Annotated in this window: 54 protein-coding genes and 3 tRNA genes (1 of these 57 only partly in view); 34 read left to right on the top strand and 23 right to left on the bottom strand. The window is 55.4% G+C overall.

Annotated features, from left to right (window positions below):
• Positions 1–1877 carry the 3' portion of a hypothetical protein gene (locus tag A8B84_RS05410; RefSeq protein WP_064228110.1) on the top strand. Its footprint begins 874 nt before the window's first position, so 1877 of the gene's 2751 nt are visible here — the last part of the coding sequence; its start codon lies beyond the left edge, outside the window; its stop codon occupies positions 1875–1877.
• Between the two features lie 13 nt (positions 1878–1890).
• Here A8B84_RS05410 and A8B84_RS05405 read toward each other — a convergent pair whose 3' ends face one another.
• The 3 genes from A8B84_RS05405 to A8B84_RS05395 all read right to left on the bottom strand — a co-directional run bounded on the left by A8B84_RS05405 (position 1891) and on the right by A8B84_RS05395 (position 5105).
• Positions 1891–2523 (bottom strand): CBS domain-containing protein, encoded by a 633-nt coding sequence (locus A8B84_RS05405; RefSeq protein WP_064228111.1) that lies wholly within the window; start codon positions 2521–2523, stop codon positions 1891–1893.
• Positions 2524–2596: 73 nt separating this feature from the next.
• Entirely contained in the window at positions 2597–4480 is a 1884-nt protein-coding gene (mnmC, locus tag A8B84_RS05400) for a bifunctional tRNA (5-methylaminomethyl-2-thiouridine)(34)-methyltransferase MnmD/FAD-dependent 5-carboxymethylaminomethyl-2-thiouridine(34) oxidoreductase MnmC (RefSeq protein ID WP_064228112.1), read from the bottom strand.
• A gap of 4 nt (positions 4481–4484) precedes the next feature.
• Positions 4485–5105 carry a peptidylprolyl isomerase gene (locus A8B84_RS05395; protein WP_064228113.1) on the bottom strand — a complete coding sequence of 207 codons (621 nt, stop codon included), beginning with the start codon at positions 5103–5105 and terminating at the stop codon, positions 4485–4487.
• Positions 5106–5323: 218 nt separating this feature from the next.
• On the opposite strand from A8B84_RS05395, the gene A8B84_RS05390 reads away from it, so the two are divergent.
• Positions 5324–6055, top strand: a complete 732-nt coding sequence (locus tag A8B84_RS05390; protein WP_064228114.1) for a hypothetical protein — start codon at positions 5324–5326, stop codon at positions 6053–6055.
• Positions 6056–6098: 43 nt separating this feature from the next.
• Here the strand turns inward: A8B84_RS05390 and A8B84_RS05385 are convergent, their stop codons facing one another.
• The 3 genes from A8B84_RS05385 to flgA form a co-directional block, all read right to left on the bottom strand.
• Complete coding sequence (locus A8B84_RS05385; protein ID WP_064228115.1) at positions 6099–6569, bottom strand: flagella synthesis protein FlgN; 471 nt, start codon at positions 6567–6569, stop codon at positions 6099–6101.
• Between the two features lie 7 nt (positions 6570–6576).
• Positions 6577–6903: a flagellar biosynthesis anti-sigma factor FlgM gene (flgM, locus tag A8B84_RS05380; RefSeq protein WP_064228116.1), complete on the bottom strand. Its 327-nt coding sequence runs from the start codon at positions 6901–6903 to the stop codon at positions 6577–6579.
• Between the two features lie 174 nt (positions 6904–7077).
• On the bottom strand, positions 7078–7779 hold the full coding sequence (flgA, locus tag A8B84_RS05375; RefSeq protein WP_082905091.1) for a flagellar basal body P-ring formation chaperone FlgA: 702 nt from the start codon (positions 7777–7779) through the stop codon (positions 7078–7080).
• Positions 7780–7967: 188 nt separating this feature from the next.
• Between flgA and A8B84_RS05370 the strand changes: the two genes are divergently transcribed.
• From A8B84_RS05370 to A8B84_RS05345, 6 genes are all read left to right on the top strand, one after another.
• Positions 7968–8897: a chemotaxis protein CheV gene (locus A8B84_RS05370; RefSeq protein ID WP_064228118.1), complete on the top strand. Its 930-nt coding sequence runs from the start codon at positions 7968–7970 to the stop codon at positions 8895–8897.
• Positions 8898–8934: 37 nt separating this feature from the next.
• Positions 8935–9762, top strand: coding sequence for a CheR family methyltransferase (locus A8B84_RS05365; protein ID WP_064228119.1), 828 nt, complete (start codon positions 8935–8937; stop codon positions 9760–9762).
• Positions 9763–9765: 3 nt separating this feature from the next.
• Positions 9766–10962 carry an MFS transporter gene (locus A8B84_RS05360; protein ID WP_064228120.1) on the top strand — a complete coding sequence of 399 codons (1197 nt, stop codon included), beginning with the start codon at positions 9766–9768 and terminating at the stop codon, positions 10960–10962.
• On the top strand, positions 10959–11579 hold the full coding sequence (locus tag A8B84_RS05355; protein WP_227512715.1) for a flavin reductase family protein: 621 nt from the start codon (positions 10959–10961) through the stop codon (positions 11577–11579). The genes A8B84_RS05360 and A8B84_RS05355 overlap by 4 nt, the downstream gene beginning before the upstream one ends.
• A 20-nt stretch (positions 11580–11599) precedes the next feature.
• Positions 11600–12499: a LysR family transcriptional regulator gene (locus tag A8B84_RS05350; protein WP_064228122.1), complete on the top strand. Its 900-nt coding sequence runs from the start codon at positions 11600–11602 to the stop codon at positions 12497–12499.
• A 110-nt stretch (positions 12500–12609) separates the two neighbouring features.
• Positions 12610–12975 (top strand): hypothetical protein, encoded by a 366-nt coding sequence (locus tag A8B84_RS05345; RefSeq protein ID WP_064228123.1) that lies wholly within the window; start codon positions 12610–12612, stop codon positions 12973–12975.
• Between the two features lie 28 nt (positions 12976–13003).
• Here A8B84_RS05345 and A8B84_RS05340 read toward each other — a convergent pair whose 3' ends face one another.
• Positions 13004–13663 carry a cupin domain-containing protein gene (locus A8B84_RS05340; RefSeq protein WP_064228124.1) on the bottom strand — a complete coding sequence of 220 codons (660 nt, stop codon included), beginning with the start codon at positions 13661–13663 and terminating at the stop codon, positions 13004–13006.
• Positions 13664–13729: 66 nt separating this feature from the next.
• Positions 13730–14260: an isochorismatase family protein gene (locus tag A8B84_RS05335; protein WP_064228125.1), complete on the bottom strand. Its 531-nt coding sequence runs from the start codon at positions 14258–14260 to the stop codon at positions 13730–13732.
• A 205-nt stretch (positions 14261–14465) separates the two neighbouring features.
• Here A8B84_RS05335 and A8B84_RS05330 point away from each other — a divergent pair.
• Together A8B84_RS05330 and A8B84_RS05325 are read left to right on the top strand one after the other, a co-directional pair.
• A tRNA-Ser gene (locus A8B84_RS05330) sits at positions 14466–14556 on the top strand.
• A gap of 395 nt (positions 14557–14951) precedes the next feature.
• Positions 14952–16382, top strand: a complete 1431-nt coding sequence (locus A8B84_RS05325; RefSeq protein ID WP_138103091.1) for a peroxidase family protein — start codon at positions 14952–14954, stop codon at positions 16380–16382.
• Positions 16383–16468: 86 nt separating this feature from the next.
• On the opposite strand, the gene A8B84_RS05320 is transcribed toward A8B84_RS05325, so the two are convergent.
• A complete protein-coding gene (locus A8B84_RS05320; protein ID WP_064228163.1) occupies positions 16469–17074 on the bottom strand; it encodes a DUF938 domain-containing protein in 606 nt (201 codons plus the stop codon).
• A 28-nt stretch (positions 17075–17102) separates the two neighbouring features.
• On the opposite strand from A8B84_RS05320, the gene A8B84_RS05315 reads away from it, so the two are divergent.
• Positions 17103–17696: a GNAT family N-acetyltransferase gene (locus A8B84_RS05315; RefSeq protein ID WP_064228126.1), complete on the top strand. Its 594-nt coding sequence runs from the start codon at positions 17103–17105 to the stop codon at positions 17694–17696.
• Here A8B84_RS05315 and A8B84_RS05310 read toward each other — a convergent pair.
• On the bottom strand, positions 17693–17968 hold the full coding sequence (locus tag A8B84_RS05310; RefSeq protein WP_064228127.1) for an acylphosphatase: 276 nt from the start codon (positions 17966–17968) through the stop codon (positions 17693–17695). The two genes, A8B84_RS05315 and A8B84_RS05310, sit on opposite strands and share 4 nt — an antisense overlap.
• Before the next feature lie 85 nt (positions 17969–18053).
• Between A8B84_RS05310 and A8B84_RS05305 the strand changes: the two genes are divergently transcribed.
• Positions 18054–18827 carry a fructosamine kinase family protein gene (locus A8B84_RS05305; RefSeq protein ID WP_064228128.1) on the top strand — a complete coding sequence of 258 codons (774 nt, stop codon included), beginning with the start codon at positions 18054–18056 and terminating at the stop codon, positions 18825–18827.
• Here A8B84_RS05305 and A8B84_RS05300 read toward each other — a convergent pair.
• On the bottom strand, positions 18824–19771 hold the full coding sequence (locus A8B84_RS05300) for an AEC family transporter (protein ID WP_064228129.1): 948 nt from the start codon (positions 19769–19771) through the stop codon (positions 18824–18826). The genes A8B84_RS05305 and A8B84_RS05300 overlap by 4 nt on opposite strands.
• A 280-nt stretch (positions 19772–20051) precedes the next feature.
• Here A8B84_RS05300 and A8B84_RS05295 point away from each other — a divergent pair, with 280 nt between their 5' ends.
• Positions 20052–22139: a sensor domain-containing diguanylate cyclase gene (locus tag A8B84_RS05295; RefSeq protein WP_138103093.1), complete on the top strand. Its 2088-nt coding sequence runs from the start codon at positions 20052–20054 to the stop codon at positions 22137–22139.
• Positions 22140–22157: 18 nt separating this feature from the next.
• Here A8B84_RS05295 and A8B84_RS05290 read toward each other — a convergent pair whose 3' ends face one another.
• A complete protein-coding gene (locus tag A8B84_RS05290) occupies positions 22158–24491 on the bottom strand; it encodes a xanthine dehydrogenase family protein molybdopterin-binding subunit (RefSeq protein ID WP_064228130.1) in 2334 nt (777 codons plus the stop codon).
• Entirely contained in the window at positions 24488–24949 is a 462-nt protein-coding gene (locus A8B84_RS05285) for a (2Fe-2S)-binding protein (RefSeq protein ID WP_064228131.1), read from the bottom strand. The genes A8B84_RS05290 and A8B84_RS05285 overlap by 4 nt, the downstream gene beginning before the upstream one ends.
• A gap of 161 nt (positions 24950–25110) precedes the next feature.
• Between A8B84_RS05285 and A8B84_RS05280 the strand changes: the two genes are divergently transcribed.
• A complete protein-coding gene (locus A8B84_RS05280) occupies positions 25111–25515 on the top strand; it encodes a DUF1330 domain-containing protein (RefSeq protein ID WP_064228132.1) in 405 nt (134 codons plus the stop codon).
• Positions 25516–25527: 12 nt separating this feature from the next.
• On the opposite strand, the gene A8B84_RS05275 is transcribed toward A8B84_RS05280, so the two are convergent.
• Together A8B84_RS05275 and A8B84_RS05270 are read right to left on the bottom strand one after the other, a co-directional pair.
• On the bottom strand, positions 25528–25857 hold the full coding sequence (locus A8B84_RS05275; RefSeq protein ID WP_064228133.1) for a branched-chain amino acid transporter permease: 330 nt from the start codon (positions 25855–25857) through the stop codon (positions 25528–25530).
• Positions 25850–26554: an AzlC family ABC transporter permease gene (locus A8B84_RS05270; RefSeq protein ID WP_064228134.1), complete on the bottom strand. Its 705-nt coding sequence runs from the start codon at positions 26552–26554 to the stop codon at positions 25850–25852. The genes A8B84_RS05275 and A8B84_RS05270 overlap by 8 nt, the downstream gene beginning before the upstream one ends.
• Positions 26555–26722: 168 nt before the next feature.
• Between A8B84_RS05270 and A8B84_RS05265 the strand changes: the two genes are divergently transcribed.
• The 5 genes from A8B84_RS05265 to pgsA all read left to right on the top strand — a co-directional run bounded on the left by A8B84_RS05265 (position 26723) and on the right by pgsA (position 31872).
• Positions 26723–28342 carry a methyl-accepting chemotaxis protein gene (locus tag A8B84_RS05265; protein ID WP_064228135.1) on the top strand — a complete coding sequence of 540 codons (1620 nt, stop codon included), beginning with the start codon at positions 26723–26725 and terminating at the stop codon, positions 28340–28342.
• Positions 28343–28426: 84 nt separating this feature from the next.
• The gene (locus A8B84_RS05260; RefSeq protein ID WP_008174466.1) at positions 28427–28678 is read left to right on the top strand and encodes a hypothetical protein; all 252 of its coding nucleotides are present in this window, start codon (positions 28427–28429) and stop codon (positions 28676–28678) included.
• Between the two features lie 99 nt (positions 28679–28777).
• Positions 28778–29440 (top strand): UvrY/SirA/GacA family response regulator transcription factor, encoded by a 663-nt coding sequence (gene uvrY / locus A8B84_RS05255; protein ID WP_064228136.1) that lies wholly within the window; start codon positions 28778–28780, stop codon positions 29438–29440.
• Positions 29424–31286 carry an excinuclease ABC subunit UvrC gene (gene uvrC / locus A8B84_RS05250; protein WP_064228137.1) on the top strand — a complete coding sequence of 621 codons (1863 nt, stop codon included), beginning with the start codon at positions 29424–29426 and terminating at the stop codon, positions 31284–31286. Before uvrY ends, uvrC begins: the two co-directional genes overlap by 17 nt.
• 7 nt (positions 31287–31293) lie before the next feature.
• On the top strand, positions 31294–31872 hold the full coding sequence (gene pgsA, locus A8B84_RS05245) for a CDP-diacylglycerol--glycerol-3-phosphate 3-phosphatidyltransferase (RefSeq protein ID WP_064228138.1): 579 nt from the start codon (positions 31294–31296) through the stop codon (positions 31870–31872).
• Here the strand turns inward: pgsA and A8B84_RS05240 are convergent.
• Genes A8B84_RS05240 through A8B84_RS05225 form a run of 4 tightly spaced genes read right to left on the bottom strand, consistent with a single transcriptional unit; the run spans position 31805 to position 35398 of the window.
• A complete protein-coding gene (locus A8B84_RS05240) occupies positions 31805–32458 on the bottom strand; it encodes an ABC-type transport auxiliary lipoprotein family protein (protein WP_082905089.1) in 654 nt (217 codons plus the stop codon). The two genes, pgsA and A8B84_RS05240, sit on opposite strands and share 68 nt — an antisense overlap.
• Positions 32455–33393 (bottom strand): MlaD family protein, encoded by a 939-nt coding sequence (locus A8B84_RS05235; RefSeq protein ID WP_064228139.1) that lies wholly within the window; start codon positions 33391–33393, stop codon positions 32455–32457. The genes A8B84_RS05240 and A8B84_RS05235 overlap by 4 nt, the downstream gene beginning before the upstream one ends.
• A 2-nt stretch (positions 33394–33395) precedes the next feature.
• Positions 33396–34229, bottom strand: coding sequence for an ABC transporter ATP-binding protein (locus A8B84_RS05230; protein WP_227512720.1), 834 nt, complete (start codon positions 34227–34229; stop codon positions 33396–33398).
• Positions 34230–34231: 2 nt separating this feature from the next.
• Positions 34232–35398, bottom strand: a complete 1167-nt coding sequence (locus A8B84_RS05225; protein WP_161487083.1) for an MlaE family ABC transporter permease — start codon at positions 35396–35398, stop codon at positions 34232–34234.
• Positions 35399–35622: 224 nt separating this feature from the next.
• Between A8B84_RS05225 and A8B84_RS05220 the strand changes: the two genes are divergently transcribed.
• Positions 35623–35698, top strand: a tRNA-Gly gene (locus A8B84_RS05220).
• Positions 35699–35758: 60 nt separating this feature from the next.
• Positions 35759–35832 (top strand) — tRNA-Cys (locus tag A8B84_RS05215).
• 328 nt (positions 35833–36160) lie between these two features.
• Here the strand turns inward: A8B84_RS05215 and A8B84_RS05210 are convergent.
• The 3 genes from A8B84_RS05210 to A8B84_RS05200 all read right to left on the bottom strand — a co-directional run bounded on the left by A8B84_RS05210 (position 36161) and on the right by A8B84_RS05200 (position 38450).
• Positions 36161–36721, bottom strand: a complete 561-nt coding sequence (locus tag A8B84_RS05210) for a hypothetical protein (RefSeq protein WP_064228141.1) — start codon at positions 36719–36721, stop codon at positions 36161–36163.
• Positions 36722–36919: 198 nt separating this feature from the next.
• Positions 36920–38029, bottom strand: a complete 1110-nt coding sequence (locus A8B84_RS05205; protein WP_064228142.1) for a hypothetical protein — start codon at positions 38027–38029, stop codon at positions 36920–36922.
• A 160-nt stretch (positions 38030–38189) separates the two neighbouring features.
• Positions 38190–38450: a hypothetical protein gene (locus tag A8B84_RS05200; protein ID WP_064228143.1), complete on the bottom strand. Its 261-nt coding sequence runs from the start codon at positions 38448–38450 to the stop codon at positions 38190–38192.
• A 342-nt stretch (positions 38451–38792) separates the two neighbouring features.
• On the opposite strand from A8B84_RS05200, the gene A8B84_RS05195 reads away from it, so the two are divergent.
• Together A8B84_RS05195 and A8B84_RS05190 are read left to right on the top strand one after the other, a co-directional pair.
• Positions 38793–39794: a helix-turn-helix transcriptional regulator gene (locus A8B84_RS05195; RefSeq protein WP_064228144.1), complete on the top strand. Its 1002-nt coding sequence runs from the start codon at positions 38793–38795 to the stop codon at positions 39792–39794.
• A gap of 132 nt (positions 39795–39926) precedes the next feature.
• Positions 39927–40526 carry an outer membrane beta-barrel protein gene (locus A8B84_RS05190; RefSeq protein WP_064228145.1) on the top strand — a complete coding sequence of 200 codons (600 nt, stop codon included), beginning with the start codon at positions 39927–39929 and terminating at the stop codon, positions 40524–40526.
• 75 nt (positions 40527–40601) lie between these two features.
• On the opposite strand, the gene A8B84_RS05185 is transcribed toward A8B84_RS05190, so the two are convergent.
• Entirely contained in the window at positions 40602–41771 is a 1170-nt protein-coding gene (locus tag A8B84_RS05185) for a PcfJ domain-containing protein (protein WP_064228146.1), read from the bottom strand.
• A 152-nt stretch (positions 41772–41923) separates the two neighbouring features.
• Between A8B84_RS05185 and A8B84_RS05180 the strand changes: the two genes are divergently transcribed.
• From A8B84_RS05180 to A8B84_RS05130, 11 genes are all read left to right on the top strand, one after another.
• On the top strand, positions 41924–42451 hold the full coding sequence (locus A8B84_RS05180) for a hypothetical protein (RefSeq protein WP_064228147.1): 528 nt from the start codon (positions 41924–41926) through the stop codon (positions 42449–42451).
• Positions 42452–42455: 4 nt separating this feature from the next.
• The gene (locus tag A8B84_RS05175; RefSeq protein WP_064228148.1) at positions 42456–43109 is read left to right on the top strand and encodes a hypothetical protein; all 654 of its coding nucleotides are present in this window, start codon (positions 42456–42458) and stop codon (positions 43107–43109) included.
• Between the two features lie 516 nt (positions 43110–43625).
• The gene (locus A8B84_RS05170; RefSeq protein WP_138103098.1) at positions 43626–43880 is read left to right on the top strand and encodes a hypothetical protein; all 255 of its coding nucleotides are present in this window, start codon (positions 43626–43628) and stop codon (positions 43878–43880) included.
• Positions 43877–44524 (top strand): hypothetical protein, encoded by a 648-nt coding sequence (locus tag A8B84_RS05165; protein ID WP_064228150.1) that lies wholly within the window; start codon positions 43877–43879, stop codon positions 44522–44524. The genes A8B84_RS05170 and A8B84_RS05165 overlap by 4 nt, the downstream gene beginning before the upstream one ends.
• Before the next feature lie 20 nt (positions 44525–44544).
• Positions 44545–45480 carry a metallophosphoesterase gene (locus tag A8B84_RS05160; protein WP_064228151.1) on the top strand — a complete coding sequence of 312 codons (936 nt, stop codon included), beginning with the start codon at positions 44545–44547 and terminating at the stop codon, positions 45478–45480.
• A gap of 29 nt (positions 45481–45509) precedes the next feature.
• Positions 45510–47546 carry an anti-phage ZorAB system protein ZorA gene (gene zorA / locus A8B84_RS05155; RefSeq protein WP_064228152.1) on the top strand — a complete coding sequence of 679 codons (2037 nt, stop codon included), beginning with the start codon at positions 45510–45512 and terminating at the stop codon, positions 47544–47546.
• Entirely contained in the window at positions 47546–48337 is a 792-nt protein-coding gene (locus A8B84_RS05150; RefSeq protein ID WP_138103100.1) for a flagellar motor protein MotB, read from the top strand. Before zorA ends, A8B84_RS05150 begins: the two co-directional genes overlap by 1 nt.
• Positions 48334–50259 (top strand): EH signature domain-containing protein, encoded by a 1926-nt coding sequence (locus A8B84_RS05145; protein ID WP_064228153.1) that lies wholly within the window; start codon positions 48334–48336, stop codon positions 50257–50259. The genes A8B84_RS05150 and A8B84_RS05145 overlap by 4 nt, the downstream gene beginning before the upstream one ends.
• Positions 50260–50271: 12 nt before the next feature.
• Positions 50272–53304 carry a DEAD/DEAH box helicase gene (locus tag A8B84_RS05140; RefSeq protein ID WP_064228154.1) on the top strand — a complete coding sequence of 1011 codons (3033 nt, stop codon included), beginning with the start codon at positions 50272–50274 and terminating at the stop codon, positions 53302–53304.
• 168 nt (positions 53305–53472) lie between these two features.
• Positions 53473–55941, top strand: a complete 2469-nt coding sequence (locus A8B84_RS05135; protein ID WP_064228155.1) for a type I restriction-modification system subunit M — start codon at positions 53473–53475, stop codon at positions 55939–55941.
• Positions 55931–56335, top strand: a complete 405-nt coding sequence (locus tag A8B84_RS05130; protein WP_064228156.1) for a hypothetical protein — start codon at positions 55931–55933, stop codon at positions 56333–56335. The genes A8B84_RS05135 and A8B84_RS05130 overlap by 11 nt, the downstream gene beginning before the upstream one ends.
• Positions 56336–56361 lie beyond the last annotated feature (26 nt).

Below are 56361 nucleotides of genomic sequence, written 5' to 3'. Positions count from 1 at the left end.
CCCTTGAGCCCGGTATTACCGAGTGTTATCTGCCGCTGGAAGTGGTCGAGGACAGTTTTGCTGAGCCGGTTGAATCCCTCAGGCTGGCTCTCACCGAAGTGCGCTCCGGTCTGGCGGGCCTCGGAAGCGGTAACGGTGGCGTCGTCACCAATCTTTCGATTCAGGATAACGAGCCTGTCCTGTCCCTCGAAACGGTAAAAGGTGGGGGCAGGGATACCCTGAACGTGGGTGATGTGCGCGAGTATGTTGCCACGCTTTCCGGCGATAGAGACCGGGATATTTTTGCCAAACTCAGCCATACCGAAGACTCTACGGCGAGGCTTGATTCCGAGTTCGTTATCGAGCGGTTGGAAGGCGGTAACTGGGTTGAGAACGACGAGCTGGTTTTCCCTGAGGGAACCGACGAAGTGCCATTCCGGATCCGGGTGCCCGCGGGCAGCTACGCCAATCCGGCCTTCAGTGACCGATTCATATTGCTTGGTATCAATGAGAGCTTTCAGGCTGGCCGCGAGGACTACGCCCGGGCTGCATCTGACAACCTGCTCCGGATCAGCCTCAACGAGCTGACAACGCCCCTCGCGCTGAGCGGCGGTAATGGCTTTGTTGCCACGGATATTACCATGGGGCACGACGGCAGGCTGTTTGTCGCAGGCTTCGACACTGAGGATAACAATAGGGTACTGGTGCGGATTTTCGACCAGCGCGGTGCCCAGTTACAGCAGGTGGCCATTTCCTCTGCCGGTGACAGCCTGATTTCGCCAGATCCGGTCATTAACGTGGTACAGCGTAAGGTGACCGAGGGTGGCACCAGAGTAGACCGATTCGAATTTGTCGTCGCGTACAGCACCGATCAACCGGTCGCGGGCACCACCGCACTCGGTGGCAAGGATGTTGTAACCTCCCTGTACTGGTTTGATTCCGCCTCCAACGGTGGCGAATACGTTCCAACCTGGACGACCCGGACCGGGACGGATGCCGACGATCAGGTGCGCTGGGCCGGAATCAACCGGGACACCGGCTATGTGGTGTTGGCAGGGGAAACCGATGGTGTTTTTGATCAGCAGCAGGCAGCGGGCGGCACGGACAGCTTTTTGCAGCGTATTGATACGGAGCTGGACGGCAATACCCAGCAGCTTGCGGTGGCCTGGACCCGCCAGGTGGGGTCGGCTGCCGATGACAGCGTCGCCGGCGGCAGTATCGAGTCTATCAGCCCGGGGTTATTTGGTTCCGCGGCGGGCTCTGTTGAAGGCGTTCCGGTAATAGGAGGCATTGATGCTTTCTTCTACACCGCGTCCAGTGCAACCAGCGAACTCAGTGTCAAACAGGTGGGCACTGCCGGGGATGAACCGGTATCCAATGGACTGTTCCAGGGCAGCACGCTCTGGCTGATAGGCGCCAGTGACGGGGCGTACTCTGTGCTGGAGCAGGAAGAAGAGGACCCTGAATTGGAGCGGGAGCCGCTTTCCAGTACGGCAGGGTTCCTTCTGGGTTACTCCTCCTCAGGCCTCGTGAGTCGTGCCTTTTCCCTGAATGATGAGAACGACCAGGCTACTGAAACACTTCAGGGCCTGACCGGTTTCGATGGTGACTTGGTTGTTGCAGGGTCCACGGACGGAGATTTTGCCAGTGAAGGCGTTGTGTCGGGTATGGAGCAGGGCATCGTTGCCCGGGTATCGCTGGTTCCGGAAGCGGAGACTGAGGGTGAAGACACCGGGTTCAGAAACGACTGGCGCTATCAGCTTGCCGTGGACAACTCGGAAATCCTCGCTCTGACGAATTACCGGGAGGACGAGATCGTCGCGCTCAGCAGAACCGGCAGTGACTGGTACGTGCTCCTGTTCAGCCCCGAGGGTCAGCTGTTGACGCCACTGAACTAGCTGGCCGGGGGCGCTAAACTGTCCCCTCGTGTCGCCCAGAGCTGGCGTATAGCTTGAGGTAGTCTGTACTGGTTACGATGCCCGCGGCTGCGCCACTGGCGTCTACCACGAGTGCGGCGTTGAGCTGATGGGCCAGCATCAGCCTGGCGAGTTGGTGGGCATCGGTTTCGGGAGAGGCCGTCAGAAAGGCGGGAAGCTCAATGTGAACCAGGCTCTGGGTCATGGCATTGGCGTCGTGTTCGTGCAGCCAACCAAGGAGCCAGCGCAGATCAACAAGGCCAGCCACGTTGTTTTCCGCCATGATCACCAGGTGATGAACCTGATGCTCATCCATCACTGACAGCGCTTCGGAAATGGTTGCTGAAGCCTGCACCGAGTAAAGTGCCGGTGATGAAATACGGGATACGGGCAGGTAAGCGCGGTCTTCGCGACGCTCGCCGGCTGCCGCTGCCCCATATTCCTCCAAAGCCTTGTACCGACCAGCATTAGCCGCCTGCTGAAACTCTGCGTCTGTTGCTTCGCTCCTGCCGGGATTGATCGCCTTGGTTTCTGCCAGCTCCGTGACATCGCCCACGGGCCTTGCCCGGAATGTCTCCGGTAGCCGGGTGCCGACCGGTCGGCCGGGTTCGCTGACATAAATGGACATGGGCTCTCTCCGTGACTATGCCACTCTTTCCACGGTTAACGGCAGTCTGACCGGAAACTTCAGAGGTAGTTTATTACGAAACCGCCATATCAGTCTGGTACAGACGCCGTGTTTCCAGCCGTCTGATAAGGTTCGCCGGGAGGCAGGCAGGCTGCCCGGTCAGTTGGTCCGCCAGATACTCGGCCAGCAGCGGAGCGTAGGTCAGGCCTTTGCTGCCGAGGCCGGTGAAGAGAAAGAGACCATCCAGAGAAGCGCTTTCGCCATCGAATACCGGGCCGGCGACGGGCTGGTAATCGTGTGTGGTGCATCGAAAGGCGACCCGGCCGTCCAGATCCGCGCCACCGGGTTTTTCGCTTGTGGAAGAAAACAGGGACGGCAGCATTGAGCCGAGTTCCTGCAAGTTTTCGTTATGGCTTTCGATCGTCGGCAACGGGTTGTTGTCGCGAAGATCAAAGGTGGCTCCAGTCACGGCGATCTCACCGAGCGTCGGATTCAGGTACCGGTTACCACAGATAACGGCCTTGGGGCTGATAATGGCTGGTGCCGGAAGGTGCGAAACCTGGCCCCGTATTGCTTTCAGGCGAAAGCGTCCCTTTGTCGGAATGAGTTCCGGGCTGAGATGACCCGAGCATATGGCCACGCGGTCGGCCACGATGGGCGATCCCTCTTCCGTGGATATGTGCCACTGCCCGCTGCAGGGCCGGAGCCCGCTAACGTTGGCACCGAATGCGGTCGATATCAGGGGGTGGTCAGCCAGTGCTTTGCAGAGGTTTCCCGGCTCCAGCCAGCCACTGCCGGGAAACCAGAGACCGCCTGTTTGCGTCGGAACGCCGGCAAGTTCGCTGGCCTGAGCCCGGTTCACCGGCCATAGAATATCCCCGGGGTATTCGTTGCGATCGAGAAATTTCGCCTGTCGGGCCTCTTCCTGGGGGTTGTGGGCCAATTGCAGCAGCCCAGTCGGATGCCAGTACTGGTTGCGCCAGTTGTTGTAAAAGCGCTGGGCAAAGGTCAGGGCCGTGAGGGCCAGTTCGGTCTGGTCGTTGAACTCAACTCCCAGTTTTACGTAAAGTGCGCCCTGGGCGTTTCCGGACGCGCCATTTCCCGGCCCATGGGAATCAACGAGTGTGACGGGCAAACCCCGCTCTGCAAGGTTTCGTGCCAGCGTACAGCCTGCAATGCCCGCTCCAATGATGGCGATGGTCCCGTGTTGTTCGGGTTCAGCCCGGGCCGACGCCTTAAGCACTCCCTTCAGCATTTCCCGCTTGCGGCCGTATCCGGAGGTTTTCTCCATGTGGAATCCGGCTTCGAGGAAAGCCCGACGGATCCGACCGACGGAAGTGAAGGTAGCCAGCGTTGTGCCCGGCTTGCTATGCGCGCGAACCAGGCGGATGGTGTTCTCCAGCCACATGTCCGGATTGCGGGCCGGAGCAAAGCCGTCCAGAAACCAGGCGTCGGCTTTAAAATCCAGGGCTTCCCAGGCGTCATTGATGTCGCCGAAAAACAACGTCAGTCGAACCCGCCCTCCGTCGAGAACCAGTCGGTGAACCCCTCGCACCAGAGGTGGGTAATGCAGAAGCAGTTCGTCAGCGAGCACCTTTAACTCGGGCCACAAGGCGAGGGAGCGGGTCAGGTCTTCCCGAGTGAGTGGGAAACGTTCCACCGAGACAAAATGCAGGGTAGCAGCATGGGTTGGCGCATGGTGGCGCCAGGCCTGCCAGGCTGCCAGAAAGTTCAGGCCGGTTCCGAAACCGCTTTCGGCAATAGCAAAGCTCCCGCCCCGGGGAATCTGCGAGAAGCGCTCCGGCAACTGGTTATGCTGCAGAAAAACGTGGCGGGTTTCCTCCAGGCCGTTGTCCCGGCTGAAGTAAACATCGCCAAACCGCTTTGATTCCGGGATCCCGTCGTGCCAGACCAGTTCAGCTGGCTCGATCGCAGGGGGCTGCAATGGCCGGTTCACGGTGTCAGCCTTCGGATTCAACCACGGTGACGGTTTCGATGGTCACAGGTTCCACCGGCACATCGGCCATGCCCTGTTTCCGGGTGGTCTGTTTGCGGGCGATGGCATCGACAACACCCATGCCCTGGGTGACCTTGCCAAAAACCGCATAGCCCGGGCCGCGGACGCCGGCATTCAGAAACCCGTTGTCCGTAAGATTGATAAAGAACTGTGACGTTGCAGAATCGGGCGCACTGGTTCGCGCCATGGCAATGGTTCCACGAAGGTTCGGCAGTGTTTTTGCCGCTTCATTGCGGATGGGCGCCCGGGTCGATTTCCGTGAGAGGTCCTCGGTGAAGCCACCGCCCTGGATCATGAATCCGGGAATGACACGGTGGAAGATGGTGCCGTCGAAAAAACCGTCCCGGGCATATTGCAGGAAATTGGCAACCGTGTCCGGGGCGACATCCGGTCGTAGCTGAAGTTCAATGGCGCCCTCGCTGGTCACCATGCGAACCATTGGCAGGGGTTCGCTGGCGGACTGGTCGTTGCTCTGGGCCATTGCCCTGGAGGCCGGCATCAGCAAGGTGAGGGCCATAAGCAGTACGGGAGTCACAGTTTTCAGGGGTTTTACCTTGTTTATCATTTGCAACCGCTCTCTGTGTTATTCGCAGGTGTTTTTCCTGCGACAATTCAGCGAATTCTGTTACCAGGTGCCAGATCTTACCAGAAGGTGATGGTAAAACGGTGACTGTATCCACGCACATTGTGTCGTGATCGTCTAACCTTCCGGGTGTCGGAAGTCATGGATAACATTGGCCGGGCCGGGTTGTACGGTTTTCACTGTTCAAAAGGAGACACTGGGTGAGAATCCGTCAGGGATTTGAAGAGAAATCACGCCTCGGGCGACTGCTTATCAATCGTGGCTATCTGTCTGAAGGGCAGGTGGATGAGGGGCTGAGGCTTCAGCGTGAAACCGGGCAGCGCCTTGGTGAAGTGTTCATCCAGGCTGGCTGGATCAGCGAAAAGGAACTCTACCGGGTCCTCAAGCACCAATCCCGTTATCGCAATGCAGCAGCCCTGGTCACGATGGTGACGCTGCCATTTCAGCCCCTGGTTACCTTCGCGGCGAGCAATTCGGCGGAAGCGTCACAATCGGCGCTTGAAGCAGGAGAGCTTTATGAGAGGGGAAATCTGGCCCCACTGAGTGAAAGTGAACTGGCGACAATTTCCGGCCAGGGGGATCCGACGCTGCTGGAGCGTATCGGCGTTGTCAGCAGTATGGCGGAGAATCCGACTGGCGACGGATCGGCGGATGTAATTGAGGGCCTGAAGCTTACCGCCAACATCTTCGTACCGGTTCTGAACTTTCTTGATTCAGACCTGAGCATTTCTGGCGTGCACTACCGCGAGGGGGAGCCCAGGTACCGGGTCAGGGAAGATGGGGCTTTGATGCTGGCGTTTCCGGAGCGTATCGAGGAAATCCGGATGGACAATATCCGGGTCAGCGGCAGCCAGGGAGCTTCAATGGGTAACGTGAGTATCCATGACATCCGTTTCCATCCGGACTCCCAGATGACCATCTATACCCGATGACTATACCTGATAATTCTGCCTGCATGGCTCGCCAGGGCCATCGTCAGGCGCTGGCAAGTACCGTGCTGCTGGATACTGTGGTCTGCTGCCCCTGGGCGCCGTAGAGCTTTTGCTGGCCCGTGGCACCACGGAAGATGTCGGTAAGCCTGGACAGGCGTTTCTGCAGGTGGCTGATCACCCGACCGTTGGTCTGGTTCAGCGTCTGACAGGCTCGAAGTTTCTGGTCTGCTTCCTGCCAAAGCTGGAAGAGCTCAGAAAAACCGGCGCTGCGGATAAACCGGGAAGGCTCACCACTTTCGGGGCGATACCCCATCTGAACCAGTGTCCGGATTTTCTGTTTGGCGCGCTCGCGAACGGCGCCCAGTAGCTCGTTCTTCTCTTTGGTCAGAGCTTCCAGTTGGCGGAGGTCGGAACTTGCAAGGCAGGTCTTTTCCCTTTCGAGAATATCAGCCAGTGTTTCCAGCTGGCTGATATCCTGGGAAAGAAGAGTCTTCAGATCATCAATTGCGGCCATGATTTACTCACCCGAAAATGCTTTCATCCATCTCAAGCATTTTCTGGGCCAGTTTCTCAGCGTCAATCTTGTAAGTGCCATTCTCCAGGGCGGAGCGGATCTGCTCAATGCGATCATCATCCATTTCCGGATAATCGCCCAGCTTCTGTTCAAGCTGTTTGAGATTCTTGGCCTGATTGCTCAGGCTGACGTTCTCACCCCGGGCGCCCTGGGCCTGGGTCTTCGCCTGTTCGTTGGTCGCCGGCTGGGTATTCTGGGTGCCGGAGCTCTTGTCGGCCGTGGTTCTCTGGGTGTTGACCTGGCCGGGGCCAATTCCATTTAAGTCAACTGACATATCTGTACCTGCTTGCCTGTCGCGCCACGAAGTGCGGCGCTTACTCGAGTTTATGTCTTCTTAACGGCGCCGCCGCGAAAACCTTTAGTACTTTTCAGTCGTTTTTTCGTCTGTTTTTACTACCGGGTTTGTGGCAGAGCTTTGCCGCTCCGGCAAGCTTCTGCCGGCCCCATCCTACATCGGAATTTCGACATGGCCGGGTGCAACAACGTTGGCCTTTATCGTGCGGGACGATCGCAGATTCTCTACCAGAACCTGTTCGCCAACGCTCGCGTTTGCCAGGGCCTTGCCCCGGGAACGTACTGAAAATCCGCCTGTTTTGGCGGTGATGATAACATGGTCACCCCGTTCTATCGCATTCGGAGCAGAGAGCATGTTCGGGGTGATCAGCGAGCCCGCATTGATTCCCCGCCGCACTTCCATGCCTATGGCCTGGTCGGCGGCGGTAATAACGCCGCGTCTGGACGCGTTGACTTCAACGGACTGGCGGCTCAGCAGGTCACCGGTAATTCGTTCTCCCCGCGTGAGCGGTCGAGCCGCCACCAGGGCCGGCCCGTGGATAGAAACGGACGCAGTCACAAACATCCGCCAGGGGCGTGTTCCTTCGCAGGCCACCAGCATCGAAGGACTGGTGCTTTTCCAGGGATCTCCGCTGAACTCGACACTCAGAGGCTGCTCGCATTCGGCGAGGGCAAGCCGGTTGTCGATCGAGCCAGGCTCGAACGAAACGGTGTAGCCTTCTTCGGCCTGTTCAGAGGCGAAGTTGTCGAGAAATTCCAGGGTCGCATTGCGAATCTGCTCAGCGGTGGTCGCAGCCAGGAGCGGGCCGCTCAAGCCAGACATTAGCAGTAGTAGGGCGAAATTGGTGATGCGCATACGTATCAGTTTGTCCTATGCTGTCATTATCAGGGCAGAAAAGCCCGAATCACGCTAAGGATTCGAGGCAAGTGGCCGTTACATTGGCTGATCCGCGACTGATATGACGGAATCCCGTCGATCAGATGATAATTCAGTAAGCAGCAAGATATATGCCGTTGTAATTGCGGCAAGCCAGGAGAATCAAAATGGCAGGGGTATTGGACAGTGTGAACCAGCGAACCCAGCTGGTCGGGCAGAATCGCCTTGAACTCCTTCTTTTCCGTCTCAGGGGACGGCAGATCTATGGGATCAACGTCTTCAAGGTCAAGGAAGTCCTTCAGTGCCCCAGGCTGTCGTCTATCCCCAATAGCCGGCAAACGGTGAGAGGCGTCGCGCATATCCGGGGTGAAACCATCCCGATCATCGACCTCAGCATGGCCATTGGTTTGCCCGGTATCCCCCAGGAAGACCTGGCTACCAGCTTCGTCATCATTACCGAGTACAACCGCAAAACACAGGGTTTCCTGGTAACCGGCGTCGACCGGATCATGAACATGAACTGGGAGGACATCCTGCCTCCCCCGAAGGGCGCAGGCCGGGATGTATACCTTACCGCCGTTACCAAGATTGATGATAAGCTGGTCGAAATCATAGATGTAGAGAAGATTCTTGCAGAAGTTTCTCCGCTCGGGGAGGATGTCACCGAGGCGGTTCTGAGCAAGAGCGCCGAGCGGGTTCCCGGCCACCTTCCGGTACTGGTGGTGGATGATTCCTCGGTGGCCCGTCGGCAGATAGAGCGTTGTCTGACCGCCATCGGCATGGAAGTAGTCACGAAGAATGACGGCAAGCAGGCGTTCGAGTACCTGAAAGAGGTGACTTCTGACGGGTCGAAGGCAAAAGATCACTTCTCATTGATCATCTCTGATGTGGAGATGCCGGAAATGGATGGTTACACCCTGGTCACCAAGGTGAAAGGTGACCCGGCCCTGGCAGATATGTTTGTTATGCTCCACACCTCACTCAGCGGTGTGTTCAACCAGGCCATGGTGAAGAAGGTGGGGGCCGACGACTTTATGGCAAAGTTCAGTCCGGACGAGCTGGCAGAGCGGGTGATGGAGATCATCGACCAGGGTTGATGGAGCCGCTCAAAGATTCACTCAGAACAGAGATCCAATGAAAGCGGAAATAACGCCACAGGAATATGAAGCCTTCAAATCGTTCCTGCAGGATGCCTGTGGGATTTTACTGGGCGAGAATAAACAGTACCTGGTAAAAAGCCGGTTGCGCAGGATTCTTGAAGAGAACAGCCTCAATACCCTGGGCGAACTCCTTGAGCGTCTCAAGCGTCCCGGACGGGGCGGCCTCAAGGAAGTCGTCATCGATGCGATGACAACCAATGAAACTCTGTGGTTCCGTGACAATCACCCTTTCAGGATTCTTCAGGAAAAGCTGCTTCCCGAGTTCGCTGAACGCAATTCTAGCCAGCCACTTCGAATCTGGTCGGCGGCCTGCTCAACAGGCCAGGAGCCATACTCCATCGCCATGATCGTGGAGGAGTTTCGGCGGGCTAGGCCCGGGAAGCTCCGCGATGTGAAAATCACCGCCACGGATATCTCCAAAAGCGTTCTCGAAGTAGCCCGCAAGGGCGAATACGAGATGATCGCCATTGGCCGGGGTTTGTCACCAGAGCGACAAAAGCAGTTCTTCACCCCGTCCCTCAACGGTGGCTGGCAGATCAAGCCGCAGATCAAGAGCATGGTGGAGTTCAAGGAATTGAACCTGCTGGAGCGGTACATGCTCGGTAAGTTCGATATTGTGATGTGCCGGAATGTTCTGATCTATTTCTCCGCGGATCTGAAAAAAGACATTCTTACCCGGATGCACGCCACCCTGAATCCCGGCGGTTACCTGGTTCTGGGTGCATCCGAGTCGTTGAACGGCTTGCCCCACCTCTACGAGATGGTGCAGTGCCATCCCGGAATCATCTACAGGAAAAAGTAACCCATGCCCCTCAATGTCTGGGTCCTGGTTGCTGCACAGGCGCTGGCCATGTGCACAGCGCCATTTATTGTTTTTATAGGCAGCATCCAGGGCCGAATGCTCGCCCCGGCGCCTGAATATGCGACGCTTCCGGTGGGACTGGTGGTGGTCGGCACCGTGCTGGCCATCAAACCGGCCACCTGGTTGATGGAACGCATCGGGCGCAAGCGCGTGATGTTGCTGGGCGCGATCATGGGCATCGTAGCGGGGCTCCTGGGGGCGGCGGCGTCATGGTCCGGTCTGTTTTCATTGTTGTGTCTTGCGGCTGTCGTAGGTGGTACCGGCCTTGCTGTCGTGCACCAATATCGGTTTGCCGCCATGGAATCCGTGGCACCGGGTATGGCTGGCTCCGCCGCTGCTCGTGTGCTCCTGGGTGGTCTGGTGGCGGCCTGGCTCGGGCCGGAAGTGGCCGGCCTGGGAAGCGGAGCAGGGGAGCAATATCCATTTCTGGTTAGCTGGGTCGGCCTGGCGGTAGTGCAGGGTGCAGCCCTGCTGATTCTGGGGGCTGGTTATCGGGCAGGCGCTGAGCGGGTTCAGGAGTCACAGCCAGGTGGCGGACGTCCCATGCGGGAAATTCTCACCAACCCATTGGTCTGGGCCGCCATCAGTGCGGCCGCCATTGGCTATGCGGTAATGAGTTTCATAATGACGGCAACGCCGCTGAGTATGACCGAGATGGCCGGGCATGACCTCGACGATGCCAAACGTGTGATCCAGCTGCATATCATGGCCATGTACCTGCCGTCGCTTATCAGCGGTTGGCTGACCCGTGTTGTGGGCATTCCCCTGATGATGGCAGCGGGATTACTGGCGTATTTGGGCTGCATTGCCCTGGCGGCCAGTGGCGTGAGTTTTCATCATTATCTTTCAGCACTGCTGTTACTGGGTGTTGGCTGGAACTTCCTGTTTGTTGGCGGCACAACGCTGTTGCCTCGGGGCTATCGCGATGCAGAACGTTTCCGTGTCCAGGGGCTGAACGACATGATGGTTTTTGGTTCCCAGGCAACCGCCGCGCTGTCTGCTGGCGCCATTCTGAGCTGGCTCGGCTGGGGCGGGCTGGTCATGGTTGCAGTGCCTTTCCTTATAATTCACGGGTTGTTGATGACTGTGTGGCTGTTGCGGGAACGAGCGCCCGAAGCTGCAGTTAACGGGAGAGAATGATGCTTATAGATTTCGAGGGTATGGATCCGAAGGACGCCTACTACATCCTGACCCAGACGGTTATCCCCCGGCCCGTGGCCTGGGTGCTGAGTGAAAATCCGGATGGCGACTTCAACCTGGCCCCGTTTTCTTTTTTCACGCCGATCACCAGTAATCCACCCCTGCTGATGATTTCCGTTGGTAAAAAGCCGGCGGAAGGTGTGTCCAAGGATACCCGGGTTAATATCGAGGCGAGGAAGGATTTTGTGGTTCATATCGCTCACCGGGACCTCGCCGCAGCGGTCACTGAATCCTCACGAACTCTGCCCCATGGCGAATCCGAGCTGAAAAATCTTGATCTGGAGCTGGTGGATTTCGAGGGTTCAGGTTTGCCTCGGCTCAAGGACTGTCATGTGGCCTTTGCCTGTGAGCTTTATGACATCAAGGAAATTGGTGCCGCGCCACAGTCTCTCGTGTTCGGGAAAGTTACCCGGGTATGGGTATCCGATGAGGCAGCGAGATACGACGACAAGAACCGTCTGACCTTCGATGGCGCTGCCATTGACCCGATTGGCCGCCTCGGGGGAAGCGAATATGTCACCTTCGGTGAGATTCTGAAGATCCCCCGGCCAGCCTGAACCGGGAACAGGGCAGAGCAATGGAACAGCTTAATCTCCGCCATCTCTATTATTTCTGGGTGATCAGCCGGGAAGGATCAATTGCCCGAGCCAGCGAAGTCCTGGAACTGGCACCACAGACCCTGAGCGGGCAGCTGGCCACCTTTGAAGCTTCCGTGGGTGGTCGCCTGTTTTTCAGGGAAAGGCGCAAGCTGATCCTGACGGACCTGGGTCGTCTGATTCTCGGGTACGCCGACGACATTTTCGCCCTGACTGGCGAGCTCGCCGAAACCCTTCGGCTTGATCCATCCGAGCGTCCGCTGACGCTGCGCGCCGGCGTCTCTGCTTCCATTCACAAGTTGATTGCCTACTACTTGCTGCAGCCAGCCATGGCGGGCGAGCGCCCGATCCAGCTCGAGTGTCAGACTGGCCGGACCGAAGATCTGGTACTGAGCCTGAAGCGCAAGGAACTGGACCTGGTGCTGACAGACCGCATGCCGAAGTTGCAGGAAGAGGGCAATCTCACGGTACACCCGCTGGCGGGCTCCAGCATGAGTCTGTTTGCCGCCCCGGAGCTGGCTAGAAAACTGAAGCAGGGTTTTCCGGAATCCCTCAATGGTCAGCCGCTTCTGGCCAACGCCACCGATGCGCCATATTTCGAGCGACTGATGAACTGGTTTTCCCTGAACGGGGTTCGCATGAAGCTCGTCGCCCGAGTAGACGACAGCGCCCTGATAAAAGTGTTCGGCAGCCAGGGCTATGGCGTTTTTGCAGCGCCGACATCAATCCGCGAGGAGGTCTGTCGTCAATATGAGGTTGAGCAGATCGCCTCAATCGACGACGTCATGGATGAGTTGTTTGCCATTACCCGGGGCCGAAAAACGGCCCATGAGGGCGTTCGTGCGATTGTTGAAGCTCACGCAGAACACAAGCAAGCCTGAATGCATCGAATTTATCGATGATAAAAGCTCACAAAAGCTTATTTTATCGAACCCTGTTCCTGTTCATTATGGAGTTGTGAAAGGCAGCAACCCAAAGAGGAGCAGCAGCTATGAAAACCATCCACAAATTCCGTCTGGAACCGGGCAAAGAGCCGACCACGCTCTCGCTCAAAGAGGGTTACAGGGTGGTGCGCAGCGAATACATCGTGCCCCACAAGGCCGTTTACCTTTGGGTGGAGCAGCCCCTGAGTGTAACAACACCAACCCTTGAGCGTCAGTTCAGAGTCGCTTTCTCGGGAGAACCCGTGCCCGACAGCTTCGAGTACCTCGATACGGCACTGGATCCATTTGGCCCTGAGGCGTACCACGTGTTTGCGGTTCCCGCGGATGAAGAGGCACTCTTCAGCCCGGTATCTGAAGGCGCAAGCAACGACGCGTTCAGCCGGCACAACTGGCAACACACAGCGATCTCTTAGCCTCTTCAGGGCCCTTCGGGGCCCTTTTTTATTTCGCCTCGATCGGCAGATGACCGGTTTTCACCCAGATGACCGTTTCCTGGTCAACAAATGGGTGGTGCTGGCTCAAATGCGGGCTGCGAATCCAGGTGCCGGTGGGGTAGCGGCCATGCTCGTCACAGAATTCTCCGGACAGCACGAACATCTCTTCACCGCCAAAGTGCCGGTGAGGCTGGAATACCTCGTTGGCGGGCCACTTCACCAGGGCCACATGCTCGTGTTCGAACTCATGTAGTGGCATCACCTCGAGGCCGCCGATACCCGGAAGCCAGGCTGTATTATGGGTGTCTATGCGCACCGTGGACCGATCACGCTCATCGAACTGATGAAGTTTGACCAGCAGAGTGCAGCCTTCTTTACTGAACGGAGCGTGCCCGCTGCCAGGCGGGTTACGCAAATAGGTGCCGGCCGGGTAGTCGCCGGTCTCGTCGGAGAATACGCCCTCCAGAACCAGTATTTCTTCGCCCAGGGGGTGCTCGTGTCGCTTGAAGGACGCTCCGGGCTCGTACCGGACCACGCTGGTCGCATGGCCGCGCTCGGCTTCCTCTCGGGCCAGTGGCTTCCTCAGAACACCACCGGCAGGGCTGGCAACCCACTCCTGCTCGGCGGTGCGAATGACGACTTTTTTGGAAAAGTCCATGTTGAGCATTTTGAACCTCGAAACCACCTGTGACTGAAGCGACTTTTTACGTGCGTACTCGCCCAGCGGATGCCTCTATTTGATCAGGGCCTGGATGTTCCGGAACTGCGGATGCTTGCAGTGGCGCATCCATTCAAACGCCACCATCTCAAGCGTTACGAGCCGGGCGCCGCTCTCGCTCAAGCGATCCAGCGCTATGTCCCGGTCAAATTCGTTACGGGAGCCGGTAGCGTCCGCCACCACCCATACCTTGTAGCCGGCATCAATCAGGCTCAAGGCGGTCTGCATCATGCAAACGTGGGTTTCGCAACCACCAATGACTATATGCTGTCGGCCCTCGGGCAACTGGTCGACAAGCCCATCCGGGCAGGCATCAAAATGATGCTTGGCCAGAGTCTGGTCACACAACTCCCGAACAGCTTCAACGTTATGCCCCAGCTTGTCGGGCAGCTGCTCGGTGCCCAACACAGGAACCTCCATAAGCCCGGCAATAGTGGCCAGAACGATGCACCGATCCACCACCTCATCACCGTGGCTTATGGCCGGCATCAGCTTTTCCTGAACATCAATAAGCAGCAGTGTCGATTGCTCGGCTTTCATCAGCATTGTATTTGCCTCCACATAACCTGGGTGATTAACGTCAGTCTTGTGTTAACGATAGTCCTGAATCTGTTCAACCGGTAAACCGAAAAACGCCCAGGCACGAATTTTTTCGACGATTTTCCGCCAGGGAGTTGCCAACCGCCCGCAAAACCATTAAAGTTTGCGCCCTCAAATGAGCGACGACATCGCTGATTTGAAACAGTTTATTGGAGAGGTGGCCGAGTGGCTGAAGGCGCACGCCTGGAAAGTGTGTAAACGTTAATAGCGTTTCGAGGGTTCGAATCCCTCCCTCTCCGCCAATACAAAACCCCAGCAGAAATGCTGGGGTTTTTTATTGGCCAATTGGCAGGGTAGAAAGAACCCTCGCGGGTTCGACCGAAGCCTGCACCGCAGGCTGAGGAACGTCGGAGCAAAGCGACGACGGCCCCGAAGGGGTGAGGGCCGCAGGCCCGAATAATCCCTCCCTCTCCGCCAATACAAAACCCCAGCACTGCTGGGGTTTTTTTGTTCCCCGACCAAAACTCCAGTCTCTCGGAAACATCATACGCTTTTAGTTCTTGATGCTAACCATTTTAAGAGCTACCGTTTCGCTGTCAGATACCTTGAATTACCGATTGATCAATACGCAAAGGACAGCAATTGGGGCTAGTAGGGTGTCTCCAGGCCTTATCTGATCATTTTCGAGGGAGAGACAATGAGTCATTACCATGGTATGCAAGAGTTTAGCGGGCTGCCCGAGCATTGCAGGGTCGATTACCAGCCTTCCAGGGAAGACCGTTTTGGATGGATGTTTCCTCATCTGGCGCATTCCTACGTTTCACCAACTGTTTTGCAGAGCATCGGCAAGGTCGGTGGCCCGATGGACAATGGCGGAGCGAGCGATCGGACGTCATCGGTGCCTGTCGGGATGGTTATTTTTGGGCAGTTTATTGATCACGATATAACGCTGGATACCAGTTCCAGCTTCGCGTCAGTGAATCATCCCAATGAAATTCCCAATGTTCGCACACCGACCCTGGATCTGGACTCGATCTACGGCAACGGTCCGGAAGCGCAGCCCTATCTTTACAACCAAACAGCTCCTTTCAACAATGCCAAATTGCTCACGGGTGCCGATGAAGTTGGCGCTGATGACCGGCGCAAAAATGATTTGTTAAGAGTTCCAACAGGGAGTGCCATTATTGGTGACCCCCGGAACGATGAGAACCGAATCATCAGCCAGATGCAGCTAGGCTTCATCAAGTTTCATAACGCCATCTGTGACAAGCTCCGCGCTGAGGCCGCCGCTGATGGTCATGACCTGAAGGGTGAAGAGCTTTTTGAAGAAGCTCGTCGCGAGGTCACCTGGCATTACCAATGGGTGGTTGTGAATGACTTTCTGGTTGCTATGTGCGGCAAGGCGGTCGTGGATGATGTATTGAGCCAGGGACGCCGCTTTTATAAGTGCAGCGTACCGTTCATTCCCATTGAGTTTGCTGTTGCCGCCTATCGCTTTGGCCATTCCATGGTGCCGATGAAGATCCAGGTGCAGAAAAACGATACGGCTTTCGAATTCTTCGGACAGATTCTCGGCCGGGGGTTTTCCCCGGTGGGTGATACCCGGGCCGTGGTTGATTGGCACGAGCTGTTTTTCACCTCTGAAAATCGCGTTGTTCAGAGAGCTGAAAAGCTCGACACATTGATGGCAGGTGATCTTCTGGAGCTTCCCTTCGTGCCTGATGGCGGTGAAAAGTCCCTGGCAACACGGAATCTGCTCAGGGGCAACAGCTTCAGACTTCCGGGGGGTGATACGATCGCTCGGGAAATGGGTCGGACGGACGCTGAAGTTGGCGCCGTCATGGCCAGGATTAACGCCATATCGAACGGCGAGGTAACGTCTGGAGCACCCCTCTGGCTATACATATTGGCCGAGGCGGAGGTTGTTGGCAGAGAATCGTCTCCCGGCAACTTTGAGCCGGGCGAGGGGCTCGGGCCGGTAGGCGCCAGGATCGTTGCTGAGGTGCTGATCGGACTCCTCGAGCTTGATCCGGAAAGTTACCTGGGCTCGAATCGTAACTGGATGCCCTCGAATGCCTACGATACCGTTGGAAAAATACTGTCTTCTGTAAATTCTGACCTGCTGTAGCCAGCAGCCTTAAGGAAATCTGGTCCGTCGTTGCATCCCGGGAATGAACGGGAGCAATGGCGGACCAGTTTTGCGATTGAGCTTCCTTACCGAACGCGCCGCCAAACCAACAACCGATTATTAGCCGGCATCCCGAAATCCTCTTCAAGCGCCAGCCCGGTTTCCTCTCCCAGCGTCTTTAGATCCCCCATATCCCGTATCCCCATACGCGGGGCCTGTGTCCTTAGCGACTGATCAAACCGCGCATTGCTGTCACTGGTATGCTGGCCGCCATAGCTGAAAGGCCCGTACAGACAGAAGATTCCGCCTTTCGGCAGGGCGCCGGCAACACCGCGAAACATCGCTTCCACCTCTTCCCAGGCCATGATGTGGGCTGTGTTGGCGGAAAACGCACCGTCGATCTCTGGCAGATCGGCCCAATTTCCGTCCAGTACGTTCAAAGCAATCGGCGAGTTGATGTTGCTGAGGCCTGAATCGTCGATCCACGCCCGAGCCAGCTGGGCATTGTGAGGATGATCGGTGGGTTGCCACACCAGATGCGGCAAGTGGCTGGCAAAGTGCACTGCGTGCTGGCCGGTGCCTGTGCCGATTTCCAGAATGGTGCCCGGCTGTTTGAAAAGCTCCGCAAGTTTTTCCAGAATCGGCGCCTTATTATTCTCGCAGGCTTGGGAAAACGGCTTGTCTTTTTGCATGCTCCGACCTTTCATCAGGGGGTAGTTTATGGCGGTTTCAATACTCCGGCTCAGTGGTGACCAGATTAAACCATACCTGGACGACGTCGCACGCCTCAGGATCGAAGTATTTCGCAGGTTTCCGTACCTGTATGACGGCGATATGAGCTATGAACGCAAGTATCTTGATACCTACGCCCGCTCGCCGGAAAGCCTGTTTGTCCTTGCGATGGATGGCGATTCGTTTGTTGGCGCCGCCACCGGCATTCCGATGGACCACGAAACGGAAGAGTTCAAAAGGCCGTTTGTCGAGCAGGGTTATGAGCCGGACAAGATCTTCTATTTTGGTGAATCGGTGCTCCTGCCGGATTACCGGGGGCAGGGCATTGGGGTGGCGTTCTTCGACCACCGGGAGGGTCACGCCCGGGAGCAGGGTCGTTTCACGCACTGCTGTTTTTGCGCAGTAGAGCGACCCGCAGACCATCCGCTCAGGCCGGCCGACTACCAGCCATTGGACCAGTTCTGGCACAACCGGGGCTACCGTAAAGTACCTGAACTGGCGACCACCTATACCTGGAAAGACGTGGACCAGCCGGAAGAAACCGCCAAGCCAATGACTTTCTGGCTCAGGCACATCGCTTAGCGCACACTAAAATCCCTGAATTCGCCGGTGGGGGGCTCCGGGGCAATATCGACCGCGTCCACCCTGGCATCCGGTGGCCCTTCCGCGCACCAGGTTTTCAGTTGATCCAGCCGGTCTTCCGGCCCTTCGGCGATAATCTCGACCCGACCATCGGGCAGGTTGCGGGCGAAACCCGTGAGGCCCAGAGAGGAGGCCTTCTGCTCCGTGGAGGCGCGGTAGTAAACTCCCTGTACCCGTCCTGATACCAGAAGTTGCCAGCGTTTGGTGTCCATGGTTTGCCCCCGCTAGTTTTGTCGTGTCAGTCTTTATTTCAATCTAACGGTTCGGGCAGGACAACTTCAAGGAGCGCGGAAGCCGATGGCCAATACCCACCTGAAACACAATGCGACTGGCTATGCCGATGCCCTGATCTGCGAAGCGGAGGGGTTGGAGCGCCTCGCCAGCGCACTTGATGAGGCCGGGGTGACTGGCATCGGTGTCCCGAACGTTTATCGGGTAGATGAAAACGAACTGGAAATCACAGCCATCCGCTCTTCAGGTGCCTCAGATCGGGCCCGCGCGGTGCTGGGTGAAGGCCTGGCCAGAATGCACGCTTTACCTCAGGACGCTTACGGCTGGGGCCGGGACAACTACATTGGCCTGTCACCGCAACCCAATCGCTGGTGTGACAACTGGGGGGAGTTTTTTGTTCGGGACCGTCTCGGTTACCAGGTTTCCCGTATCCGTGATACAGGCCAGAGGAGCCGTTTCCAGAAGGTTCTGGATGAGCACGGGGGCAAGCTAATGGATTGGCTGAATGCCCACTGTGAGCACCCGAGCCTGCTCCACGGTGACCTCTGGAATGGCAACGCGCTCTATGGCACCGACGGCCCGTGGCTGATCGATCCGGCCGTCTACTGCGGTGACCGTGAGGCGGATATCGCCATGACGCAAATGTTTGGCGGTTTTGGCGAGGCGTTCTACCGGGCCTACGACGCGCACTACCCACGGACACCGGTATATGGCGTCAAGCGGGAGGTCTACAACCTCTACCATTATCTGAACCACTACAACCTGTTCGGTGGTGGTTACCTTGGCGGCTGTCAGTCAGGCATTGCCGCGATCGAAGCAATAGGCCGGGGCGGGGCCTAGATCAAACCGGCGCTGCGAAGCACAAAGACCCCCAGAGTGACAGTAATGCTCGCCAGCAGGGTCGTCAGCGCAATGATATTGGCGGCTAACCGGTCATTGCCGCCCAAAGCTTTCACCATCACAAAACTGGCGGCTGCCGTCGGGCTGGCAAAGAACAGGAACATCAGGCCCAGTTCGGAACCACGAAAACCTGCCAGCCAGGCCGCGCCCGTGCACAGAGTCGGCAATATCACCATCTTGAACAGGCTCGAGCCAAACGCGGTTTTGCTGTCGCTGCGGATAGCGCTCAGTGAGACGGTGGCGCCGATGCAAAGGAGTGCCAGTGGCAGGGTGAGCGAGGCAAAGTAGTCGCCGCTGGTCATTACCCAGCCGGGCAGCGTGATATCCAGGGCGGCAAAGGGGATGGCCACAAACACCGCGAGGATGAGCGGATTACGAACGATGTCGTGAAAAATCTTCGTCCAGTCCGTTGTTTGCCCCGGCTGGTAGGCTACCAGCACGATCACCGACAGTATGTTGTAGGAGATGATCACCAGGCCGAGCAGGATCCCGCCAGCGGATAGGCCGAAGTCCCCGTAGAGATTGGCGGCAAGTGCCAGGCCGACGATTCCGCAGTTACCCCGAAAAGCGCCCTGCACGTAAACGCCCCGATCTTCCCTGACAACCCGCCAACGGGCCCAGAGCCAGGTTATCGCGAAGCTCGCCAACGTTGCGCCCAGGTAAAACACCAGAAGCCCCGGGTTGAAGGCGGTATCCAGGTCGGCACGGATGATACTCAAAAATACGAGGGTGGGCAGAGTTGCCTTGAAGACCAGGGCAGAGGCGGTATTCACGAAAGCGTTATCAATCCAGCCAATGCGGCGTAGCCCGAGCCCGATGAAGACCATTGCAAAAACAGGCAGCGTTGTTTCCATCGTTTGCAGGAACAGGTCAATCAGAGTCATCACGGCCGGCCGTTCAGGAGGATATTGAGGGCACCGATTATAAGGGTTGCACTACCTAGCCTGCTACCGGAATGCCACGAAGGTCCTATTCAAGAGTCGATCAATGGTCCCATGCCCGAACTAATAACTGTCATACCAAATAGTTGATAAAACGACATAGGCTGGCCTGGGGAAAGCTGTATAATTAAGTCATCTCAACGCCGGTTTTGCAGGGATATTGTGCTCCACGGACAGGGCCCCGGTTTATTGTCTTTACGCCTTGCTGGAGCCGCCGTTTACCTTGAAATCCGATACGCTTGTTCAGGCCTGTCAGTCGTCGGTTCCGCCGTCTGTACCGGATACATTCCTGAGCATCCAGCCCTGCGGCTGCCTGCTGGTTCTCGATAAAAACCTCGCCCGAATCCTTCAGTGCAGTGCGAACGCGGAGCACTATTTGCGGGTGGCCGTTGATGATTTACTCGATCACAGGCCTGAGCATGCCCTGGGAAAAAGACTGATAGGCAAGATCCGCACGGAATTGCGCACAGCCAACCGTCTCAGTGGTCCGCTCTCAGTTCAGAAAGTCATTGATGGGCGTAAAACGCGTTTGCAGGTTAACGCTTTCCGGTCCGGCAACTCAGTCGTTTTAGAGATCGAACCGATTACGCCGCTTGGCAACCGGCGCCTGATGGGAACGGTCAACCAGTGGCTGACCAAGCTGTCCCGGGCCCCAACACCGGATTCCTTGATAGAGATTCTGGTGGCGGGAGTGCGCGACATCACCCGGTTTGAGCGGGTTCTGGTGTTCCATTTTGATGACGAAGGGCACGGTGTCTGCCTTGCTGAGAGCCTCGCCAAGGGTCTGTCACCGGTATTGGGTCAGCGATTCGCGGCCAGTGACTACCCGGAGGCCCAGCGGGAAAAGTTTGCCGTACGGGAAGTGCGCAGCATTCCTGACCTTGGAGCGGATGGGATTCCGGTCATGTCATCGGCTACGCTTTCTGAAGGCGTGGTCCGCGAGATTGATGCCAGTGGCACAGTGTTGCGGGCACCGTCCCGCCGCCAGCGAAACTTTCTGGACGACTTCAATGCCAGGTCTCTGCTATCGGTTGCCATCGTAAGCCAGGCGGGTCTCTGGGGTATGGTGACCTGCATTTCGGCAACGCCGACGCCTCTGCCGCCAACACTCAGGGACGCTGCCCGGACCCTGGTGACCATGGCGACTCAGCGGTTGTTCCTTCTCAAGGCGAGAATGGAGTCCAGCTTTCTTTTGCAGGTGCAGGAGTCCAGGGATTTTCTGGTAGAGGATGTGAAAGCCGGTTTGTCACCCTCGGACATGCTCCAAAAGTACGGCAGCGAGTGGTTGGCGCTTTTTCGGGCAGGCGGTCTGGCCTGCAAAACCAAGGGAGAAATATCCGAGATTGGCCTAACGCCATCCCTGAAAACCGTTGCCACGCTTGCCGAACGGCTTGAGCGGAACCATGGACAGGGCGTCTGGCTAAGCGCACGCCTCAAAGACGACCCCGTTTCTGAGGACCTCGACCTGAATGGCTGCTGTGGAATGCTTGCGGCACCTATGCCGGGCGAAGATTCTGCGGGCTGGTTGATGTTTTTTCGCCCTGAACACGATAGGACATTTTACTGGGCTGGTCGGCCGCAAGCGGATGCTTTGGTCAGTTCGCCCGGGGATGGCAGGGATCTGCGCCGCACCTTCAGCATCTGGCAAGAGGAAGTTCGAGGCACCAGTGAACACTGGAAACCGGTTGAGCGGCTGGCTGCGGCAGATCTCGGGGAGGATTTGGCTCTGCTTGCATCTGCTAGCGAAATTACACGGTTGAACGAGATGCTACGGGAGGAACAGCAGGCCCTTGCGAGAGCCAATGAAAAACTTCGCGAAGCGGTCAGTCATGATTCGCTGACAGGTATCTGGAACCGCTACCGAACGGAGCAGGAGCTGGACAAGGAACTGGCGAAGGCCCGTCGGCACAAACTGCCGTTTTGCGTCTTGCTGCTGGACATTGATCACTTTAAACATGTCAACGATACCTGGGGCCATGAGGCAGGCGATGAATTGCTGCGACACATTGCCTGCGATGTAACGGGCGTGCTCAGACAGGAAGACCATATCGGTCGATGGGGTGGCGAGGAATTTGTTGTGGTGGCTACCGGTGCTTCAAGGGCAGACGGGGTGGTTCTTGCAGAGCGCATCCTTGCCGCGGTCGCCGGGGTTCGGATCGTACAGATGCCGGAGGGTGTAACCGCCAGCATAGGCGTTGCAACCTGGCGTCCGGAAGACAAGCGCAAAGAGCTGGTGGCTCGTGCAGATAAGGCCATGTACGCCGCAAAAACCGGCGGGCGCAACCGCATAGAAACGGATCAGGGCCTCTGACGAGGCCCTGCCTTTACTCTAGCCCTTCAACTGGTCGCCAACGGGTAAACGTCTGATTCGTTTACCCGTTGCGGCATAGATTGCGTTGCACAATGCCGGCGCAACCGGGGGAAGGCCGGGTTCACCCACGCCCCCCATGGCTTCGTCGGGGTTATCCACCAAATGGACCCGAAGCATTTTGGGCGCATCCGGCATGCGGGGAATCAGGAACTTGTCAAAGTTGCCCTGTTGCGCCACGCCGTCCTCAAAGGTCACCTCGCTTTGCAGCGCGATACCAATGCCCATCACGATAGCGCCCTCCAACTGGGAACGAATTCGCTCGGGGTTGGCCTGGGGGCCGCAGTCGAAGGCGATGTCTGCGCGGTGGATGGTGAGCTCACCCTGATCATCCACTTCCACGTCAAACACAATCGCGGTGTAGGACACAAAGCTGTGGTGAAAGGCCAGGCCCAACCCGCGATTCTTACCCGGGGATTTACCCCAGCCGGCTTCACTGGTCGCCCGCTCGATGACGGTGCGCATGCGGCCGATGTCGATGGGGTAGAGATCCGGGTCTTCGCCATAGTTCCAGCCATCGCCTACCGTCAGGTTGTGAATCTCCCGGTCCGGGCCGAGCAGGTCGAGAACGTAATCCCGATGGTCCTTGCCAGCAGCCACAGCCATCTCATGGGCAAAGCTCTGGATCGCCCAGGCATGGGGCAGGTTATAGACCGACCGGAACCACCCAATACGCACATGGGCGGGTGCAGGTGGATTTTCCAGCCTGAGGGCGGGCACCGAGAACGGCATGGTGTTAAAGCCCATGCCCAGTTCAAACTCACCTTTGTGTTTCGGGTCGGGCGCAAACAGCGAGCCGATACTGGGTGACAGGGTCCGGTGCAGCCAGCCGGTGGCCTGACCGTTGTCGTCCAGGCCTGCTTCCAGATAGTCAACTGATACGGCATGAAAATAGGCGTGGTGAATATCGTCTTCCCGTGACCACTGCAACCGGATTGGCCGGCCTTGGAAAGCCTCGGCGATGCTGGCCGCTTCAATGGCAAAGTCCGGTTTGGACTTCCGCCCGAAGCCACCACCGAGCAGGGTAACGTGAACGGTGACATTCTCTGCATCAAGACCCAGCCTTCCGGCCACGGTATCTCTGGTGGCCTGCGGGTTCTGCACCGGTGCCCATACTTCGGCCTTGCCGTCTTTGATGCGCACGGTCGCAACCGGAGGCTCCATGGGTGCCTGGGCCATGTGGGGCATGTAGTAGGTAGCGGAAACCCGCTTGGCGGCGCTTTCCAGGCTTGCATCCAGATCGCCATGCTGACGGACGACCTTACCGGGTTGTTGCGCCGCCTTTTCCAGGGATTCCCGGTAGGCGGAAGAGGTGTAACTGGCGTTGTCTCCGGCAGCCTCCAGATCCCAGTCAATTTTCAGTGCTTTACGTCCTTCCATGGCGGCCCAGGTATTGGTAGCCACCACGGCAATCCCACCAAGGGGACTGAAGCCGGCGGGCTGGCCGGTACCTTCAACCTTGAGGACCTTCTCCACACCGGGCACCTTGAGGGCCTCGGCATCATCGAAGTTCGCGACGGTAGCGCCGTAAACGGGAGGGCGCGCGATTACGGCGTAAAGCAGGTTATCGAAGGGAACATCTGCACCGTATATTGCCTTGCCGGTAACAATATCCTCACCGTCGATGGCTTTCGGGTAAGCCGATTTCAGCTCACCGTTGATCAGCCCGGTTTCCTTGCCGACAAAACGCAGCTCATCATCGCGCTTCAATACCAGTGCATGGCGTCCCGGAACCTCAAGTTCCCGTGCTTTGGCCGCAAGCTCGCCAAAGCCGAGTTCCTTGCCTGAAGACCTGTGAACGATGGTGTGTACGCCAGCCTGAACCTCACTAATCGGCACTCCCCATTCGTTGGCCGCCGCCTGCTCCAGCATCTGCCTGGCAGCCGCAGCGGCGCGGCGCATGGGCTGGTACCAGTGGCGCATACTGCGGGAACCGTCGGTGTTCTGGTTGCCGTATTTGCTGTGATCGCCTTCCGCCTGTTCGACTCTCACCCGGTCCCAGTCGGCACCGAGCTCGTCGGCACCGACCATTACCAGACTGGTCCGGATACCCTGACCCATTTCAGACCGGTTGTTCACGATGGTGACAAGGCCATCCGCATCGATGTGAATGAATACGTTGGGGTCGTCCACCCAGCCGCCGGGCATTGCTCCGGCGCCAAATTGAGCCTTCTCATTGCCGCCCAGGGCCACATCCCAACGGGCCGCAAGCACCAGGGCAGAGCCACCAGCCAGGCCCATCAGGAAACGTCGACGGCTGACGTTGGCAATCATCAAGTTGTCATCGGCGCTCATGCTTCACCCTCCTGGCCGGAAGCCCGCTCGATCGCCGCAAGAATACGGTTGTAGGTGCCACAACGACAGAGGTTCCCTGCCATGGCGTCGACAATCTCCCCGGTTTCGGGGTTCGGTGTCTTTTTCAGCAGGGCGGTGGCGTTCATGATCTGGCCACCCTGGCAATAACCACACTGGGCGACACCCAGATCGAGCCAGGCCTGCTGAACCTTGCTGCCAACCGGGTCGTCAGCCATGGCTTCAATGGTGGTGATCTCGCCGCTGGCCGCAGAGACCGGTGTTACGCAGGAGCGGATTGCGGTTCCGTTCAGGTGAACCGTGCAGGCGCCGCACTGGGACATACCGCATCCAAACTTGGTTCCTTTGAGGCCAACAACATCGCGGATCACCCAGAGCAGGGGCATGTTGTCGGGAACGTCGAGCTCATAGCGCTCGCCGTTGATCGTGAGGGTAGCCATATCGTCCTCTCATTTATGAGTTTTGCGTCTCCTTCACTGTAGCCTTACGAAGAGAGAAGGCAAAAAGAGCAAACTGAATGAAAGGTAATGAAATCGCTTGCGCGCGGGCCTCTCGGCTGGGCTATAGTAGGCCCCGGAACCAAGAGAAGAAGAGGATAAGGATGGACGCCGTTAATCCCACTCCCGAACAGCTTCAGAAAGTCCTGGCGGATACCCCCAAAGACCAGCCTGTGGTCATGTTGAATCTGCTGCGCTTCCGCGATCGGGCCAATTACAAGGAAGAGGCGCCGGAGCGAACCGGCCGTGAAGCCTACACGGTGTATATGGAAGAGGCCGCTGCCTGCGTAAAATCGGTCGGTGCGGAAGTCATCTGGTCTGGCCGTAGCGTTGGATCGCTGATCGCGCCCCCGGATGAATCCTGGGATCAGGTGCTGTTGGTCCGCTACCCCTCAATCGACGCCTTCATGGCCATGATCGAAAGCCCGGAATACAAAGGCGTGGTCAAACACCGGACCGCAGCCCTGCAGGACTCCCGGCTGGTCGCCAATCTCGAAAACAGGGTGTGAGGCAGGGCTGGATCAGAGCCCGGCTTGCTGGATGGCCATGTAACTGATTGTTCCCGCAGCAATCGAAAGCAGGGCATTTCGACGCCAGAGGTGAATAATGACCACCAGGGCGCCTGGTAGCAGGGCATCGAATCCCATCCAAGTACCGGACCAGTCTGCCGAACGCTGCAGGAACACCGTCGCCAGCAATCCCATAACCGCCGCAGGCAAGTAGCGCCCGAGATGACGGACCAGCGGGTGTTCCGTGTGTCTCTCGAAAAACAGGAACGGAATCACCCGGGTGGCAAAGGTCGCGACGGCCGCCACCGCTATGAATGCTGCCAGGTAGCCGGGTTCACCCATGGCTGCTCTCCTCGCGTGTTGTCTGCCCGCGACTCTTCCGGTATTCCAGCAAGAGCACAGCGGTGACCAGCGCAATGGCCCCAATCAACTGGTGCGCCGGCGGCAATAGCAAAATGGCAACACCCGCGGCGGCGGCTCCAAGCCAGATCGGGAAGCCCTCGCCCAGGGCCTTGAACTGTTCCAGCGTCAGAACAATGAACAAGGCCACCAGCGCGAATTCAATGCCCGTGCTGTCGAAGGCAACGTTGTCGCCGAGCAGTGCGCCGATCGCGCATCCCACCACCCAGTAACACTGGTTGAAGCCGGTAATCCGGAAATCTACCTCCTGTTCATGGGCACGATCAGTGCCCCGAGGGCGACTGGTGAGCAGGGAATAGGTTTCATCCGTTAAACCGAAAATCAGGTAGAGCTTGCGCCAGCCCGCGCCCTTGAACTGACCAAGCAATGAAAGCCCGTAGAACAGATGGCGGGCGTTCAGAACAAACATTGCGATGAATACTTCCAGCAGGCCGGCATTAACGGCCAGAAGGCTCACGGCCAGTATCTGGCCGGCGCCTGCATAAATCACGATGCCCATCAACGGCGCTGCCCACCAGGCATAGTCGAGCTGCGTTGTGAACAACACGCCGAAAGCCATGCCCAGCGGTAGATAGCCGAACAGAATGGGTAAAGTGAGTCTGAAAACGGACTGGTTCATTAGCATCCAAACGGTCAGAAAGCGGCGATCATAGAGAATCAGTGGAATTTTTTGAAGTGGTTAACACCATTCTCGACTGCAAGCGGTAAAAAGCTGACGCATCAGATGCAATAAAAGTGTCACAAAATCGGCATACCATCCGCGGCATAGCCCGTTGTTGGAGTTGTCATGTTCGGCACAGTAAGAACCCGGATCCTGTTTTTCGCCTTTCTCTCAGTCTTTGCCCTTGCTGGGCTCGCCGCGCTCTCGTGGAGCATTATCCTGAAAGCGGAAGACGCCTCCAAAACCCTGATCCAGAGCAACCTGAACCAGGCCTGGCTGCTGGCGGATCTGGAGCAGGATCACCGACACTTGCAGGACCTCGCCTATAAGATTAAGGCCCAGCTCATGCTGTGGGATGAAATCGAGACCGAGTTCAGCCGCCTGGAAGCCGCGTTGCCAGCCCATTGGCAGACCCTGGAAACGGACCCGGGGCTCCGGGAGTGGGCAGAGGCCCACCGTGAGGATTTCGAGCGGGTACTGGCGCTTATGGCCCGAATGAAAGAGGGGATTGCCGAGAAAAGCTATTATCGGGTTGGTCAGGTGGTGGATTTCGATCTTTTCCCGGCCATGGAGCCGATGCTCGGCGCGATAACCGAACGCCAGCTCCAGAGCAGGGAGTCTGTGTCAGTGGGTGCAGATGAGTTGTTGTCATTTCTTTCTGGCCAGCAAACCTATCTGATTGCCGGTTCAGTGTCCTTCCTGCTCATCGTCATCGCCATGACCTGGTGGCTGAGGCAGTCGGTAATTCTGCGTTTGCAGGGCATGGAAAGCGATCTGGTCGCCATGGAGAAAAACGCAGACCTCACGCGGGTACCGGTCCTGAAAGGGCGTGACGAAGTTGCCGGTGTCGCAAGCGCACTGGGTGGATTGGTCTCCCGATTCGAGCACTTTATCGCTGACATCCGTTCAGCTGCCGGTGGTCTGGATGAGCGTTCCGGTGCCCTGGATAACGGGGCCGAATCGCTTCAGGCAGCATCCGAGAAAACCCGGAAGCAGATCCATGATGTTAGCCAATCCATGGCCGCCATTGCCGACCAGGCGTCGGCCATTGAGCGAGCCACAGATGAATCTGCCAACACCGTGAAATCGGCGGTGGCGGCCAACGAAGAAGTCCAGCATCGACTCACCACAAGCGAGGGCGCTGCGGAACATACGGTGGATGTCATTTCCCGCGTTTCAGGCTCCATTCACGCCCTTAACGAATCCACGGGCAAGATTGAGCAGGTCATTGGAGTGATTGCCGATATTGCCGAGCAGACCAACTTACTGGCTTTGAACGCTGCGATTGAAGCGGCCCGCGCAGGGGAACACGGTCGTGGTTTTGCGGTGGTGGCCGATGAGGTACGGACTCTGTCCCGTCGCACCTCCGACTCTACCCGGGATATATCCCAGTGGGTGCAGGACCTTGTATCCGGCGTAAGCAGCGTCGATGCGCTTTTGGAAGAAATGCGCGATGCCGGCAGCAGCAACCGCGAGCATCTGGCTGCGCTCAAGGGACACCTTCAATCCCTGCAGGGCCAGTTCGTGGATCTTGAGAACCACAGCGCCGAGATCAGCTCTGCGGTTGCGTTTCAACGGGACGAGATCGGGCGGGTAGGCCGCCGTTCAACAGCGCTGGACGAAAGCGCCGATTTCCTCATTGAAACCGTGGAGCAAACCCGGACCATCAGCGAAGCGCTCAGGCAGGAGTCAGTCTCAATGCGGCAATTGATCGCCCGTTTCCGAACGGCCGCAGAACCAGCCTGATCAAGGATTGTTTGCCCGGATCCCCTCTCCGGGCTTCTACCTCGCCACCATAACTCGTAACATGGTTGCGTCAAAGGAGGTAGTATGACCGACAGCGCCGAAAACCAGCCCGAGCAAGACCCCAGACAGGAAAAATTCGTTGTCGACACCGAGTTGCTGACCGAAGACCAGCTTCAGGGCCTGGTGGAAGAGTACTGCACCCGATACCACGGACTGAACGACACTGAAAACCCCATGGGCGAGCAGAGCAGGGTAATGTCTGCGGTGCGCCGGGGCGATCTGGTGGTCTGGTTCGATCCCGTGGAAAACACCGCCGGGCTGGGTGTGCCGGCTTAGGCGTCAGGTGTGTCACGGTATTTGTGTTTGCACCTACCCGGGGCAGGAACTAAACGTTACAATCGCGCTGTTTTCCGAAAGCCGTGTGCGAGGTGAATTTTGATCAGGGTACTGGTTGTAGATGACCATGAGCTGGTGAGGTCCGGTATTACCCGGATGCTGGCTGACAACCCGGACATTGAAGTCATCGGGCAGGCGCCATCCGGAGAGGATGCCATCGATTTCGTCCGCCAGGAGCGGCCGGACATCGTGCTCATGGATATCCGCATGCCAGGCATCGGGGGCCTTGAGGCGACCCGTCGCATACTCCGCATTGATGATTCCATTCGCGTGATCGTGGTAACCGCCTGCGCGGACGCCCCCTATCCGACCCGCGTCATGCAAAGCGGTGCCACCGCCTACATCACCAAGGGCGCGGATATCAAAGAGATGGTCCGCGCCATTCGTATGGCTCACACCGGCCAGCGCTATATCAGCCCGGAAATTGCCCAGAAGATGGCTCTGAAGCAACTGGGCGGCGGCGATCGGGACGAGGACGGCGAGCTCTCGCTTTTCGACCGGCTTTCCGAGCGGGAAATGCAGATCGCGATGATGGTGGTGGATTGCCAGAAGGTGCAGGACATTTCGGACAAGCTGTGCCTGAGTCCGAAGACCGTCAACAGCTACCGCTACCGGATCTTCGAGAAACTGGAAATTTCCAGTGATGTCGAATTGGCCCTGATGGCAGTGCGGCTCGGGTTGCTTGATGCCGACAAGGTCTGACCCTGAGAGCACCCACATCGGGGAGTTTGACAGCAAGAGCTTCCTGAAACAGTTGACCGAGCGGCCCGGCGTCTACCGAATGTACGACGAGGGTGGCTCGGTTCTATACGTGGGCAAGGCCCGCAATCTGAAAAAACGGGTTGGCAGCTACTTCCGCAAGACCGGCCTGGCGCCCAAGACAGAAGCCCTGGTTGGCAAGATTGCCTCTATCGAGGTGACGATTACCAGCAGTGAAACCGAGGCGCTGCTGCTCGAACAGAATCTGATCAAATCGTTACGGCCGCCCTATAACATCCTGCTCCGTGACGACAAGTCCTATCCCTATATCTATCTGTCCTCCCACAGCGATTACCCCTCGCTGACGTTTCGTCGTGGGCGAACCAAAAAGGGTGGCGGCACCTGGTTCGGGCCGTTTCCAAGCTCGGGTGCGGTCAAGGAAAGTCTTAATGTATTACAGAAGATATTCCGTATAAGAAACTGTAGTGAAAGCTTTTTCAGGAATCGAACAAGGCCTTGCCTGCAGTACCAGATCAACCGCTGCACGGCACCTTGTGTTGAATACATTACGCCCGAGGAGTATCAGCAGGACATCCGCCACGCCACCATGTTTCTGGAGGGGAAAAACCCTGCGATTCTCCACGATCTGATGAATGCCATGGAGACCGCTTCCAAGAACCTGGAGTTCGAGAAGGCGGCGGCCTATCGCGACCAGATCAATCATCTGCGCCATGTTCAGGAACAGCAGTCGGTAGACGGCGAGGGCGGCGATGCGGATGTCATCGCCATTGCCCAGGACGCGGGTATCGTCTGCATCGTGGTGATCATCGTGCGCGGTGGTCGTGTGCTCGGTACCAAGGACTACTTCCCCCGCTATTCCATTGAGCAGACCGAGGGCGAACTGCTCAGTGCCTTCCTCGGGCAGTATTATTTCGGCGGCAACACCCGACGGGAGATTCCGCGGGATATCCTGGTGCCGGTTGAAGTGGAGGGTCAGGAACTGTTGGCCCAGGCGCTCACTGAATCGGCGAACCGGGAAACCCGGATTCGGGGCAACGTCCGGGGTGAACGCCGCCGTTGGCTGGAGCTGGCCATGACAAACGCCCGCCAGACCCTGCTCACGCACCTGGCGAGCAAGGAGACCGTTTACCGGCGCCTGCTGGCACTGAGGGATCTTCTGGAGCTGGCGGAAACCCCATCGCGGATGGAGTGTTTCGACATCAGCCACAGCCACGGGGAAAATACCGTCGCATCCTGTGTGGTTTTCGATGAGAATGGCCCCCTGAAGAGCGATTACCGCCTGTACAATATCGAGGGCGTTACCGGCGGCGATGATTACGCCGCCATGCGTCAGGTGCTTTCCCGTCGCTACAAGCGGATGGTGGCCGGCGAGGGCAAACGCCCGGATCTGGTCTTCATAGACGGTGGTAAGGGGCAGTTGAATATTGCCCGGGAAGTCTTTGATGAACTTGAGATTTCCGATATCCCGCTGATTGGTGTCGCCAAGGGCGTGACTCGTCGTGCAGGCATGGAGCAGCTTATTGATGCCATGACCGGGGATGTGTTCCGGGTGCCGGCAGATTCGCCAGCGCTGCACCTGATCCAGCATATCCGGGATGAGTCCCATCGTTTTGCTATTACCGGTCACCGGGCCCGGAGGGACAAAAAGCGCCGGCAGTCTACACTGGAAGGCATTGAGGGCGTGGGGCCGAAAAAGCGCCGCGACCTGATTCGATATTTTGGCGGAATACAGGAACTCCGCAAGGCCGGGGTTGATGAGATGACCAAAGTGCAGGGCATCAGCAAATCACTGGCCGAAACCATATACGCAGCATTGCACGACGAGTAAGGACAGCATGAATTTACCAAACATCCTCACCCTCTCCCGCATCATCATGATTCCGGTGTTCGTGGTGATTTTCTATCTTCCGGTGGGGTGGAGCTACCTCGTGAGCGCGGCGATTTTCGGATTGGCGGCGGCCACCGACTGGCTGGACGGTTATCTGGCCCGCAAACTCGACCAGAGCACACCGTTCGGCGCGTTCCTGGACCCGGTCGCGGACAAGCTCATGGTAGCAGTTGCACTGGCTGTGCTGATCGAGGAGCACTCGGCGATTCTGCTGACGATTCCGGCCACCGTTATCATCGGCCGTGAGATAGTCATTTCCGCCTTGCGGGAGTGGATGGCGGAAATTGGCAGCCGCGCCAGCGTGGCGGTTTCCTACATCGGCAAGATCAAGACCACCGCGCAGATGTGCGCGATTGTTGGTCTTCTGGCATTTCCTCCCGGCGTCCTCTGGGCCAATGTTGCTCTGGCGTTACTCTATATCGCCGCGATTCTCACACTCTGGTCCATGGGCCTCTACCTCAAGGCTGCCTGGGCTGATCTGTTTCCGGAGAAGGCCTCAGGTCAGACGGATAGTCACACGTCTTAGCCCATTCAATCACCCTGGCGGCCAGATTGCTGCCAGCGGTTCCGAAGGCCTCAACAATCTGGTCAACCGATGTGCCTGAGGTCGGCGCCACAACCCGCACAGAGCGAGTGCACAGCCTGGCCCGCGAGCGGTTGTGAATCATCTGCAGGTGCAGCTCGATAACCACCTGCGGACCGGATTCCGGGGTTTCCGAATGAAATGCCGAGAGTTCGGTGACCAGGGTCAACTCAGCCTGCGCCGGGTTGGTATCCGTAATAACATTCGCGTAGGCGCCACTCTGACGAAGGCTGCTGACCAGCATATCCCGAACCACCACCGGTGCCGAATCCCGCCAGCGGGTTCCCTCGTAGGCCCGGAACTCCTGAGGCGTGGGTTTGGCCAGAATCAGCGATCCGTTAAAAGGCTCTGAGGCGTAGGGTGTATCAACGCGAAGGGATGCCTGAACCGGTTGCTCCGCCGTTGGAGCCGCTTGGACCACTGCCAGGTCCATAACCCTCGGTGGCTCCGGGTTCGGAAACACCGTGCAGCCACTGGCAAAGGCAGCACCCAGGAGAAGTGTCAGGTTTCTGATTGACCTCAATGTCACTGTGCCATCTCCTTCATAGTTTCATTGCCGAACAGCGTGCCAGTGGGATCCTGCTCCAGGCGATGAGTAAACTGGTTCAGGCTCCTCAGGGTTGCCCTCAGCTCCCGCAGTGCGGGAGCCAACTCTCCCATGCCCTGGAGACCGGCATCCATTGCCCCCTGGTTGTTACGGGTCAGCTCATCAATCCGCGCCATGGTGGTGGTGATAACCGCAAGGGCCTTGTCCATGGATTGCAGAACCTGTTGACCATCGTTCTGCAGCAGCTCGTTGGCATTATCCGAAACCCTGGACACCTTGATGGCTGCTTCCTCGGCCCGAACGGCGGCGGCGTCAAATTGTTCGAGCAGGGCGATCAGCTGTTCCCGGCGGTCGAGCAGGGCATCCGTGGCTTCCCGGGTGTTTTTCAGGATCGCGGATGCATTCTCGATGTTGTCACTGGATAGCAGCTCGGTAGTGCTCGTAAGCAGCTGGTCCGCCTTGGCCAGGAGTTGTTCGCCATTGGCAAGCAGGCTATTGAACGCCGAAGGCTCGGCAACAATGACCGGTGGGTTATCGCGATCGCCCTTCAGCGCCGGCTGGTCCGGGCTTCCACCGCTGAACTGTACACTCATGCTGCCGGTGATGTTGGCGAGCACCAGGCCGGCCTTGGTGTTCTCACGAATGGGTACCGACTGATCAACCCGAACCAGCACCCGCACGTGGCCGGGGTTGTCCGGATCCAGGGTCAGCTCTACCACATCACCAATCTGAACGCCGCTGTAAAGCACAGGGTTACCCTCGGACAGGCCACCAACGGCATGGTCGAAGACGATTTCATAGTAGCCCCATTCCCGATCGGCAGAGGATTTCGCCAGCCACAGGGAAAAGATCAGCGCGGCCGCAAAGGCCAGGATGGTAAACAGGCCAATGATCAGGTGGTGGGCCCTTGGCTCCATGGTTACTGCTCCTGATTCCGTTTGTTCGAATGGTCCCTGAATGCGTAGCTCGCTGCCCGGCCCCGGGGGCCGTTAAAGTAGTCCTGAATCCACTCATCTTCCGTGGCGGCAACGGCTTCCAGCGTATCAGCTACCAGCACCTTGCGCTGTGACAGTACCGCAACCCGGTCGCAGGTTGAGTAGAGAGTGTCCAGATCATGGGTGACCAGAAACACGGTCAGCCCCAGGGCATCCCGGAGCGTCACAATCAGCCTATCAAATGCAGCTGCCCCGATAGGGTCCAGGCCCGCCGTGGGCTCATCCAGGAACAGGATCTCCGGATCCAGTGCCAGAGCCCGCGCCAGGCTCGCCCGCTTCACCATACCGCCGGAGAGTTCGGACGGGTAACGAACCGCTGCGTCAGGTGGTAAACCGGTCAGCGCAAGCTTCATCCGGGCCAGCTGTTCGGCTTCGGGCCGCTTCAGGCCGGCGTGTTCAATCAGCGGAACGGCGATATTCTCCTGCAGGTTCAGCGAAGTAAACAGGGCGCCCCCCTGGAACAGAACACCGAAGCGTTGCTCTATGCGGGAACGTGCCCGTGCCGAAAGCTGGATAAGATCCTCACCAAACACCCGGATATGGCCCGAGGCGGGCGTGTTCAGTCCAACGATACTGCGTAAAAGCACCGTTTTGCCGGTTCCCGACCCGCCAACTACTCCCAGTATTTCACCCCGCAGCAGATCGAGATCGAGGTCCTCGTGCACAATGTGATCGCCAAAGCGGTTGCACAGGTCCCGCACCGCTATCACCGGTTTGTTTCTGGCTTCAGTGCTCGAAGATGCCGCCATTACCGCCATGATCACCAGCCCATTTCCATAAAGAATAGTGCAGCAATGGAATCCAGCAGAATTACCATAAAGATGGACTGAACCACGCTGGAGGTGGTGTGTTCGCCCACCGATTGGGCACTGCCAGCAACCTTGAACCCTTCCAGACAGCCAATCACGGCAATCAGGAACGCAAAGATCGGCGCCTTCACAATGCCCACAACGAAATGCTGAAGGGCGATGTCCCGCTCAACGATGGCCATGAACTGCGTCGGCGAGATATCCAGCACCAGGGCACAGACCATGGCGCCGCCCACCATGCCGGAGATCATGCCCACAAAGGTGAGAATAGGGAGGCTCACCATCATCGCCATTACCCTTGGTAGCACCAGCAGTTCGATGGGGTTCAGGCCCAGGGTGCGGATGGCATCCAGCTCCTCGTTAACCTTCATGGCGCCAATGTGGGCAGTAAACGCGCTGGCGGTTCGGCCGGCCAGCAGGATTGCGGCCAACAGAACCCCGAATTCCCGCAGGAAGGAAAATGCCACCAGGTTAACCGTATAGATAGTGGCACCAAAATCCTCCAGCACGGTCGCCCCGAGGAACGCCACAACAGCGCCCACCAGAAATGTCAGCAATGCCACAATGGGCAGGGCATTCAGGCCGGTGTCGTGAACGGCTGCAACGAAGGGCGTCATACGCCAACGCCAGGGCCGGGGAAGGTTCCAGGCCAGGGTGCCCAGCGTCTGGCCGATGAAGCCTACAAGAATCCACAGCAGCCGGAAGATGCTCTCCACCTTCTGGCCTGTTCCGGTCACAAAGCTCCAGAGCAGGGAAGGCGCGCGCCCATCAGGCGCTGGCTGGTTCTTCATGGCCTCGCAGACGGCGGCAATCAGCGCGGATTTTTCACGGGGTAAGTCGCCAGCGGCCGAGGCGGCTTCAAGCAAGCGCTCCGGGCCGATCAGGGAGGCCAGTTGCGATGCACCGGCAGTGTCAATCCGATCCAGCCCCGAAAGGTCTATCGATAACTCACTTGTATCCCTGGAAGACATCGACGAAGCCACGGCAGCCAGAGACCGGTAATGGCTCAACAGCCAGTCATCCCTCACCTTCAGGGTGCCGGCTTCAATGGTCACGGATCCGGGTTTGGAAGACGGTTGTTGTGGATCGGTCTGCTCGGAAGAATCAGGACTGGGCACGTTCTGTCGAATCCCTGAGTGATGTTGCCTGCCAGTGACTAGCTTAGAGAGTGCAAAGGTTCTCTGCCAGTATGCAAGTCGCATGATTGCATCCGGCATCGTGATTGGCCAAACTTTACCCACAATCTCCAGTAAAACAAAAACTTGATAAAAAACTATTGACGCCCGAACGGTAATCCGTAGAATACGCAGCCGTTGACGAGGCAATGCCCCGGAAACAAAGAGCGGGAATAGCTCAGTTGGTAGAGCACAACCTTGCCAAGGTTGGGGTCGCGAGTTCGAATCTCGTTTCCCGCTCCAATTTCAAGTCTCTCAATGCCCACCTGAGAGCACAAAGATCCGATCTCTTCGATCTTTTCCGGCGCGGTGGCAGAGTGGTTATGCAGCGGACTGCAACTCCGTGTACGCCGGTTCGATTCCGACCCGCGCCTCCATTTTTACCCTTTAAAATCAATGAAGTACGTAATTTCTATTTGGTTGATTTTCTCACCCAAAAAATATCCAAATTAAACCCAAAATATTATCCGCCTCGGTAAGCTGCTTTTGAGGGTGTAATTGATTGGCCGACCATATGTTTTGGCCGCCGTTTTCACCAGAATGTGCCAGTGTCTGGCACATCTGATCGCGCGGCCGGAGCTCCCAGCGTATGTAGCCATAATTTGGTCGGGTCGGCCAGACTATGGTTTCAAGAACAAGATTAGCACCCGATAATAAAAAAGCCTCGACCCGATTGGTCGAGGCTTCTAGTTAGCCTAATGGCCCTCAAAAATACGAGTTAAGGTCAATCACAGTTCTTCCCCTAGCTTTCTTGCGTAACAGCAGAAGGTACTCGTATGCATCCCAGGGATGCATATAAGGGACGCACAGCTCAGATGCCGTGTATGCGAATTTTGCGAGGTCATCATCCGTTGCATAAATCAAAAACTCAGGGTCTCCATCGATAGGCTCATCCGGAATAACTTGACTGGGCTCGGTAGGATTATCGAACTCAAGTTCCACGCTTTTTACAATATTGCGAATTTCTTCCCTCAGGTCGTTTCCTGTGAGTTTAGTCTCACCGAGAAAGTCTCGGGTCTTCTTTTTGATGATTTCCAATTCTACGGTTTGCAAATACCGCCCGATCTTCAAATTCATTTTCTCACCGTCATTTTCAGAGCAGGTGAAAGTAGAATAATCGTCGTCTTTAATCGTAAACGGCTCCGAAATTTTTCCGGGATAACGCCCATTCAAGTTGAGAGATACTGCGATGGTTAACCCCGTCGGAGCCACGTGGATTCGCGTTTCGTATTCGGTATAAGTCTTTAAACCAGTGTCTAAAAGCATAATATTGTCATGACCCTAAAGTTGAATATTAAATTGATTTCGAGATTTCTGGCTGATCGAAAGAGCCCGAAAACCAAATTACGTAGGCGTTCTGCCAATATTTCAAAAGCTTCGTAATCACTATGCGTGCTTTATTATCTGTTATAAGCCTCCGTTATGTTCTTAATGGCATTGATTGGGACCGCTGTATGCTTGGATTTATTGGGTCTTTTGTTCTCGATCAAATTTAATGGTGGTCCTGGCTCGTTTTGGTGGTTTGATCAACCGATAATGATTCCGCATGGCCTGCGTCTCGTGTCCGCCTTTGTCGTTTTCTCCTTGGCTCAGGAACTCTTCGGTCAGTCCTTTCTTGCGGAGGTCCCTAAGGTGGTACATACCTCCATAGCCCGCTTTCTTGCAGGCATCTCGCCAGGCGGCCTGCATAGTTCTGTGTTTTACTTGTTGGGCTCTGGAGCGCTTATCGAAGTAGCGCGGGTATACTAGGAGGTACTCGCTTATGACTGCCTCCTTCCGCTTGAACTCCACAAACCACGTCCACAGATCTGCGAGATCCTCGTTCATCTCAAGCTCAATGCCGATTTTGGTCTTGTGGCGAGCAAAGCGGATCACGCCGTAGGCGAAATAGTCCCCGCGATCGACGGGCTTTTCATAGAGCTCACCTTGGTTTTCCTTCAAATTGAAAACGTCGATTGGCTGCTGACTCATCATGTAAATGAGATCGCAAATCTTCGCACGCCACGCGCCGTCCATATCTCGCTTGTTATGACGATGGACGCACAGATGTTCAGTAATCTTCCGATAGGCCTCATCAGGGATGAGAACTTGGCGTTTTTCTTCGGCGGCTTTCCGGATATCAATCATCGGATTTCGGTCAATGAGACCTTCCTGAACCGCATGGAGGAACACCCGGTTCAATGTGTTCTTGAGACCGTTGTAATGGGTCGGCATCGGCAGCCATGGGGAAAGCAGTTTGCGAATCTTGCGAAGGATTTGCGGGTCAGAAAGCGGGAATTCTGCGTCGCCGCTCTGCTCCAATTGCCGGGCATCGCTCGCGTAATCAATTCGGGTTGGTTTAGCGATAGGGGCGCCTTTATTCGGTCCTCGTAGGGATAGGACTCGGCATTCTGACCAAACTATGCTCTTGCCTTTTAGTTGATGACCGAGGACCTCCGTTCTCCATTTCTTCAGGTAGTCCTGAAGAAGGATGTGATCCCCCTTGCTTGCTGGTATCGAGAGGTGATCCAACTTTTCAGCCAGGGCGTTGGTTTTTCGTTCTTGGACTTCGGCCTCCCATCTGTGGTTAAGCATTGACCACAGTCGGATCGCTTGATTCCTGTCCCTGGTGTCCAAGGTGCCACGTTTTTTCGTAATCGGATGGATGACGAAGTAGACACCGTCCTCGCTCTGATAGAGGCCAGGGTACCTGTGCAGCGAGGAATGTTTTTCAGAGCGGTATCTTGGTGCCATTTTAGGAAGCTAATTTATTTGCCAAGTCATGGATAAAGGCGTCTTCTGCAGCGTCGGATCGGGACACCCGACGCTCCATCTCCCGAAAATAACCGTCCAAGTCGATTTTCCAGGCTTTCCCCAGCTTAAAGGCGCCCGGGATAACTGCCAGTCCGCACTCGTCTTTCGCAGCACAGAGTCGACGAATAGTTGATGGGGCAGGTGGCGTGCTGTCGTATTCAAATACGACCTCAATAAAATCCTCAATCGATACCGGACGCATAGCGATCTCCCGACTCATTTAGTTAGACCCATCTGATCGTTTTAAGGCGCGCAGTGTCAGAAGCACTTCTGATCAGACATTGAGGTCACTTTACGGATTTTTTTGGAGGAGCAAGTGCAAAAAGGCCGCATAAAAATGCCGTCGTTTTGCATAGATAAGGGGATTAGGGGGCTCGAGGCATCAATCTTGGCAAAGTTGGTTCACCAAATACCCTTGCCAGACAAAGACGCGGGATCAGGAGCCTGCTATTAACCGGGTACTGGAAGCGTTTGGTCAGTGTGCTGTAGAGTGCGGCGACATAAGAATTATGATAGCCCGACAAAGCCAGGCAAGGATCCGCCAATGTCGAATACCGCAGTCCGCTACCTCACCATGCTCCGAATGGTGCCTCGATATCCAAAGTCCATCACCACGACTGAGCTCACAGAAAGGCTCGATGAGCAGGGTTTTTCTGTGACCATGCGTTCTATCCAGAGGGACTTAGAGAAGCTGAGTATCGACTTCCCGTTACTGGTGGATGAATCTTCTCGTCCATTTCAGTGGTCTTTCGACCGTGAAGCCACAATGGATATCATCCCAGCATTGGACCTGCCGGCTGCACTGACTTTTGAGCTCGCCAAGGCCTACCTCACTCCGATGCTTCCGCCACGAGCACTATCCCACCTGAAGCCGCATTTTGATGAGGCGCACAGAACCCTTTTGCGTGAGCAAAACCCGCTGGGGCAATGGCCGAATCGCGTCAGAGTGATTAACCGTGGTTTGAGCGGTCAAAGACCCTCTATAGACTCGGATGTGTTGGAAACGGTAACTGAGGCCTTATTACGAGAATATCGGTGTGAACTCACTTACCAGGCTCGCAACTGGCCCGAACCGGCCGAGATTGTTGTGCACCCTTTGGGCCTTATCTTCCGTGACCCCAATGTCTATCTGATCGGAAAGATCGAGGGTAGGGAGGGTGTTCGCCAATTGGTTCTGCACCGGGCTTCCGGCGGCAAACTGGTGGAGAAGCCCCTTGAACGACCAGAAGACTTCGACCTGGATCTTTACATTTCCTCCGGCGCCATGGGCATTCTTCACTCTCGAGCCCCGATGTTCCTGCACCTTCGCTGCGACAAGCCGGTGCTCAATCATTTGATTGAATCGCCTTTGGGTTTCGACCAGGTGACAACAGACATCGACGAAAACACCTTTGAAATTACGGTCACTGTCGGCGATACCCAGGATTTGCGCTGGTGGCTCACGGCTCAGGCCGTGCATTGCGATATCTTGGAGCCTGATTGGTTGCGAGAAGAAATCTCCTCCACCCTGGAGAAGGGATTATCTCGTACACAGAAAACTGGATGAGTTTGCTCTTAACTTTGAATCTTTTTTTGAGTCTGCGACCGTAGCTGTCGCTCTCTTTGGTCAGTATTAGTAACCGAAAAAGAGCGGGCTATTCGCTCGCTTTGCATTGTTCTATCGAAAAAGGATGTGGAAATGAAATTGACTAGAATTGCGCTGATGGTTTCCGTTGCCGTAGTGGCTCACGCATCAGCTTATGCGGCCGAGTCGCGGCCCAGTTATTTTGGTATTTCCGCTGGCCAAGCCACTGTAGATGACTTCTGCGAAGGATCATCATCGTGTGACGACAGCGCGCTGGCCGTTCGCTTTTACGGTGGTACCGAACTGAATAGCTTTGCCAATCTCGAGTTTGGGTACCGCTATATTGATGATGTTGAGGCTTCCGGTGTAATCAACGGTGTCGGAGTGGTAGCTGCGGTAAATGGTCATTTCGTTGATACAACGCTTCAACTGGGCATGCCTGAAACAGGTCCATTCAAGGTATTCACCAAAGCAGGCCTCATGCTGTGGCGCTTGAATTACGAGGCTGCAGCGAGCAATGGATTTCAGACTATTTCTGTAAGCGACGACGATACTGGCGTGGCATTCAGAACCGGCCTTGGCATGAGCTATGAAGTTGCCGAGGGAATCCGGCTGCGTGCAGACTGGGATCTGCTGTTGAACGTTGGTGATGAGGATGAGCTGGGCGAAACCGATATCAACGTGTTTTCAGTGGGGCCAGAATTCAGGTTCTGATACAGCTTTTGCCATCAAAGGATCTGCTCATCACCTTCCTCTCAAACGCAGTGGAGTGATGAGCTGATCAAGGCTCTAAAACTCCACCCAGCGTCGCACTATTTCCAGAGCTCCTGCTGAAGGGCTTGCGTTGCAGTAGCCTCTTACCTCACCAACGATCCACTCGTCGCTCTTTTTTTCAAGGGAAATCGTCAGTCGTTCCGGTTGAACCATGCGATAGATGAACACATGCCCGTCAGCGACATGATTGTCATAACTACCGACACAGTGGTGCATCAAGGCCCCTTCTTCCAATAGGTCCAACCAGGAGCTTAGCGGCTCTATGCCATCAATGGCCGGCAAAGGAGTTGGCGGATAATCACCGTGCTCTGCTTTCAGACGCTCGGAAAGTAGGGCGCGATAGGCTGCAGGATCTTTTCCGTGGTCGCGGTTGAATCGCTCGACAAGTTTGTCGTGCAGGTCCTGTAACGATTGTTTGGATGTGACTCCCGTAAGAACGTCTTCATTACCTCTTGCCAAATTCCTTGTGTCTCGAATCATCCGGCACACCCAGTTAATGTCCTGCGCGGAAGAGTGCCCATCAATCAGGTTTAGCATGCATGGATCAATTCGATGCTGAAGGCGAAGCAGAAAACGAAGATGGTTAAGGTGGAGCCTAGGGTGATGTCTAAGTAGGGCCAAAAACTCAGGCTTGCCAAGAGCCTCAGTGACATCCTCAAGTTCCCAAGGAAGAAGGGGGGATAGTGCTATTCGCCTAATAAGGCGGGCCAGCGAAGGGCTCCCAGGGAGTCCCATGCGTTCAAGAATATCCGTGCGTTTGAGGCCGAGCAGGTCCTCAAATTGATAAGTGGAAGAGGAGTTTTTGCGGGCAAACTCAACCAAGAGAATAAACAGCAGTGGTGCATCTCTTGCCAATTGAAGGGCCGCGTCAGATACCGCACACGCCTGACACAACTCAAAATCGATAGCGGGCATGAATCTGGCCACCCTCGCGACCTCCAACGGAATCTGCTCCGCGAGCCCGCTTCCTTCTTTATCTTTTAGAGTGAAAACAGGAAGTCCCGGCGCTTGAAGAAAGCTCCCCTGGGCGATGACTGCTGTGCGATTGTGGCTGAGCCAGTTTAGAGGCTGCTTCGCTTGCCAACCATAAACCACCAAGTGGATCTCGTAACCAAGGATTGAGCTCAAATCGAAGAAGAGCCGACGGGGGCCCGGTTTGCGTGTTGTTTGCGTGTCCAGTTGCACAACTGATCCTCACCTAGTGAATATACGATCGGAGTTGTAACGATCCATGGATTACTCAGAGCCATCTATTTCAATCTACGAATTAATAGCGACAATCCTTGTCGTCTTCTGAGATTAAAGTGCCTCCTTGGAAACGCCTTAGGAAGCGGAGCATGCGAGGGATTGTGGAGCATTCGTTGGTATTCGTGGGGCCGGAAGGATTAACGGTTGCTCTTCCTTCAGTCCCTCCGGTTGGCACCCGAGGGAAGCGAGCCCAGGCACCTTTTTTGGTTTACAGTTTCAGCTCGTTAGTTAGAGAAATGGCGCCACCTTATGACTACGACCGATTTGCCGACTTCGTATGTCAGAGTGTTCTTCCTGATATCGATAGCTTGGCGGCAGATAACGGATTGCTGGTGGTTCTGTGTCACGATAATGAAACCAGGTTGATCCCGCTTGCGGTTTGGGGTGGCGTCGGACAGATGGCGAGGTTTTCGATCATACTCTGTATGGTTTCAGCGGATACTACGGATACCTTTAAGCGAATCGAAATGCCGGTTGCGTACAAGGCAAAAAAGTTTGCTGCCATCGCGTGTGGATCATGTGAAATGGAACGAATCGCGAATAGGATTATTAGCTTTGTTAGAAAATCACCTTGGGGTATAAGCCTCCCACTGTTGATGAGCGAACTTGGAGATTAATGTTATGGATCAACATCCAGTTGTTACGGCGGACTACCCGGAAAACCTCATAGGTGGAATTATGATATGCGGTTACAACTTCGGGTTTTCATCAAAGGATCATGACGATGAAGAAGAGGGGGTAACGGCCGAGCAATCTGCGCCGTCCTTTTTCTCGGACGCAAAAGTGAATAACACTCTATTTCGCAACCGCCTGCTAACATGGCTGAATAATTGGGGGCGACCAATGGAGACTGACGCTTCAAGAATTGGAGAATATGAGCACTCGTTCTTCCAGACCAACTGGCTCGCCACTCAAACCAATACAATTGCTGAAGATAAGATTACTGTCGACAAGCTGGTTGCGGAGTCCGATGGCATCCTATCCCTCATCGAAGATCGAAAGCCCCGCCTGATTATCTTCACAGGCAGTGACCTGATCGAAGCTTTGAATGATATACGAATTCGTGAGCGTGTTGAGTCTATTCTCGGGCCAAGGCCCGGAAATGCTGAGGTGTTTCGGTCAGACGTTCCAGTTGGGAAGACAAAATTTAAGCTTTTGAAACAGGACTTCCCAAGCGCAACTGTTATTTCTGTGCCTCATGCTACAGGAACCAGAGGCCTGAGCGATGAGTATATGGCAGGTTTTCGAGAGGTGGTGCGCGGTCTGCTCAGTTAATTTCGCCCGTTGGGAGATGGCAGGGCAACGTTCCCGTTACAATAATAATTCTTTTATTCATTGGATGGAGCAACGCTTTTCCGCTTCACTATAAGCCACCTCACAGCTAGTCTGACATGCCGGAAGTCCATTGGGAGCTAAGGTTGGCACGCCAAGCTCCTTCCGACGAGCATCCGCGCGTTGCGTATATTCCTCACTCATAGGGTTAATACCTCGTCGACGATCTTTCGCGTCCGCAATTGAATCCATCATGTGGTCGTATTCCTCTGGAAAGAGTTCAAAGTGAATCTCCTTTGCCAACGCCTCAACTCTACGTTGCTGCTCAAACTCCTTTAGCTCTTCCTACGATAGGTTTTCGTAGGCTTCGCGCAGTTTCCTGGATTCTTCCTTCTTTGCTTTGTTCATGAACTTTTCTCCTTCTTCTTGGGCTTACTGAAAAGAATACAAGAATCAAGCGACGTAATCTGTCGTACCCACCGGCGATGATGATCTAGAAAGAGCGGGAGGATGAACATAATGTCCGGATACACCAAAGATCAAATTTCCCAGGCCCTGTTTGAAGCGGACCCGATGAACACCTGCTGCAAAGAAAACGACTGTATCGATGAGTACGACGGAATCGCTGAAGCCATCAGTGCAAGACTTCTAAAAGGCGATAACCTGGAGCAAGCCATGATCGCAGAGATCTCGGAGTGGTTTTTCGATGATGGCCGGTTTGACGTAGACCGCCTAAAACCAGTGCTGGAGCTCATTAGGGAGGGGGATAAATGATCGACAACTTCAAAACAGATCTGGTTTTGCGAGTAGCGGCCATGCCTCATGAAGAGATCCTCAGGGCTATGGGCTATCAGAGGCCGACCTCTGCGAATTTGGAACGCCTGCAGTCTGTGCTCGAAAATCCAGAATTCGGCCTGAACGATAGCGGTTTCGACTTCAAATACAGTAGCGAAGGCTTCCTTAGAGCGCTTTGTGTTGTCACTGGAATGGATATGGCTTTGGCTGACCAACGTATCAGCCGGCTCAAGAAATATCTGGATGAGGAGCGTGAGGCCTTCAAGCCTTACCTCTGGGTGGACACCGGCTTCAAGCGCAGAAGTGAGCCTCTGTTCGCGCTAGCTGTCTGCGAACATCAGCGCAATCTGGACTTTACGAAGGGCTTCTGGCGCCTTTCTATCGACCGGCAATTGGGCCGCGCCCAGTGCCGTGTCCGCGAACATGTCTATGAAACCGGTGGCGAGCTTGGAATCTGGGGACATATCAAGCAGTATTGGTTTTATTACAAAAAGAACGCAGCCTATCTATTGGCCTTGAATGGCGAGGTGATTGGCAAGCACCAAGGACCTGTGCCCAACCAGGCAATTGGAACTAGAGAGTTGAATGTTATTTCTCTGTCGACCCGAGAAGCCCAGCAGTAATGCCTAAGGAAGCAGTAACGATGTACGACCTGATTGGTGATATCCACGGCCACGCTTCTGAACTTGAAGCCCTGCTTTCCAAAATGGACTATGTGGACAAGGGCGGCGTTTGGCAGCATCCCGATCGCAAAGTGATCTTCTTGGGGGACTTTGTCGACCGGGGCCCTGAACAGGTGGAAACCGTCAACATAGCCCGCTCTATGGTTGAGAAGGGTAAGGCTCTGGCCGTGATGGGCAATCACGAATTCAATGCCGTAGCTTGGGCAACTGAAGACCCACAGAATCCTGGCAATTATCTCCGTCCTCATATTGAGAAAAATCTGAAGCAGCATAGAGCGTTTCTGGAGCAAGTCGGTGAGGGCAGCGAACTACATCAAAGCATGATCAAGTGGTTCAAAACCCTGCCCGTGTATCTGGACCTTCCCGAATTCCGCGTAGTGCATGCCTGCTGGCACGGTGAACACGTTTCAGCGATGGCCAAATACACCGATTCAAGCAACCGCCTGTTACAAGAATCTTGGGCAGATGCGAGCCGAAAAGGCTCTGAAGCTTATGAGGCGATCGAAACGTTGCTTAAAGGCCTGGAGATTCCGCTGCCTGGCGATCATTACTTTTTCGATAAGGACAAAAACAAGCGCACCAACATCCGTGCTGAATGGTGGCGGCAGGGTGAGTTTACCTACCGTGATCTGGCCATGGTGCCGGGGGACGCAATCGATCAGATTCCGCACTTACCGGTGGCGTCTCATATTTTGCCGGGATACGACGGCGAAAAGCCGGTTTTCGTCGGCCATTACTGGATGAGTGGGGAGCCTGCGCCACTCACTGATCAGGTCGCTTGCCTGGATTTTAGTATTGCAGGTGGTTCCAACGGAAAGCTGTGTGCCTATCGTTGGAGGGGTGAGCCGGAACTTGAGCAGGAAAATTTCTGCTACGTTGAACGGCTAGCTCGCTAAAATTTTTTAGAGTGCAACAAGGAACCAAAATGGAATTTGTCAGTTTACTCGAACATCTCCTTCCTAGTTTCTCAAAGCTTTCTGAAGGTTCGCCCCAGGGGTTAGCGACGCTTTTCTGGCTCTTAATGATTGCCATTTTCCTGATTTCTGTTGTCGCAGTAACGCGTCACTTCATTCGTTTTAATGATCGGTTCAAGGCACTCCGGTCACTCATTAGCGATCAGGACAAGCAGTCTCTCGCCGCAAACCGCCGGGAGGTACTGCAGAGGGCTCTCGGACTGAAGCAGGACGAGGTGGGCAAAGTATGGCGCGAGTTTGATGAAAGTCTGGTCGTTTCCGGAGACCAGCGCGCTCTTTTCAATACCCTTGATGCAGACCATTTCTTCAATGCCCGCACCCTTGCTCCCGGGCTGACCGGTAGCCGTTTGTTGGCGGCAGCTCCCAGCTTCCTCGTTGCAATTGGTGTTCTTGGTACTTTCGTGGGCTTGACGGTTGGCCTGGACAGCCTCGATTTAAAGTCTGATTCGGAAATTTCAGTATTACGTAACGGTATTGATCAGCTCATTCAGGGTGCGACGGTCGCCTTCATGACGTCAGTATGGGGTGTCGGGTTGAGTCTACTACTCAACGTGCTCGAGAAGTTCATGGAACGATCAGCGCTGTCAAAAATTAAATACGTGCAGCAGGAAATTGACTTTCTGTACCCGCGAATTCCTGCCGAGCAGTCTTTGGTTCACATTGCAGACAGTAGCCGCGAGAGTAAAGAGGCCCTGCAAGAACTTCATGAGCGCATCGGCGATCGACTTCAGGAAAGTATCAAGGGTGTCTCCGATTCAATGGAAGAAGCCTTTACCACTGCCTTGGATAAAATCATGGCCCCAGCCATAGATTCTCTCGTGACTAACGCAAGCCAGCAATCGACTCAGGCGCTAGAGAGACTCGTGGGTGACTTTGTCGAGGGTGTGAGTGGTGCTGCGAAGGATCAGGGTGCGCAGCTTGAACGGGCCTCTTCCGATGTTAATACAGCGGTGAAAGACATGAGTTCGCAGTTAGGCGAGCTATTCACCAAGTTGAACGAGCAGCAGGAACGTCAGATTGAAAACTCCAGGCAGCAGGCGGCACGATTTGATGAGCAGATAAGCAAAGTTGCTGATTCCTCCTCAGATAGTCAAAAAGCCCTTGAGGAACGCTTTACGCAGCTGATGACCAGCTTTGCTGAGAAAGTCGAGGCGCAGCTGGAGTCTGCTGACCGGCGAAATGAACAAGCTTCCGCCGGGGCTATTGATCGACAGAAAGAGATGGAAAGGGCGTTTTCTGAATTGACGGAAGACATGGTCGGTCGCCTCAACTCACAAATGTCTGCGGCTGATTCCAGAGAGACCGCCCGGCAGGAACGTTTTGCGCAGCAATCCGAAGAGGTTGCGGCACAGCAACAGCATCTCCTGCGAGAGATTGCTGAATCTGTGAAAACGACCCAGCAGCAAAGCATCCAGTTGGCGGAGCAGCATAAAGACGTTCTCAACCAGCTCGGCGAGGTCGCAACGGCCGTTTCAGAGAGTAGCAAGCACATGGACAGTAGCTCTCACCAACTGGGCCTTCTCAGCTCACAGGTTAAACAGGCAACCGATACTCTTGGGACACGAATGACAGAGGTCCTTTCAGTTGTTGAGTCGGCTGGTGAGCAGAATTCGATGCTGTCTGAACGTCTAGGCGAACAGTCGCGTTTGTTGGAGGGGTTGCAGCAATCCATACGAGAGAGCATTGAGCAGTATGGTGAGGCCGCGAAACTCACTAATGAAGGATTCACAGAACTGAAGGATCATCAGCAGGAATGGCTGAGATCGATCAAGACCGAATTCGGCGGATTGTCGGAGAATCTCGCGAACCAGGTTTCTGAAATCGAGAAGCAGGCTGAATCCTGGCTGTCCAATTATTCTTCACAAGTTAATCAACAGATTGAAGATCGGATGGAAAAGTGGAACCAGAGCTCACGCGCTTACGCTGATTCTATGCTCCGGGTTGTTGAGAATATGAACAGCATTCTTGACGAGCTGGAGTCCCGTTAATGGCCTTGCTGCGAACCACCAAATCTTCGTCCGTCGATGAGGAGAATCCGTACTGGATGTCTTTTTCGGACATCATGTCCGGTCTGCTTGTGATCTTTATATTGGCTTCCGTGATTTTGATTCTTCAACTGATGGAGTTGCAGGAACAGGCAGAGCAAGAAAAGGAGAGGCTGCAGGAACAGGTCGTAGAAGTCGAGGAAGAGATTAGCCTGCTGCGAAAAGCAGAGGAGGTTAGAAAAAATATTCTGACCGAGGCGGCACAGATTCTTCAGGAACGGGGAATCCAGGTTGAAGTCAGCGAGAACAGTACTGTACTCAGAATCCCGAATCAGCTGCTGGGGTTTGATTCAGGCGATGATGAAATTGGTCAGCAATATAGAAATACGGCCTACGAAATCGGCGAGGTGCTTCACCAATTGATCTCGAAAGAAGATCGGTCCCAATATCTGGACACCGTGTTCGTTGAAGGGCATACCGACAGTGTTCCTTTCAATGCCAGACCCTGTGGCGTCAAAGGCAACTGGTGCTTGTCTACCTTCCGCGCAATTTCTCTGTGGCAACTGTGGGAGCAGGTGTTGCCAGAAGCTCAAAAGCTCGGGGGCTTGGAAAATGGAGCGGGTAAACCGCTGTTCTCAGTAAGCGGTTACGCCGAAACCAGACCGGTTGTAGAAAACCAGCAGACCGAAGATGACTACAGACAGAACCGCCGCATCGACATCCGTTTTACCATCCGTCGGCCCAGTAGCGAGGACTATGAAAAAGTCAGGGACAAGGTGAAGTTGACGCAATGAAACTGCCGCAGACTCCTCAACCCAAAATGGACTGGCCGGATCACGTTGAATCTGGCTGGTCCGCGCTTCTTGAGAGGGCTGAAAAGTTCGCTAAGTCTGCGGGAAGCGGTGGTGCATTCGATTCCACTTGTCGGCGTATCGAGAAGTCTGTCGAGAGTGGTAATTTCCGGGATCTGTATGACGCGCTCAACAAAAGAATAGGTGCCCGAGCATTAACCTGGCTTTGGTGCAATAACGATAAAATTCTGAGACGGGGGTGTACCTCTGACGTCCTGGAAACTCTGGTTGATCGTCAAGAGCCGAGGCTCACCCGCACTACTTTTCTGCAATTATGCCAGCTGTACTTTCAGAGGTTTGATCAGCTGGAAAACCTTGAACAAGGCCTGTTCGAGACACTTGAATCCGTACTTTTGGATCAATGCAAAAGAATACCTCGACACGAACATAGTCGAACGTCCCGTGATCCCGTCGCCTCAGTTCAAGAGAATATCGACTGGCTGGTGGGTATTGACGGCCCGGCCCGTTTTTCTCAGCGTGTCCGTGACAGTGGAGAAGAGCTGGAACAGACGTTCTCATCCCTCGGCCTCGTCGGCTACGACGAGGGGCGCTATGGCGACCTCTGTCGGGCTCATTACTACATCGAGACCCTGAAAGAAGTAAAAGTGGGCAAGCGCGACCCGATTTTCGATGAGCTGCTTAAACCAAGTGTAAATCGCGCGCCTTTCGGCAACCGCAAACGCATAGGCCATGCCGCTTTGGAGGTCCTCATAGATCGCGCGGGCTCAGAGGTTTCAGAGGACTGGCAAGACTTTGTGTTAGGTGTTGCCGGCGATCCTCGGATCAAGAGCTCCAGCAAAGCCTACCAGGAGTGGTGGAAGCCGCTGGGAGAGGCTCGCATAGCGAAAGTTAGAAGTTGGCTCTCCCGAGAGGATCTCAAGCTCTTTCTCCAGGCTCTGGAGCAATACGGCATCGAGGAGAATAAGGCCGATCTGCAGAGAATGTTCCCTGCTCGAAAGCGCTTCCTTGAGGGCCTTTACAATCAAGGTTTGATCCACAACACGCGCTTGATGTTGGGCAGAAAGGCAGAGGGCATCGTCAAGCGGTTGCTGGGCGATGAAATCAAAACGAACTTCGCAACACTAGACGGGGGTCTGGCGGACAAAGCCATCATCTATGTGGATTGCGGCGATTTTCACCTGGTAGAAGGGTCCCACAGTTTCAAGATTTGGGTGTATCTTGCAACACCCGGCAAGATCGTTCCCTCTTATGATTTTTCTTCGTTTACTCATGGTGAGCTTACCCACATAACGCCCGCTCAGTATAAAGCAATGTACGACCTCCCTTACGAGGCGGTGACACACAACGGCACATGGCAATCCAAGGTGATCAATTTCCTTGCCGACCATGGCATTGAACTGGACATAGAGGCACTCCTTAGCAATGCGGAGTACAAAGGGCATCTCGCCAGTTTTGGTTATCCGGTTGCCAGAACAGCCAAAGTTCAGGTTCCGGAAGCGAGGGAGCTGCCACCACATCTGGAAGTGACGGCCCGCCAGAGGGTGCCGAAGCGGACACCGCCGCGATTTGAAGACCTTTTTTCAGAACGTAGGCCAGCGTCCGCCGCTGACAGGTTCTTGCAGGGGAGAATGCGAAATACTGAGCACGCCAGTAAGGATAAGCCTTCGCATCGGCAACCCGAATCGCCTCAGGCGGCGATTCGCAATCTGACGGATCAGCAGAAAACCGTGATGGGATACCTGGCACATAATCCGGACGCAAAGGCGAGACATGTCGCGACGTTGCTAGGCTTCACTTTGAGAGATCTTGTTGCCATGTTTTCCGGGCCCTTGGGGCCCTATGTAAAAAGAAAAGACATGCATACATGGGTTGTTAAGCCAGAATTTATCGATCAGTTTAAATAAAAAAGGGATTTTATGGCGTTACTCGACCTCCTCAGATCAATGGTTTCCGGTGAAAAAGACGATGTCTCTGATCAGGCTGGATTTGATCTGAGAGCAGATTCCACAGGCGTTCTGTTCTTTGTTGAGCCGGAAAAATTCAAGGAATTGACGCTCGGCCGAGGTAAAGCGCTCCAAAAAATGCAGCTCATTGCCCTTCGTATGCTCGAAGAACAGGGGCTCGCAGAACCGATGGCCAACGGCTTTCACATCAACGCAGAGGACATCGCCGGGCTCGATGATGAGCAGGCCGAAGTTCTTAATCTACCTCCACGATTTTCAGGCGGGTTTGAAACCGATATAAGCGGCCGCACTGGCAACAGCGGGTTTCGGGTCAATGCGACCGCAGCGGTTGACGGCCACAGTGTGCCTTTCACCCGAAAAGGTCCATTTCTCTACCTGACCTCTACCGAGAAATACCGCCTGACGGCCCCGGAACTTTTTGCCCTTCAGGCCCTAGAGCATCACCAGAAAATGCTCCCGGATGATCGTGGAGAAGGCGCAAACCTGCGTTTAATGGCCGAGCTGCAGACCGCACAGCGCAATGGCATGAACCTGGACCTTGGGCATTTCCAGAAGCTCGATGTCGCCGTGCCCGAGGGTATTGGTGTTGTCGCAACCCGAATGCCGGACGGCAGCCTGTTTCTCAGCCCAAGCACTGGCGACGGGGCGACACCAGAGGAATTGGGCAAGCGATGGGATCAGCTTGATTTCGATTCTGAAACCGGTGGCGCGCTTCGTATAGGAAAACGAGTTGTTCTTCTGGAGCCTGAAAAAGTCCGGGCCGTTAAAGAGGTGTTTGGCAACCGTCGCATTCCGGCCGACAAAGTGCAGGAGTTCATAGAGACTCCAGGAGCCTTTCTGGACGCATCCTTGGTTAATCTGGAGCTTGGTTTTTCCGTTCGTGTTGAAGGCGTGGGAAAGCTTCAGCACATGGAATTCGGGGAAGCAGATGCGAAAAAGCAGGACTGGTTTGCGCTCGACAAGTTGCCTGCGCCACCGGAATCGCTCCCCAAAGTCATCCAGTCAGAAGAGGAACTTTCGCAGTTCCAGGAAGCCGTGGAAGCAGCGTGGGGGCAAGGCGCGGATACCCTATCCTTTAACGGTGAAACCATTGACGTCTCCAATCGCGAAGCCGTCTCCACCCAACTTGAGAAAATCACCGACAACCTTCGGAATCCAAAAGCCATTGATGGGCCGGAAGAAGACGATACCCCTGTCAGTAAAGAGAAACTCAGTCTGGTATTGAAAGAAGCGGAAGAGCTTCATGAGGAGCTGCGCAACAAGGCCAAAGAATCCTCGGGTAAAGCAGAACCAGACTGGGCCATGTATGCAAGGCAGCCCTTTCCCCACCAGAAAGAGGGCATCCGGTGGATGCTCGACCTTATTGAGCAGGCCCGCAATGAAAAAGCGGATGAATTCTACCGCCTCCAAGGGGCGTTGCTGGCAGACGATATGGGGTTAGGCAAAACCTACATGGGTCTTGTCGCAGTCGGAGAGTATCTGCGAAGGCAGAAAGAATCCGGCAAGCAGCAAAAGCCGATATTGGTGGTTGCGCCGCTCAGCCTCCTTGAAAACTGGGAGGACGAAGTTGACGTCACCTACAATGGTATTCCATTCAAAGACATCGTGGTTCTTCAGTCTGGCCGGGATCTGGCCAAGTATCGCGTCAAAGGTGAGAAACGCGAAGCGGCCCAGATGGCGGAAATTCTCGATAACGATCAGGTGCTAGATGAGGACGCCATAAAGTACGCACTGCATATCGGCCCGGACGCCGGCACCAAGCGGTTGGATACGGAACGCAGGCTGGTGCTTGCAACGTATCAGACGCTTCGCGATTACCAGTTCTCACTCTGCCGTATCGATTGGGGCATGGTGATTTTCGACGAAGCCCAGAACATCAAGAACCCAAACACCTTGCAAACCCGAGCGGCCAAAGGCCTCAAGGCAGACTTCAAACTGCTTGCCACGGGTACCCCTGTAGAAAACAGCCTGGGCGACTTCTGGTGCCTGATGGATACGGCGCAGCCCGGGCTGCTGGGCAACTGGACAACCTTCCGCGACACCTGGATAAAGCCCATTCTCGCAGCCGATGAGGATGATCGGGATTCGGTCAGGGCATCGCTGGGGCAAGAATTGCGGGATACCGTGGGGCCATTCATGCTCAGACGGGTGAAGGAAGATCAGTTATCCGGTTTGCCGTCCAAAACCATTCGCTGCGGTGTGCCTCAGCCGGACCAGGGTAACCTCGTGTATAACAAAGAACTCACCAGCATGATGAGCGGGATGCAACTGCGAGCCTACGAGGATGCACTGAAAGGGTATCGTGAGCAGCAGGCCACCGAAGATATGCGCGGCAAAGCGCTGTCCGTCCTTCAGCAATTGAGAGAAATCTCGCTGCACCCCAGACTTCGACACGAATCAGAACTGATGACCAACGACGCCCAATCGGCCAGAAAAATCATGTCGGAATCTGCCAAACTGGCAGTGCTTCTGGCGTCTCTGGATGCGATAAAAAAACGGGGTGAAAAAGTCATCCTGTTCATGGTGACCAAACGACTGCAGAGACTTCTCAAGCTGTGGCTGGATCAGATTTACGGACTGGATATTGCGGTAATTAATGGTGATACCGCCGCCGTATCCAAAAAGTCTGACGTACTCAGCCGCAAACAGCTAATCACAGAGTTTGAGGGCCAGCAGGGTTTCAATGTGCTGATTATGTCTCCAGTGGCAGCGGGTGTTGGCCTGACGGTAGTCGGGGCCAACCACGTGATTCACCTGGAACGGCATTGGAACCCGGCGAAAGAAGCACAGGCGTCAGATCGGGTTTACCGGATTGGGCAAACCAAGCCCGTCAATATTCACTTACCGGCGGTTTTGCACCCGGAGTACGATGCATTTGACGTACATCTGGATCGGTTGCTTCGGGGCAAGTTGATGCTGAAAGATGCGGTCGTGACACCGGAAGCAGTTTCAGAGAATGAAGTAATGAAATCCATGGGTCTGTAATACCGTGATAACAGGCCCCGAACCTACGGGCGTTGTGAAGTAGGGATGGGTTTATGTAAAGAAAGCAGAGTTGTCCGACAGACCCTGATTTAACACGACGTATTCTGTCGCGTCTCGCAAATAAGATTATTAAAGCGACAAATTTCCATATTTCTGAGAGATCATTGAATGGCTATAAAGAAATCCGAACTTTATTCCTCACTCTGGGCGTCCTGTGACGCCCTACGTGGCGGGATGGATGCCTCGCAGTATAAGGACTACGTCCTGTTCATGCTGTTCATTAAATACATCACGGACAAGTATGCAGAGTCGGACCTTTTTGACCCGCCCGTAAAAATTCCCCCGGGTGCCAGCTTCAATGACATGATTAAACTGAAGGGCAAGTCCGACATTGGCGATAAGATCAATACGCAGATCATCCAGCCCTTGATCGAGGCCAATCAGCGACTCGCGCGCAGCGACTTTCCGGATTTCAACGATCCAAACAAGCTGGGCGAGGGTAAGGCGATGGTCGATCGCCTTACCAATCTGATCGGGATCTTCCAGAAGCCAGAGCTAAATTTTGCAAAGAACCGGGCGGAACATGACGACATTCTGGGGGACGCCTACGAATACCTGATGCGTCATTTCGCGACCGAAAGTGGCAAGAGTAAGGGGCAGTTTTACACGCCTTCGGAAGTCAGCCGAATACTGGCCCAGGTGATTGGTATCTCATCCGAGTCAGCCGTTGCGTCCACCACCGCTTACGACCCGACGTGCGGTTCAGGCTCTCTGCTGCTGAAAGTGGCGGCGGAAGCAGGCCTGCGCATTACCCTGGAAGGCCAGGAAAAGGATGTGACGACCGCCGGCCTTGCGCGAATGAACATGATTCTGCACGACTTTCCTACGGCGAACATCGTTCAGGGCGATACGCTCTCGAATCCCAAGTTCAAGGATGGTGAACGGCTGCGCACCTATGATTATGTCGTTGCCAATCCGCCTTTCTCTGACAAAGCCTGGAGCACCGGCCTGACGCCGGAGGACGACCAGTTCCAGCGCTTCGACTGGGGTGTGCCGCCCTCAAAGCAGGGCGATTACGCGTATCTGTTACACGTCATCCGCTCCATGAACAGCACTGGCAAGGGCGCTATCATCCTGCCTCACGGTGTTCTTTTTCGGGGGAATGCGGAGGCAGTTATTCGCAAGCAGCTGGTTCGGTCGGGCTACCTCAAGGGCATCATCGGCCTGCCAGCGAACCTGTTTTATGGCACGGGCATTCCGGCATGCATTTTGGTGTTGGACAAAGAGAATGCGCAGGCCCGAAAAGGCGTATTCATGCTCGACGCTTCGAAAGGCTTCATCAAAGACGGCAACAAAAACCGCCTTCGCGAGCAGGATATCCATCGAATCGTGGATAAGTTCAACAAACAAACCAATCTGCCGGGCTATGGCCGAATGGTGCCGTTTGAGGAAATCGCCAGCGCTAAAAACGACTTCAACCTGAATCTGCCACGCTACATCGACACCAGCGAGCCGGAAGACCTGCACGATATTCATGCCCACCTGAACGGCGGCATCCCTGAGCGGGACATTGACGGTGACCCTGAATCTATCCCACCGGTTCCGGGCCTCGCGGCCTATTGGCGGGTCATGCCCGAACTGCGGAACAGGCTCTTTCAGCCCAACCCGCACCCCGGCTACGCCGACCTTGCGGTGGGAACCTCAGAGATCAAAACCACCATTCTGGAACACCCTGAATTTGCCGTTTTCCGTGAAACGATACAGGGCCTTTTCTCACAATGGCGTGAGCGCAATACGCCTGTCATGAAGGCGTTCGACATCGACAGCAAGCCCAAAGAGCTCATCACAGATATTGGTGAGGATTTGCTGAACACGTTCCGACAGGCGCCGTTGCTGGACCCCTACGATGTTTACCAGCATCTGATGGGCTATTGGGCGGAAGAGCTTCAGGACGATACCTACGAAATCACCGCTGACGGCTGGGTTGCCCAACCGCGTCGCGTGCTGGAGGAAGTCACAAGCGGCAAGAAGAAAGGCCAGATGAAAGATAAGGGCTGGACCTGCGACCTAATACCTAAGCCCTACATCGTCGCCAGTTATTTTGCCAAGGAGCAGGCAGAACTCGACGAGATGCAAGCCGAGCTGGATGCTCTCAACGCAAAGCAGACAGAGCTGGAAGAAGAGCATGGCGGCGAAGAGGAAGCTTTTGGCGACCTCGAGAAAATTAACAAGGGCGAAGTGACCAAACTCTGGAAAGAAATCAAAGATGATCCTGAGAGCCGGGAAGAGGCAAATATAGCCAAACAATGGCTGGCGCTGGATAAGCAGCAGACAGACCTTAAAAAGCGCATCAAGGAAGCGGATCTCAAGCTGGATAAATTGGCTTACGGTCATTACGAGAAGCTGAGTGTGGACGAGATCAAAACGCTCGTGGTGAATGATAAATGGCTCGCTGCTTTGGAACTTTCGGTTAAGAATCAACTTGATTACGTTTCACAGATCTTGACCGGGCGTGTCCGTCAACTGGCGGTTCGTTACATGCACACAGCGCCAGAAATGGCCCAAAGAGTCAAAGATTTGTCTTTAAAAGTGCAAGGGCATCTCGAGAAAATGGGATTCAATTCAAATGAGTTATGAAGAGCAAGCCCTGCAATATGTGGTTCCCGCCTCTGGAGCAGAAGAGTCAGAGCCGAATATACCGAACGGCTTTAAAATGACCGAAGTAGGGTTGCTGCCTCAAGATTGGGATGTAAAGTCGCTCTCACAACTTGGAAGTTTTAAAAACGGGATCAATAAGTCTTCAGAAGATTTTGGTTATGGGCACCCGTTCTTGAACTTGATGGATGTTTTTGGAGTTCCGTCTTTCAAGCGGGAAATCGAACATCTCGATCTGGTGAATTCCTCGAAGGCCGAGAGAGAGCTATTTACGTTGTGTAGCGGAGATGTTTTGTTTGTTCGCTCCTCGGTGAAACCATCCGGTGTGGGTCTCACGACGCTTATACCGGAGGATCTTCCCTATGTGTCAGCGTAGTTGTCGCCTGAATATTTCAGAGGACA

This window comes from Marinobacter sp. EhC06, from assembly GCF_001650915.1.
In the GTDB taxonomy this organism is placed as follows: domain Bacteria; phylum Pseudomonadota; class Gammaproteobacteria; order Pseudomonadales; family Oleiphilaceae; genus Marinobacter.
Note: the sequence above shows the minus strand (reverse complement) of the source record. Positions and strands in the feature narration are given on the sequence as shown.

Excerpts from the sequence above, each read along its gene's own strand:
- A8B84_RS05350 (WP_064228122.1), top strand. The coding sequence starts at position 11,600 with ATGGAACAGCTTAATCTCCGCCATCTCTATTATTTCTGGGTGATCAGC.
- uvrC (WP_064228137.1), top strand. The coding sequence starts at position 29,424 with ATGCCGACAAGGTCTGACCCTGAGAGCACCCACATCGGGGAGTTTGAC.
- A8B84_RS05345 (WP_064228123.1), top strand. The coding sequence starts at position 12,610 with ATGAAAACCATCCACAAATTCCGTCTGGAACCGGGCAAAGAGCCGACC.
- A8B84_RS05280 (WP_064228132.1), top strand. The coding sequence starts at position 25,111 with ATGGACGCCGTTAATCCCACTCCCGAACAGCTTCAGAAAGTCCTGGCG.
- A8B84_RS05290 (WP_064228130.1), bottom strand. The coding sequence starts at position 24,491 with ATGAGCGCCGATGACAACTTGATGATTGCCAACGTCAGCCGTCGACGT.
- A8B84_RS05320 (WP_064228163.1), bottom strand. The coding sequence starts at position 17,074 with ATGCAAAAAGACAAGCCGTTTTCCCAAGCCTGCGAGAATAATAAGGCG.
- flgA (WP_082905091.1), bottom strand. The coding sequence starts at position 7,779 with ATGCGCATCACCAATTTCGCCCTACTACTGCTAATGTCTGGCTTGAGC.
- A8B84_RS05195 (WP_064228144.1), top strand. The coding sequence starts at position 38,793 with ATGTCGAATACCGCAGTCCGCTACCTCACCATGCTCCGAATGGTGCCT.
- A8B84_RS05325 (WP_138103091.1), top strand. The coding sequence starts at position 14,952 with ATGAGTCATTACCATGGTATGCAAGAGTTTAGCGGGCTGCCCGAGCAT.
- A8B84_RS05270 (WP_064228134.1), bottom strand. The coding sequence starts at position 26,554 with ATGAACCAGTCCGTTTTCAGACTCACTTTACCCATTCTGTTCGGCTAT.
- A8B84_RS05360 (WP_064228120.1), top strand. The coding sequence starts at position 9,766 with ATGCCCCTCAATGTCTGGGTCCTGGTTGCTGCACAGGCGCTGGCCATG.
- A8B84_RS05365 (WP_064228119.1), top strand. The coding sequence starts at position 8,935 with ATGAAAGCGGAAATAACGCCACAGGAATATGAAGCCTTCAAATCGTTC.
- A8B84_RS05405 (WP_064228111.1), bottom strand. The coding sequence starts at position 2,523 with ATGTCCATTTATGTCAGCGAACCCGGCCGACCGGTCGGCACCCGGCTA.
- A8B84_RS05190 (WP_064228145.1), top strand. The coding sequence starts at position 39,927 with ATGAAATTGACTAGAATTGCGCTGATGGTTTCCGTTGCCGTAGTGGCT.
- A8B84_RS05355 (WP_227512715.1), top strand. The coding sequence starts at position 10,959 with ATGATGCTTATAGATTTCGAGGGTATGGATCCGAAGGACGCCTACTAC.
- A8B84_RS05335 (WP_064228125.1), bottom strand. The coding sequence starts at position 14,260 with ATGCTGATGAAAGCCGAGCAATCGACACTGCTGCTTATTGATGTTCAG.
- A8B84_RS05165 (WP_064228150.1), top strand. The coding sequence starts at position 43,877 with ATGATCGACAACTTCAAAACAGATCTGGTTTTGCGAGTAGCGGCCATG.
- A8B84_RS05265 (WP_064228135.1), top strand. The coding sequence starts at position 26,723 with ATGTTCGGCACAGTAAGAACCCGGATCCTGTTTTTCGCCTTTCTCTCA.
- A8B84_RS05205 (WP_064228142.1), bottom strand. The coding sequence starts at position 38,029 with ATGCTTAACCACAGATGGGAGGCCGAAGTCCAAGAACGAAAAACCAAC.
- A8B84_RS05130 (WP_064228156.1), top strand. The coding sequence starts at position 55,931 with ATGAGTTATGAAGAGCAAGCCCTGCAATATGTGGTTCCCGCCTCTGGA.
- A8B84_RS05385 (WP_064228115.1), bottom strand. The coding sequence starts at position 6,569 with ATGGCCGCAATTGATGATCTGAAGACTCTTCTTTCCCAGGATATCAGC.
- A8B84_RS05275 (WP_064228133.1), bottom strand. The coding sequence starts at position 25,857 with ATGGGTGAACCCGGCTACCTGGCAGCATTCATAGCGGTGGCGGCCGTC.
- A8B84_RS05210 (WP_064228141.1), bottom strand. The coding sequence starts at position 36,721 with ATGCTTTTAGACACTGGTTTAAAGACTTATACCGAATACGAAACGCGA.
- A8B84_RS05300 (WP_064228129.1), bottom strand. The coding sequence starts at position 19,771 with ATGACTCTGATTGACCTGTTCCTGCAAACGATGGAAACAACGCTGCCT.
- A8B84_RS05305 (WP_064228128.1), top strand. The coding sequence starts at position 18,054 with ATGGCCAATACCCACCTGAAACACAATGCGACTGGCTATGCCGATGCC.
- zorA (WP_064228152.1), top strand. The coding sequence starts at position 45,510 with ATGGAATTTGTCAGTTTACTCGAACATCTCCTTCCTAGTTTCTCAAAG.
- A8B84_RS05235 (WP_064228139.1), bottom strand. The coding sequence starts at position 33,393 with ATGGAGCCAAGGGCCCACCACCTGATCATTGGCCTGTTTACCATCCTG.
- A8B84_RS05160 (WP_064228151.1), top strand. The coding sequence starts at position 44,545 with ATGTACGACCTGATTGGTGATATCCACGGCCACGCTTCTGAACTTGAA.
- A8B84_RS05150 (WP_138103100.1), top strand. The coding sequence starts at position 47,546 with ATGGCCTTGCTGCGAACCACCAAATCTTCGTCCGTCGATGAGGAGAAT.
- flgM (WP_064228116.1), bottom strand. The coding sequence starts at position 6,903 with ATGTCAGTTGACTTAAATGGAATTGGCCCCGGCCAGGTCAACACCCAG.
- A8B84_RS05340 (WP_064228124.1), bottom strand. The coding sequence starts at position 13,663 with ATGCTCAACATGGACTTTTCCAAAAAAGTCGTCATTCGCACCGCCGAG.
- A8B84_RS05200 (WP_064228143.1), bottom strand. The coding sequence starts at position 38,450 with ATGCGTCCGGTATCGATTGAGGATTTTATTGAGGTCGTATTTGAATAC.
- A8B84_RS05260 (WP_008174466.1), top strand. The coding sequence starts at position 28,427 with ATGACCGACAGCGCCGAAAACCAGCCCGAGCAAGACCCCAGACAGGAA.
- A8B84_RS05315 (WP_064228126.1), top strand. The coding sequence starts at position 17,103 with ATGGCGGTTTCAATACTCCGGCTCAGTGGTGACCAGATTAAACCATAC.
- A8B84_RS05175 (WP_064228148.1), top strand. The coding sequence starts at position 42,456 with ATGGATCAACATCCAGTTGTTACGGCGGACTACCCGGAAAACCTCATA.
- A8B84_RS05170 (WP_138103098.1), top strand. The coding sequence starts at position 43,626 with ATGTCCGGATACACCAAAGATCAAATTTCCCAGGCCCTGTTTGAAGCG.
- A8B84_RS05395 (WP_064228113.1), bottom strand. The coding sequence starts at position 5,105 with ATGATAAACAAGGTAAAACCCCTGAAAACTGTGACTCCCGTACTGCTT.
- A8B84_RS05230 (WP_227512720.1), bottom strand. The coding sequence starts at position 34,229 with ATGGCGGTAATGGCGGCATCTTCGAGCACTGAAGCCAGAAACAAACCG.
- A8B84_RS05140 (WP_064228154.1), top strand. The coding sequence starts at position 50,272 with ATGGCGTTACTCGACCTCCTCAGATCAATGGTTTCCGGTGAAAAAGAC.
- A8B84_RS05180 (WP_064228147.1), top strand. The coding sequence starts at position 41,924 with ATGCGAGGGATTGTGGAGCATTCGTTGGTATTCGTGGGGCCGGAAGGA.
- A8B84_RS05145 (WP_064228153.1), top strand. The coding sequence starts at position 48,334 with ATGAAACTGCCGCAGACTCCTCAACCCAAAATGGACTGGCCGGATCAC.
- A8B84_RS05370 (WP_064228118.1), top strand. The coding sequence starts at position 7,968 with ATGGCAGGGGTATTGGACAGTGTGAACCAGCGAACCCAGCTGGTCGGG.
- A8B84_RS05135 (WP_064228155.1), top strand. The coding sequence starts at position 53,473 with ATGGCTATAAAGAAATCCGAACTTTATTCCTCACTCTGGGCGTCCTGT.
- A8B84_RS05310 (WP_064228127.1), bottom strand. The coding sequence starts at position 17,968 with ATGGACACCAAACGCTGGCAACTTCTGGTATCAGGACGGGTACAGGGA.
- pgsA (WP_064228138.1), top strand. The coding sequence starts at position 31,294 with ATGAATTTACCAAACATCCTCACCCTCTCCCGCATCATCATGATTCCG.
- A8B84_RS05285 (WP_064228131.1), bottom strand. The coding sequence starts at position 24,949 with ATGGCTACCCTCACGATCAACGGCGAGCGCTATGAGCTCGACGTTCCC.